Source organism: Pseudocitrobacter vendiensis, from assembly GCF_943590815.1.
In the GTDB taxonomy this organism is placed as follows: domain Bacteria; phylum Pseudomonadota; class Gammaproteobacteria; order Enterobacterales; family Enterobacteriaceae; genus Pseudocitrobacter; species Pseudocitrobacter vendiensis.
This window is the reverse complement of sequence record NZ_CALSBS010000006.1, coordinates 171,777-228,989: the sequence shown is the minus strand read 5'-3', so window position 1 is coordinate 228,989 and position 57,213 is coordinate 171,777. Positions and strand designations below refer to the sequence as shown.

General features: G+C 51.5%; 60 protein-coding genes and 1 riboswitch. Of the genes, 31 read left to right on the top strand and 29 right to left on the bottom strand.

The window, feature by feature from the left end:
- Window positions 1–327 precede the first annotated feature (327 nt).
- Both NMC31_RS09490 and NMC31_RS09485 read right to left on the bottom strand, forming a co-directional pair.
- Window positions 328–1,119 (bottom strand): MBL fold metallo-hydrolase, encoded by a 792-nt coding sequence (locus NMC31_RS09490; RefSeq protein WP_253897761.1) that lies wholly within the window; start codon window positions 1,117–1,119, stop codon window positions 328–330.
- Window positions 1,120–1,208: 89 nt separating this feature from the next.
- Window positions 1,209–2,201, bottom strand: coding sequence for a hypothetical protein (locus tag NMC31_RS09485; RefSeq protein WP_253897749.1), 993 nt, complete (start codon window positions 2,199–2,201; stop codon window positions 1,209–1,211).
- 279 nt (window positions 2,202–2,480) lie between these two features.
- Here NMC31_RS09485 and NMC31_RS09480 point away from each other — a divergent pair, with 279 nt between their 5' ends.
- Window positions 2,481–3,365: an SDR family oxidoreductase gene (locus tag NMC31_RS09480; RefSeq protein ID WP_253897748.1), complete on the top strand. Its 885-nt coding sequence runs from the start codon at window positions 2,481–2,483 to the stop codon at window positions 3,363–3,365.
- A 45-nt stretch (window positions 3,366–3,410) separates the two neighbouring features.
- Here the strand turns inward: NMC31_RS09480 and NMC31_RS09475 are convergent, their stop codons facing one another.
- Together NMC31_RS09475 and NMC31_RS09470 are read right to left on the bottom strand one after the other, a co-directional pair.
- Window positions 3,411–4,874: a pyridoxal phosphate-dependent decarboxylase family protein gene (locus NMC31_RS09475; protein ID WP_253897760.1), complete on the bottom strand. Its 1,464-nt coding sequence runs from the start codon at window positions 4,872–4,874 to the stop codon at window positions 3,411–3,413.
- Window positions 4,875–4,889: 15 nt separating this feature from the next.
- On the bottom strand, window positions 4,890–6,275 hold the full coding sequence (locus NMC31_RS09470; RefSeq protein ID WP_041686241.1) for a diaminobutyrate--2-oxoglutarate transaminase: 1,386 nt from the start codon (window positions 6,273–6,275) through the stop codon (window positions 4,890–4,892).
- 615 nt (window positions 6,276–6,890) lie between these two features.
- Between NMC31_RS09470 and lysC the strand changes: the two genes are divergently transcribed.
- From lysC to NMC31_RS09430, 8 genes are all read left to right on the top strand, one after another.
- Window positions 6,891–8,252: a lysine-sensitive aspartokinase 3 gene (gene lysC / locus NMC31_RS09465; RefSeq protein WP_253897747.1), complete on the top strand. Its 1,362-nt coding sequence runs from the start codon at window positions 6,891–6,893 to the stop codon at window positions 8,250–8,252.
- Window positions 8,253–8,352: 100 nt separating this feature from the next.
- The gene (locus NMC31_RS09460) at window positions 8,353–8,631 is read left to right on the top strand and encodes a VF530 family protein (protein WP_253897746.1); all 279 of its coding nucleotides are present in this window, start codon (window positions 8,353–8,355) and stop codon (window positions 8,629–8,631) included.
- Between the two features lie 65 nt (window positions 8,632–8,696).
- Window positions 8,697–10,025: a glycoside hydrolase family 10-like protein gene (locus NMC31_RS09455; RefSeq protein ID WP_149463465.1), complete on the top strand. Its 1,329-nt coding sequence runs from the start codon at window positions 8,697–8,699 to the stop codon at window positions 10,023–10,025.
- A gap of 85 nt (window positions 10,026–10,110) precedes the next feature.
- Entirely contained in the window at window positions 10,111–10,554 is a 444-nt protein-coding gene (gene lysM / locus NMC31_RS09450) for a peptidoglycan-binding protein LysM (RefSeq protein ID WP_015964406.1), read from the top strand.
- Between the two features lie 78 nt (window positions 10,555–10,632).
- Window positions 10,633–10,735, top strand: a riboswitch (TPP riboswitch).
- Window positions 10,736–10,799: 64 nt separating this feature from the next.
- Window positions 10,800–11,483, top strand: coding sequence for a thiaminase II (gene tenA / locus NMC31_RS09445; RefSeq protein ID WP_149463466.1), 684 nt, complete (start codon window positions 10,800–10,802; stop codon window positions 11,481–11,483).
- Window positions 11,480–12,220: an ABC transporter ATP-binding protein gene (locus NMC31_RS09440; protein WP_253897745.1), complete on the top strand. Its 741-nt coding sequence runs from the start codon at window positions 11,480–11,482 to the stop codon at window positions 12,218–12,220. Before tenA ends, NMC31_RS09440 begins: the two co-directional genes overlap by 4 nt.
- Window positions 12,217–12,969, top strand: coding sequence for an ABC transporter permease (locus NMC31_RS09435; RefSeq protein WP_149463467.1), 753 nt, complete (start codon window positions 12,217–12,219; stop codon window positions 12,967–12,969). The genes NMC31_RS09440 and NMC31_RS09435 overlap by 4 nt, the downstream gene beginning before the upstream one ends.
- 22 nt (window positions 12,970–12,991) lie before the next feature.
- Window positions 12,992–13,927: an ABC transporter substrate-binding protein gene (locus NMC31_RS09430; protein ID WP_253897759.1), complete on the top strand. Its 936-nt coding sequence runs from the start codon at window positions 12,992–12,994 to the stop codon at window positions 13,925–13,927.
- 141 nt (window positions 13,928–14,068) lie between these two features.
- Here NMC31_RS09430 and mqo read toward each other — a convergent pair whose 3' ends face one another.
- From mqo to sad, 8 genes are all read right to left on the bottom strand, one after another.
- Window positions 14,069–15,745, bottom strand: a complete 1,677-nt coding sequence (mqo, locus tag NMC31_RS09425) for a malate dehydrogenase (quinone) (RefSeq protein WP_436649965.1) — start codon at window positions 15,743–15,745, stop codon at window positions 14,069–14,071.
- A gap of 454 nt (window positions 15,746–16,199) precedes the next feature.
- On the bottom strand, window positions 16,200–17,114 hold the full coding sequence (locus NMC31_RS09420; RefSeq protein WP_253897743.1) for a bestrophin family protein: 915 nt from the start codon (window positions 17,112–17,114) through the stop codon (window positions 16,200–16,202).
- A gap of 222 nt (window positions 17,115–17,336) precedes the next feature.
- Window positions 17,337–18,788, bottom strand: coding sequence for a tagaturonate reductase (locus tag NMC31_RS09415; RefSeq protein ID WP_253897742.1), 1,452 nt, complete (start codon window positions 18,786–18,788; stop codon window positions 17,337–17,339).
- A 113-nt stretch (window positions 18,789–18,901) separates the two neighbouring features.
- Window positions 18,902–19,429: a GNAT family N-acetyltransferase gene (locus NMC31_RS09410; protein ID WP_253897741.1), complete on the bottom strand. Its 528-nt coding sequence runs from the start codon at window positions 19,427–19,429 to the stop codon at window positions 18,902–18,904.
- A 78-nt stretch (window positions 19,430–19,507) separates the two neighbouring features.
- Entirely contained in the window at window positions 19,508–19,873 is a 366-nt protein-coding gene (locus NMC31_RS09405) for a DUF4186 domain-containing protein (RefSeq protein WP_253897740.1), read from the bottom strand.
- Entirely contained in the window at window positions 19,873–20,799 is a 927-nt protein-coding gene (gene glsB, locus NMC31_RS09400) for a glutaminase B (RefSeq protein WP_253897739.1), read from the bottom strand. The genes NMC31_RS09405 and glsB overlap by 1 nt, the downstream gene beginning before the upstream one ends.
- A gap of 163 nt (window positions 20,800–20,962) precedes the next feature.
- Window positions 20,963–21,115, bottom strand: a complete 153-nt coding sequence (locus NMC31_RS09395; RefSeq protein WP_253897738.1) for a Hok/Gef family protein — start codon at window positions 21,113–21,115, stop codon at window positions 20,963–20,965.
- 207 nt (window positions 21,116–21,322) lie between these two features.
- On the bottom strand, window positions 21,323–22,708 hold the full coding sequence (gene sad, locus NMC31_RS09390) for a succinate-semialdehyde dehydrogenase (protein ID WP_253897737.1): 1,386 nt from the start codon (window positions 22,706–22,708) through the stop codon (window positions 21,323–21,325).
- Window positions 22,709–22,812: 104 nt separating this feature from the next.
- On the opposite strand from sad, the gene ptrR reads away from it, so the two are divergent.
- From ptrR to NMC31_RS09375, 3 genes are all read left to right on the top strand, one after another.
- On the top strand, window positions 22,813–23,685 hold the full coding sequence (gene ptrR, locus NMC31_RS09385) for a putrescine utilization regulator PtrR (protein ID WP_253897736.1): 873 nt from the start codon (window positions 22,813–22,815) through the stop codon (window positions 23,683–23,685).
- Window positions 23,686–23,761: 76 nt separating this feature from the next.
- Window positions 23,762–24,052 (top strand): toxin-antitoxin system TumE family protein, encoded by a 291-nt coding sequence (locus NMC31_RS09380; RefSeq protein WP_149463477.1) that lies wholly within the window; start codon window positions 23,762–23,764, stop codon window positions 24,050–24,052.
- A gap of 1 nt (window position 24,053) precedes the next feature.
- Entirely contained in the window at window positions 24,054–24,413 is a 360-nt protein-coding gene (locus NMC31_RS09375) for an HVO_A0114 family putative DNA-binding protein (RefSeq protein WP_253897735.1), read from the top strand.
- A 13-nt stretch (window positions 24,414–24,426) separates the two neighbouring features.
- Here the strand turns inward: NMC31_RS09375 and NMC31_RS09370 are convergent, their stop codons facing one another.
- From NMC31_RS09370 to dtnK, 3 genes are read right to left on the bottom strand one after another with little or no spacing between them, the layout of a single operon-like run.
- A complete protein-coding gene (locus tag NMC31_RS09370; RefSeq protein WP_253897734.1) occupies window positions 24,427–25,188 on the bottom strand; it encodes a DeoR/GlpR family DNA-binding transcription regulator in 762 nt (253 codons plus the stop codon).
- A gap of 1 nt (window position 25,189) precedes the next feature.
- Window positions 25,190–26,176, bottom strand: a complete 987-nt coding sequence (locus NMC31_RS09365; protein WP_253897733.1) for a D-threonate 4-phosphate dehydrogenase — start codon at window positions 26,174–26,176, stop codon at window positions 25,190–25,192.
- Complete coding sequence (gene dtnK / locus NMC31_RS09360; protein WP_253897758.1) at window positions 26,169–27,404, bottom strand: D-threonate kinase; 1,236 nt, start codon at window positions 27,402–27,404, stop codon at window positions 26,169–26,171. The genes NMC31_RS09365 and dtnK overlap by 8 nt, the downstream gene beginning before the upstream one ends.
- A 167-nt stretch (window positions 27,405–27,571) precedes the next feature.
- On the opposite strand from dtnK, the gene NMC31_RS09355 reads away from it, so the two are divergent.
- The 6 genes from NMC31_RS09355 (at window position 27,572) to NMC31_RS09330 (ending at window position 33,416) form a co-directional block, all read left to right on the top strand.
- Complete coding sequence (locus tag NMC31_RS09355; protein WP_253897732.1) at window positions 27,572–28,729, top strand: iron-containing alcohol dehydrogenase; 1,158 nt, start codon at window positions 27,572–27,574, stop codon at window positions 28,727–28,729.
- Window positions 28,730–28,732: 3 nt separating this feature from the next.
- Window positions 28,733–29,620: a dihydrodipicolinate synthase family protein gene (locus NMC31_RS09350; protein ID WP_253897731.1), complete on the top strand. Its 888-nt coding sequence runs from the start codon at window positions 28,733–28,735 to the stop codon at window positions 29,618–29,620.
- Window positions 29,621–29,691: 71 nt separating this feature from the next.
- Window positions 29,692–30,435, top strand: coding sequence for a TerC family protein (locus NMC31_RS09345; RefSeq protein WP_253897730.1), 744 nt, complete (start codon window positions 29,692–29,694; stop codon window positions 30,433–30,435).
- A gap of 50 nt (window positions 30,436–30,485) precedes the next feature.
- The gene (locus tag NMC31_RS09340) at window positions 30,486–31,655 is read left to right on the top strand and encodes a sialidase family protein (protein WP_253897729.1); all 1,170 of its coding nucleotides are present in this window, start codon (window positions 30,486–30,488) and stop codon (window positions 31,653–31,655) included.
- Window positions 31,652–32,122 carry a NanQ anomerase/TabA/YiaL family protein gene (locus NMC31_RS09335; RefSeq protein ID WP_253897728.1) on the top strand — a complete coding sequence of 157 codons (471 nt, stop codon included), beginning with the start codon at window positions 31,652–31,654 and terminating at the stop codon, window positions 32,120–32,122. Before NMC31_RS09340 ends, NMC31_RS09335 begins: the two co-directional genes overlap by 4 nt.
- A gap of 13 nt (window positions 32,123–32,135) precedes the next feature.
- Entirely contained in the window at window positions 32,136–33,416 is a 1,281-nt protein-coding gene (locus tag NMC31_RS09330; RefSeq protein ID WP_253897727.1) for an SLC13 family permease, read from the top strand.
- Here the strand turns inward: NMC31_RS09330 and NMC31_RS09325 are convergent.
- Window positions 33,400–34,206, bottom strand: a complete 807-nt coding sequence (locus NMC31_RS09325) for a PhzF family phenazine biosynthesis protein (protein WP_253897726.1) — start codon at window positions 34,204–34,206, stop codon at window positions 33,400–33,402. The genes NMC31_RS09330 and NMC31_RS09325 overlap by 17 nt on opposite strands.
- A gap of 198 nt (window positions 34,207–34,404) precedes the next feature.
- Here NMC31_RS09325 and NMC31_RS09320 point away from each other — a divergent pair, with 198 nt between their 5' ends.
- Window positions 34,405–35,604: a sugar transporter gene (locus tag NMC31_RS09320; RefSeq protein WP_253897725.1), complete on the top strand. Its 1,200-nt coding sequence runs from the start codon at window positions 34,405–34,407 to the stop codon at window positions 35,602–35,604.
- Window positions 35,605–35,642: 38 nt separating this feature from the next.
- On the opposite strand, the gene NMC31_RS09315 is transcribed toward NMC31_RS09320, so the two are convergent.
- Window positions 35,643–36,314, bottom strand: a complete 672-nt coding sequence (locus NMC31_RS09315; RefSeq protein ID WP_149463490.1) for a MarC family NAAT transporter — start codon at window positions 36,312–36,314, stop codon at window positions 35,643–35,645.
- A gap of 240 nt (window positions 36,315–36,554) precedes the next feature.
- Between NMC31_RS09315 and marR the strand changes: the two genes are divergently transcribed.
- From marR to marB, 3 genes are read left to right on the top strand one after another with little or no spacing between them, the layout of a single operon-like run.
- On the top strand, window positions 36,555–36,989 hold the full coding sequence (gene marR / locus NMC31_RS09310) for a multiple antibiotic resistance transcriptional regulator MarR (protein ID WP_149463491.1): 435 nt from the start codon (window positions 36,555–36,557) through the stop codon (window positions 36,987–36,989).
- An 18-nt stretch (window positions 36,990–37,007) separates the two neighbouring features.
- The gene (gene marA, locus NMC31_RS09305) at window positions 37,008–37,391 is read left to right on the top strand and encodes an MDR efflux pump AcrAB transcriptional activator MarA (RefSeq protein ID WP_015964435.1); all 384 of its coding nucleotides are present in this window, start codon (window positions 37,008–37,010) and stop codon (window positions 37,389–37,391) included.
- 30 nt (window positions 37,392–37,421) lie between these two features.
- Window positions 37,422–37,640, top strand: a complete 219-nt coding sequence (gene marB / locus NMC31_RS09300) for a multiple antibiotic resistance protein MarB (RefSeq protein WP_253897724.1) — start codon at window positions 37,422–37,424, stop codon at window positions 37,638–37,640.
- A 33-nt stretch (window positions 37,641–37,673) separates the two neighbouring features.
- Here the strand turns inward: marB and eamA are convergent, their stop codons facing one another.
- Window positions 37,674–38,573 carry an O-acetylserine/cysteine exporter gene (gene eamA, locus NMC31_RS09295; protein ID WP_253897723.1) on the bottom strand — a complete coding sequence of 300 codons (900 nt, stop codon included), beginning with the start codon at window positions 38,571–38,573 and terminating at the stop codon, window positions 37,674–37,676.
- Window positions 38,574–38,770: 197 nt separating this feature from the next.
- Here eamA and ydeE point away from each other — a divergent pair, with 197 nt between their 5' ends.
- On the top strand, window positions 38,771–39,961 hold the full coding sequence (ydeE, locus tag NMC31_RS09290; protein ID WP_253897722.1) for an efflux MFS transporter YdeE: 1,191 nt from the start codon (window positions 38,771–38,773) through the stop codon (window positions 39,959–39,961).
- Between the two features lie 9 nt (window positions 39,962–39,970).
- On the opposite strand, the gene NMC31_RS09285 is transcribed toward ydeE, so the two are convergent.
- The gene (locus NMC31_RS09285; RefSeq protein WP_253897721.1) at window positions 39,971–40,390 is read right to left on the bottom strand and encodes a rhodanese-like domain-containing protein; all 420 of its coding nucleotides are present in this window, start codon (window positions 40,388–40,390) and stop codon (window positions 39,971–39,973) included.
- Window positions 40,391–40,493: 103 nt separating this feature from the next.
- Between NMC31_RS09285 and ftrA the strand changes: the two genes are divergently transcribed.
- Entirely contained in the window at window positions 40,494–41,522 is a 1,029-nt protein-coding gene (gene ftrA / locus NMC31_RS09280) for a transcriptional regulator FtrA (protein ID WP_188016865.1), read from the top strand.
- Between the two features lie 116 nt (window positions 41,523–41,638).
- On the opposite strand, the gene NMC31_RS09275 is transcribed toward ftrA, so the two are convergent.
- On the bottom strand, window positions 41,639–41,809 hold the full coding sequence (locus NMC31_RS09275; RefSeq protein ID WP_188016862.1) for a hypothetical protein: 171 nt from the start codon (window positions 41,807–41,809) through the stop codon (window positions 41,639–41,641).
- 396 nt (window positions 41,810–42,205) lie between these two features.
- Between NMC31_RS09275 and nqrE the strand changes: the two genes are divergently transcribed.
- Window positions 42,206–42,805, top strand: coding sequence for an NADH:ubiquinone reductase (Na(+)-transporting) subunit E (gene nqrE, locus NMC31_RS09270; RefSeq protein ID WP_149463497.1), 600 nt, complete (start codon window positions 42,206–42,208; stop codon window positions 42,803–42,805).
- Between the two features lie 61 nt (window positions 42,806–42,866).
- On the opposite strand, the gene dcp is transcribed toward nqrE, so the two are convergent.
- Complete coding sequence (gene dcp, locus NMC31_RS09265) at window positions 42,867–44,912, bottom strand: peptidyl-dipeptidase Dcp (RefSeq protein ID WP_253897720.1); 2,046 nt, start codon at window positions 44,910–44,912, stop codon at window positions 42,867–42,869.
- 124 nt (window positions 44,913–45,036) lie between these two features.
- Between dcp and ydfG the strand changes: the two genes are divergently transcribed.
- Complete coding sequence (gene ydfG, locus NMC31_RS09260; protein WP_253897719.1) at window positions 45,037–45,786, top strand: bifunctional NADP-dependent 3-hydroxy acid dehydrogenase/3-hydroxypropionate dehydrogenase YdfG; 750 nt, start codon at window positions 45,037–45,039, stop codon at window positions 45,784–45,786.
- Between the two features lie 93 nt (window positions 45,787–45,879).
- Entirely contained in the window at window positions 45,880–46,566 is a 687-nt protein-coding gene (locus NMC31_RS09255) for a GntR family transcriptional regulator (RefSeq protein ID WP_015964445.1), read from the top strand.
- A 40-nt stretch (window positions 46,567–46,606) separates the two neighbouring features.
- Here the strand turns inward: NMC31_RS09255 and NMC31_RS09250 are convergent, their stop codons facing one another.
- Window positions 46,607–47,041, bottom strand: a complete 435-nt coding sequence (locus NMC31_RS09250) for a universal stress protein (protein WP_253897718.1) — start codon at window positions 47,039–47,041, stop codon at window positions 46,607–46,609.
- A 295-nt stretch (window positions 47,042–47,336) separates the two neighbouring features.
- On the opposite strand from NMC31_RS09250, the gene ydfZ reads away from it, so the two are divergent.
- Entirely contained in the window at window positions 47,337–47,540 is a 204-nt protein-coding gene (gene ydfZ, locus NMC31_RS09245; RefSeq protein WP_149463521.1) for a putative selenium delivery protein YdfZ, read from the top strand.
- A 325-nt stretch (window positions 47,541–47,865) separates the two neighbouring features.
- Window positions 47,866–49,023, top strand: a complete 1,158-nt coding sequence (locus NMC31_RS09240) for an integrase core domain-containing protein (RefSeq protein ID WP_253897717.1) — start codon at window positions 47,866–47,868, stop codon at window positions 49,021–49,023.
- 78 nt (window positions 49,024–49,101) lie between these two features.
- On the opposite strand, the gene NMC31_RS09235 is transcribed toward NMC31_RS09240, so the two are convergent.
- The 6 genes from NMC31_RS09235 to NMC31_RS09210 form a co-directional block, all read right to left on the bottom strand.
- Window positions 49,102–50,562 (bottom strand): mannitol dehydrogenase family protein, encoded by a 1,461-nt coding sequence (locus NMC31_RS09235; RefSeq protein WP_253897716.1) that lies wholly within the window; start codon window positions 50,560–50,562, stop codon window positions 49,102–49,104.
- 172 nt (window positions 50,563–50,734) lie between these two features.
- Window positions 50,735–52,111, bottom strand: coding sequence for an MFS transporter (locus tag NMC31_RS09230; protein ID WP_149463523.1), 1,377 nt, complete (start codon window positions 52,109–52,111; stop codon window positions 50,735–50,737).
- Between the two features lie 58 nt (window positions 52,112–52,169).
- The gene (locus NMC31_RS09225) at window positions 52,170–53,186 is read right to left on the bottom strand and encodes a Zn-dependent oxidoreductase (RefSeq protein WP_253897715.1); all 1,017 of its coding nucleotides are present in this window, start codon (window positions 53,184–53,186) and stop codon (window positions 52,170–52,172) included.
- 14 nt (window positions 53,187–53,200) lie between these two features.
- Window positions 53,201–54,415: a starvation-sensing protein RspA gene (gene rspA, locus NMC31_RS09220; RefSeq protein WP_253897714.1), complete on the bottom strand. Its 1,215-nt coding sequence runs from the start codon at window positions 54,413–54,415 to the stop codon at window positions 53,201–53,203.
- A gap of 148 nt (window positions 54,416–54,563) precedes the next feature.
- Entirely contained in the window at window positions 54,564–54,923 is a 360-nt protein-coding gene (locus tag NMC31_RS09215; RefSeq protein WP_253897757.1) for a helix-turn-helix domain-containing protein, read from the bottom strand.
- 83 nt (window positions 54,924–55,006) lie between these two features.
- Entirely contained in the window at window positions 55,007–55,333 is a 327-nt protein-coding gene (locus tag NMC31_RS09210) for a YnfA family protein (RefSeq protein ID WP_015964453.1), read from the bottom strand.
- A gap of 139 nt (window positions 55,334–55,472) precedes the next feature.
- Here NMC31_RS09210 and NMC31_RS09205 point away from each other — a divergent pair, with 139 nt between their 5' ends.
- Both NMC31_RS09205 and speG read left to right on the top strand, forming a co-directional pair.
- Window positions 55,473–55,814, top strand: coding sequence for a DUF1283 family protein (locus tag NMC31_RS09205; RefSeq protein ID WP_149463527.1), 342 nt, complete (start codon window positions 55,473–55,475; stop codon window positions 55,812–55,814).
- A gap of 77 nt (window positions 55,815–55,891) precedes the next feature.
- Entirely contained in the window at window positions 55,892–56,452 is a 561-nt protein-coding gene (gene speG, locus NMC31_RS09200) for a spermidine N1-acetyltransferase (RefSeq protein ID WP_149463528.1), read from the top strand.
- Here speG and NMC31_RS09195 read toward each other — a convergent pair.
- Window positions 56,446–57,156, bottom strand: coding sequence for a YnfC family lipoprotein (locus NMC31_RS09195; RefSeq protein WP_253897713.1), 711 nt, complete (start codon window positions 57,154–57,156; stop codon window positions 56,446–56,448). The genes speG and NMC31_RS09195 overlap by 7 nt on opposite strands.
- Window positions 57,157–57,213: the final 57 nt, after the last annotated feature.

Here is a 57,213-nt window from a genome sequence, read left to right as displayed (position 1 = left end):
CATGAACCAATGGTAGAAAATTCGTATGATTTGTGTTCAGCTACTTGCACAGTTATGAACCAAAACTTAGTTCATAAGTGCATGCTTTGATTGCTCGATGAGAAAAAATTATTTAATTACAGTTGGTTGCAAAGTTTTTTATTATAAATTAAATTATGTATTTCCCTCAAACCCAGAATAGTTAAATTAGATCTGACATCACAAATGTTCAGTTAGTAACTGGACGGATAATCGGTTTTTTATGCCCTGCCTTGCCGTGCGCTACGTGAATTCTGAGAATCAACACGGGCAAGTCTTGCGTCAGATTTTACGTAGCGCATCCAAAACTTACCTCAGACACTCCACATACTTTGTGGCTGAACGCTGGACTATCATTGCACCATCACCATACACATCTCTACCGCTAAACGCGCCGTGGATAATATCGAATTCAATATGCTGCAAGCGCTGCGCAATGTCACTTACCGTTGCAGCAGATAGCGGCAACATGTTTGGGTAACTCCACATAAAGGATACAGAATCTCCACCTGGTGCAACCTGAATGATATCGCCAGACAGCAGCACACCCTTCCCTTTAGCACAATGAAGCACGGTTCCCCCGCTGAAATGTCCCCCCAGACGGATGAGTTGGATTTCTTCATCAAGTCTGTATGTGTCACCCTGCCAAAGTTGTATATGCGGGCTGTCTCTGACAATCCATTGCCGATCGTCAGCATGCAGATAAATTGGTGCGTCAAACGCCTCCGCCCAATCTTGCATCGTGCTGTAATAATGTGGGTGTGAAATCGCGACCGATTTGAGCCCACCCAGCGCTGAAATAAGTGTTCGGGTCGCATCATCAAGATTCGCAATGCAATCCCATAGAATATTGCCCGCTGGAGTCATTACCAGGAACGCTCGTTGGCCAATGGCAAATGCAGGTACGCTTTCCAGTGTCAACAATGTGGGCGAAAGCTGCTGCCATTGATTGCTATGGTTTGCGTGTAAGGTTTCCGGAGAAATCCATTCCTGACCAGAAACGGGAACAAATTGTCTTTCATCTTCACAAATTGTGCATCGTTCAGGGGGGCCACATTTAACTGAATAAGAGGTACCGCAGGCTTTGCAGAGAATGTTCACCATCATATTCCTTTGTTATCCAGAAGTGATGCATTAAATCTAATAGCAAAAACCGACCCTTGGGCCGGTTTCTGAAAATAAAATGAGAATTACAGCGGTGATGTTGTCACGGCCACGTGGGTCTGACGGCGATAACCCACAGCCCCCATGGCGCCAGCAACTACGCCCATGACAATAAGCATAAAGAAGCTGTACCAACTGGCTTTGGCGGCGGCAGCTGCTGCTTTATCAGCCGCCTCGCGCGCTTTTTGCGCAGTCTCTTTTTTCAACTCCTCATATTTTTGACGAGCCGCCTGATAATTCTGCTCTGCCTGATTAACCATTTGCTCAGCCTCGGCATCACTTTTACCGGTTCGTGCAATGATTATATTTTTCAGTGCCTGACGATCTGCCGCTTCAAACGTTGCACTGTTTCTATCGGTAAGGCCCTTTATAAACTGAGTGATATCTCCGCCCTGATTCACCTGATTTTGTGCTATTTTCCCCTCATTACGTGCATTTTGCTCGAGGGCTTCAGGTTGCAATTCGGGTTTACCGGTCTGTCTTAATGTCAGCTCCAGTTGATTTTGAAAGTCATCGAGATTGATATTATTTTCATCCATTTTCTCTTTTGCTGTTTGCACAACTGACGGTGCGACAGATTTAATCCCGCTACCCACAGCCTGCATTCCTGATCCAACAATATTTAACGCACCGGTTGTCGCACTATTGGCTAACATCAACAGAAACGTTGTACAAATAAGAGTGTTTACACCAAAAACGAGTACACCATGCACTGCGCCGTGACGGTAAGCGAGCCAACCACCAATAAAACCGCCCACTGCAGCGGAAATTATCATGCTAATTCCCGTCCAGATAGCCGCGCCAGTCGCCAGCCCATTGAGTGGATTTTCCTCCTGGAGCGGATCAACCGTGGTTGCGCCAATCGCCGAACCCAGAATAATGAGAAGTAAATAGACAACAATGGAGATAACGACACCCGCGAAGACAGCGCTCCATGATATTTTTTTAAAAGCAGAAGTGCTCGCCGTCGGATAAAGAGGATCGTATTCTCTCTCTTCAATATGTTGATAATTAGCCATTTCAATCTCCACTATTGCGTTAATTCAGATACATTCAGGTCATGACTTATAAAACCAACGATCAATTTAAGCGTAGCCTTGATTGAAATAATTGAATGCATAATTAATCTAATAGGAATTTTCAACCATGGAAATGGATTTTCGTATCTGAGATAAAATCAGCACTCCAAAATTCTGGCGCCCCAGAATGGAACCACTGATAAATCTGAATTAATGAAATTTGCAACGCAACTCTCTTACACAGACTATTATTTATATTCACTACATAAGGAGCCCGGTATGACTTCAGGAAATGACACAAAGCTACATTACCCTCGTCCACCATTTGTTGAACAACCTCAGCAAATGCCTGGGTTGGCCTCGGAAATGAAGCCATTACCGGATCATGGAGAAACCAGTTATATCGGTTCGGGTAAACTTGCCGGTAAAAAAGCGCTGATCACCGGCGGAGATTCAGGAATTGGTCGGGCAGTGGCTATTGCTTACGCCAGAGAAGGCGCCGATGTTGCCATTGGTTATTTACCTCAAGAAGAATCGGATGCTGCAGCTGTTATCGCCCTGATTCAGGCTGAGGGACGTAAGGCTGTCGCCATCCCAGGGGATATTCGCGTGGAGTCTTTTTGTGACACGCTGATTGAGCATGCAGTCAATGCCTTAGGTGGGTTGGATATTCTGGTGAATAATGCCGGCAGACAGCAATACTGCGATGCCATTGAGGATCTCACTACCGCTGATTTTGATGCCACGTTTAAAACCAACGTTTATGCCCCCTTCTGGATAACTCGCGCTGCTGTGCCCCATTTGGCAGAAGGTGCGGTGATTATTAATACCTCTTCCGTACAGGCTTTTAAACCCAGCGAAATTCTACTGGACTATGCACAGACTAAAGCCTGCAACGTAGCATTCACAAAATCATTAGCAAAACAACTCGGCCCCCGCGGGATCCGCGTCAATGCGGTAGCGCCTGGCCCTTACTGGACACCGTTGCAGTCCAGTGGCGGTCAGCCCCAGGAGAAGGTTCAGCACTTTGGTGAAGACACGCCATTAGGCAGACCCGGTCAGCCTGTTGAGATTGCGCCGTTATATGTTCTACTGGCATCCGACAGTTGTTCATATGCTTCCGGGCAGGTGTGGTGTTCTGATGGCGGAACAGGCGTAGCATAAAAAAAAGCCTCTGTGAAAACAGAGGCTTAATTTATTTCGCTAATATCAACGCGTTAAAAGCGTCTCAGCCGTCTCTTTCACGCTCGCCAGCAGAACTTTGACATCTTCCAGGCAAACGGTCGGGTTCAGCAGTGTCAGTTTCAGGCACGTCACACCGTCAGCTTCTGTGACACCGACGTTAGCCGCGCCAGATGCCAGCAGCACGTCACCGATACGCTGGTTGAGCAATGCGACAAACGCGGTATCACCCGCTTCAGGGCGGAAACGGAATAATACGCTGGCCAGCTGTGGCTGCATAACCAGTTCCAGGTGCGGCTGTGCGGAAACAAATTCTGCGACCTGCTGCGCCAGGGTTACACCGTTATCAATGATTTCGGCGTACTGCTTTTTACCCAGCGCTTCAAGGCCCATCCACAGTTTCAGTGCATCGAAACGACGGGTGGTTTGCAGTGATTTGGACACCAGGTTCGGCACGCCATGCTCTTCATCAAAGTCAGAGTTCAGATACGCAGCCTGATAACGCATCAGTTCATAATGACGCGCATCTTTCAGCAGGAACGCGCCGCAGCTGATGGTCTGGAAGAACTGCTTATGGAAATCAAGCGTGACAGAGTCAGCGGATTCGAGGCCGTTCAGGTAGTGACGGTATTTCTCAGAGAGCAGCAGCGCCCCGCCCCACGCGGCATCCACGTGGACCCAGATATTCTCAGCAGCCGCCAGCTCCGTGATCTCGACCAGCGGATCGATAGCACCGGCGTCGGTGGTTCCCGCCGTAGCGATGATCGCCATCACCTGCTCACCATTTGCCTTCGCCTGCGCCAGTTTGGCTTTCAGGTCGGCCATATCCATGCGAGAGAATGCATCGGTTTTCACCTGAGTCACTGAGCGATAGCCCAGGCCCATCAGCGCCATATTCTTCTGCACAGAGAAGTGTGCGCTTTCAGAGCAGAACACTTTGATCTTACTGAGATCGCCGGTCAAACCATTCTGCTGAATGGAATGCCCCTGACGAGCAAAGAAAGCGTCGCGCGCCAGCATCAGGCCCATCAGGTTGCTCTGAGTGCCGCCGCTGGTGAAGACGCCAGCATCGCCAGCCGGATAACCTACCTGTTCGCGCAGCCATTCGATCAGCTTCATCTCAATGATGGTGGCTGACGGGCTTTGATCCCAGGAGTCCATGCTCTGGTTGGTGGCGTTGATCAGCACTTCTGCGGCCTGGCTGATGACCAGGCTCGGGCAGTGCAGATGCGCCACACACTGCGCGTGATGCACAGAAAGGCTATCCTTCAGGAAGTACTCAACAGCACGCGCAATAGTGGCCTGGTTACCCAGGCCCTCTGCGGTGAAGTTCAGATGAATACGCTCGCGCAGCTCGTCAACGGTTTTACCCTGATACATCTCAGGTTGTTTTAACCATTCAACGACCGCTTTGCTGCTTTGCTCGATGGCATCCTGGTAGGCGGCGATGCTTTGCGCCGAACCGGACAGAATCGGGTTATTATCTGACACGTTCATTAACTCCGATTAAACCGGCTTCACGCCAGCGCCCAGCAAGGCGTTTTCAAATTTATCGAGGAAAATTTCCAGCTCAGCATTGGTGATCAGCAGAGACGGCAGCAGACGCAGTACGCAACCGTTACGACCGCCACGCTCCAGAATCAGGCCAGACTCAAAGCATTTTTTCTGCAACAGCGCAGAGAGCTCGCCATCCGCCGGGTAGCAACCCATGTGATCTTTCGCTTCGTTCGGCTTCACAATTTCCAGACCGATCATCAGACCCAGACCGCGAACGTGGCCGATTACCGGGTAACGTTTTTGCAGCTCGGCCAGTTTGCCTTTCAGCCACTCGCCCTGAGCGGCGACTTTGTCAGCAATGTTGTCGTCTTTCAGGATTTTCAGCGTGGTCAGGCCCGTGGCCATTGCCAGCTGGTTACCACGGAAAGTGCCCGTATGGTGACCCGGTGCCCAGGCGTCGAACTGCTTCTTGATACCAAGAACAGCCAGCGGCAGACCGCCACCGACAGCTTTAGACATCACGATGATGTCTGGCTCAATACCCGCATGTTCGAAGGCGAACAGTTTACCGGTACGTGCAAAGCCTGCCTGTACTTCATCGATAATCAGCAGAATGCCGTGTTCCTGGGTGACTTTACGAATGCGTTGCAGCCACTCGACCGGAGCCGGGTTAACACCGCCCTCGCCCTGTACCGCTTCGAGGATCACCGCAGCTGGTTTACGCACGCCGCTTTCTACGTCGTTGATCAGGTTTTCGAAGTAGTACGTCAACGCTTTAACACCCGCGTCGCCGCCAATACCCAGCGGGCAGCGGTACTGATGCGGATACGGCATAAACTGCACTTCCGGCATCATGTTGGATACGGCTTCTTTCGGTGACAGGTTACCGGTGACGGAAAGCGCGCCATGCGTCATCCCGTGGTAACCGCCAGAGAAGCTGATGATGCTGGAACGACCGGTCACTTTTTTCGCCAGCTTAAGTGCAGCTTCTACGGCGTCAGCGCCGGAAGGGCCGGTAAATTGCAGGCAGTACTCTTTGCCCTGACCCGGCAATAAAGAGAGTAAATAAGATGAAAATTCATCTTTTAAAGGTGTGGTAAGGTCAAGCGTATGTAACGGTAAGCCGCTGCTGATGACACTTTGAATGCTTTGAAGCACGTCAGGATGATTATGACCCAGCGCCAGGGTGCCAGCGCCTGCCAGACAATCAAGATATTGATTATTTTCAACGTCGGTGATCCAAACGCCCTGCGCTTTAGCAATCGCCAGCGGCAGTTTACGTGGATAACTTCGAACGTTAGATTCAAACTCAGCTTGTCTTGCTAAAAAGGTATCATTGCTTTGTGGTAATGAATTAGCACTTAAAGTATCAATACGGACTTTATCCGTCATCATATCACTCCCACAACCTCGGGTATTAATAACGCCGGGTTGAATTAAGGTTAAAGGGACTGCCTGTAAAAAAACGCGGCTAATATAAGTGGTTTTAGCGTAGGACTCAATCATTTATTTTAGCGATGTTTTCATTAGGATTTTTCCCTTGTGAATCAATGTGTAACGTGGGGTTCTGCTGTTCACATACTTTAAAAATCGTTACCATTTCAGGCAAAATGTAACTGATGAACAAAACACGCACAACGTCATGTAAACCATCACATTGTCGTGGGTTTATGCTTTCTTTACACACTTTTACTATTAATAACGTTCAGGAATTGCTGGTAAGGCATTCTTTTTAACTAGTTTATCGATAAATATAATAAAAACATCGACCCTAAAAGATAAATCACTTACTATGGCGCGCTTATTTGCACTACACGCTAATAAATGAACTAATGCGCATCACACCGGTAACGCGTAAGAGGCATACACGTTATCGACAACGGGATGTATATCCTGGGTTGTCACCAGAAATGTTCGCGGGCGGACATTTCGTAAGGCGAAGTCACTTCCCTTATGCCGAGAATGAAAATTTTCTAGCCATCTATTATGGCGCCCTGATATGAGATTGTTATGACACGCATTTATCCACAATTCGTCGTTGCCAAATTTGGCGGTACCAGCGTTGCTGACTTTGACGCGATGAATCGCAGTGCCAGTATTGTTCTTGCAGATGAACAGGTTCGCCTGGTCGTATTGTCTGCCTCCGCCGGTGTCACTAATCTGTTAGTCGAGCTTTCTGAAGGTCTGGAAAGCGGCGACCGTATGGATAAAATCGATACTCTTCGTACCATCCAGTACAACATTATTTCCCGCCTGAAACAGCCAACGGTTATCAGCAAAGAAATAGATCAACTGCTTGAAAATATTGCTCATCTTGCTGAATCCGCGCAGACAACGCCATCGGCTGCATTAAGCGATGAACTGGTGAGCCACGGCGAGCTGATGTCGAGCCTGTTATTTGCTGAAGTGCTTCGTGAACGTGAGGCCCAGGCTGAATGGTTTGACGCGCGCAAAGTGATTCGCACCAACGACGTTTACGGTTGTGCGGAACCGGAACTTAGCCAGGTCGCCGAACAGGTGGAAATGCACCTGCGTCCGCGTATCGAACAGGCCATCGTGATTACCCAGGGCTTTATCGGTAGCGATCATACCGGGCATACCACGACGCTGGGGCGCGGCGGCAGCGACTACACCGCATCCCTGCTGGGCGAAGCGTTACAGGCATCACGCGTCGATATCTGGACGGATGTTGCAGGGATCTATACTACCGATCCTCGTGTTGTGCCACAGGCGCAGCGTATCGACCACATCTCGTTCACTGAAGCCAGCGATATGGCCGCCTTTGGGGCGAAAGTGCTGCACCCGGCAACGCTGTTGCCCGCGATGCGCAAGAATATACCGGTATTTGTCGGTTGCAGTAAAAATACCGCTGCCGGCGGCACGCTGGTGCGTCGTGAAACCGAGAATCCGCCGCTGTATCGTGCGATTGCCGTTCGCCGTAAGCAAACCTTGTTAAGGCTGCACAGTCTTCACGCGCAGCCAGCCTATGCCTTTTTTGCTGAGATGTTCGCTATTCTGGCACAGCATCAGGTGGATATTGATCTGGTTACGACCTCGGAAAGCAGCATCGCGCTGGCACTCGATCCCACCTGCGCGACATCCGGAGAAGATCACACCTTGACCACGTCACTGCTGACGGCGCTCTCCTCCCACTGTCGGGTTGAGATTGAAACCGGGCTGGCGCTGGTGACGCTGATTGGTAATCAGCTTCATCAGGGGACGGGGGTGTGTCGTGATGCCTTCGCCGAACTGGACGAACATGCGGTACGCATGATTTGTCACGGCGCATCCAATAATAATCTCAGCTTCCTGTTGCCGGGCGACACTGCCGATAGCGCCGTCGTTGCATTACACCGCAGGCTGTTCGAGTAAGCGAAATCAGGGGCGTTTCGCGCCCCTTTTCATTTCATTGCTGCAGTGCCCGCTTTCTTGTACCCTTCCCGCTTATTTTCGCACACTTTATCGGATATTCATGACCGCTCAACATTCGAAAGACCCTTTGCACGGCGTTACGCTGGAGATGCAAATTAATGCCCTGGTGGCTCGCTACGGTTGGGAAAAACTGGGCAAACTGGTAAACATTAACTGTTTTAAGAATGACCCTGGCGTGAAATCCAGCCTCAAGTTTTTACGCCGCACGCCGTGGGCGCGAGCGGAAGTTGAAGCGCTCTATCTTGATTCCCTTGAAGACGATGGACCTCAGGACGGCGGATTTAACCCGTGGTTGCAGGGGCGTGACGATAAGATCTGATTCCCTTCCCCTGCAAATCGTAAGAGAATATCGCCTCTCAAGGGACTAGTAGAAAACGGGCGTTTATGATCATCTCTTTGCGGGGCGTCTCCCCGGTCACTCAGGTTAAAAAATTAGGCACGCTGGTTGCCGCGGCATTACTTGTTGTCAGTTGTTCGTCTAAGCCACCGAGTTCACTTGTTACATCGCCAGGCAACACATCAAAGCCCGCCGGTAAAACGCAGCAGAGTAATGAACCGATGCGCGGTATCTGGCTGGCCACGGTTTCGCGGCTCGACTGGCCGCCAGTTAACTCAGTCAATATCAGCAGCCCCGCCATTCGCATCAATAAACAGAAAGAAGCGCTGACGGCGAAGCTCGATAACCTGAAACAACTCGGTATCAATACCGTATTTTTCCAGGTAAAACCCGATGGCACCGCCCTGTGGGATTCTAAAATTCTGCCGTGGTCCGATACCTTAACCGGCAAGATTGGCGAAAACCCCGGGTACGATCCGTTGCAGTTTATGCTGGATGAAGCCCATAAACGCGGCATGAAAGTACATGCCTGGTTTAACCCGTACCGGGTAACAACCAACACCAAACCGTCAACGGTGGCTGAGCTTAATCGCACGCTTTCACAGCAGCCTGCCAGTATTTTTGTCCTGCATCGCGACTGGATCCGCACATCAAGCGATCGCTTCGTTCTTGACCCCGGAATCCCGGAAGCGCGCGACTGGATAACCAGTGTTGTGGCGGAAGTGGTGGCAAAATATCCGGTCGATGGCGTGCAGTTTGATGACTACTTCTATACCGAAACGCCCGGCTCAACGCTTAACGATAACCAGACCTGGCGGCAGTATGGCCAGCAATATGCGTCAAAAGCCGACTGGCGACGCCATAACACGCAACAGCTTATCGAGCAGGTTTCACGCACCATTAAGCAGCTGAAGCCCGACGTCGAATTTGGCGTCAGCCCGGCAGGCGTCTGGCGTAACCGCTCGCACGATCCTTTAGGGTCGGATACGCGCGGTGCGGCCGCCTACGATGAGTCTTATGCCGATACGCGTCTTTGGGTGCAACAGGGCTTGCTGGACTACATTGCCCCGCAGCTTTACTGGCCATTTGCCCGCGATGCCGCGCGCTATGATGTGCTGGCGAAATGGTGGGCGGATGTGGTGAAACCGACCAAAACGCGGCTCTATATTGGCGTGGCGCTGTATAAAGTGGGTGAACCGTCGAAAAAAGAACCTGACTGGGCGGTGAATGGCGGCGTACCCGAGCTGAGTAAGCAGATCGATCTCAATGAATCAATCCCGGAAATCAACGGGACGATTCTGTTCCGCGAAGATAATCTCAATCAACCGCAAACCCGCCAGGCGGTGAATTATCTGAAAACCCGCTGGGGCCATTAATCCCGCCTTTTGTGCGCGACGCAAACCCGGCGTCGCGCGCCTCATCTGCTATGCTTACCCTGACATTCTTTACTGGAGAACGGATATGGGACTGTTTAACTTCGTGAAAGAAGCAGGTGAAAAACTGTGGGACAAACTGACGGATTCGCATCAGGACCAGGGCGAAAAAGTTACCGAGCATTTAAAGAAACTCAATATTCCGGGTGCGGATAAAGTTCAGGTGACGGTCGTCGACGGGAAAGCCAGCGTCACCGGTGATGGGCTAACCCAGGAAGAGAAAGAGAAAATTCAGGTCGCCGTCGGTAACGTTGCCGGCGTCAGTGAAGTTGAGAATAACATCACCGCTGCCGATAGCGCGGATGAAGCCACCTACTACACCGTGAAGTCCGGCGATACGCTGAGCGCGATTTCCAAAAATGTGTACGGTAATGCCAATCTGTACAACAAAATCTTTGAAGCCAACCGCCCGATGCTTTCTCATCCGGATAAAATTTATCCCGGCCAGACTTTACGTATTCCTAAAGCCTGATAACAGCACGCTTGCCGGAAGTCATTCCGGTAAGCGTTCCCCCCTCGTTGTATTCACAGAAAAAATATCGTATAAAACCACCTGTCCGAGGGGTGTCCAGTAATGGGCTGAGATGGCGCAAGCCGAACCCTTAGAACCTGATCTGGGTCATGCCAGCGAAGGGACGGGTTAGCCATCTATTTACACAGCCAATTCCTGTTCTTCCCTCATTGCGCCCGGATCTCCATTTATTGACTGGAGGTCCTATGTCTTTACCCCTGTTTGAAACCGGTCTTTATGGACGTCTTCGTATGCTGGCGGATCACCACTGGCACGATTACGTCGCGCACGAATTTGTCCAGCAGTTGGGTGATGGCACCCTGCCTGAACCTGCGTTCCGCCGATACCTCACCCAGGATTACCTGTTTTTAGTTCATTTCGCCCGCGCCTACGCACTGCTGGTGAGCAAACTGCAAAACCTACCGGAGATGCGCACGGCGACGACATCACTGAATGCCATTCTCAATGAACTGCCGCTACATATCAGCTACTGCCAGCAATGGGGATTAACGGAGTCCGACGTTACGCAGGTCGAAGAAGCCGCCGAAACGGTGAACTACACCCGTTACGTGCTGGATGTGGGGCATTCTGGCGATGTGCTTGATCTGCTCACCGCACTGATGCCGTGCGTGGCAGGCTATGCGGAAATAGGCCTGCGCCTGCTCAACGATCCGGCGACCGTCTTTGAGGGTAATCCTTACGCGCCGTGGATCCGGAACTATGGTGATGAGGACTATCTGGCAGGCGTACAAGCCTCTCTGACGCTATTTGAAAATCTGGCGGCCCAGCGCGGGGGAGAAAGCCGTATCGCTGAACTTTCATCTATCTTCACCACCGCCACCCGGCTGGAAAGTGCGTTCTGGCAAATGGGGTTGAACGCGAAATCATGAAGTCAGTGAATGAATCCCCCGCGATCAGGCTGACAGATCTTACGCTGCGTTATGGCAAAAAGACGATATTCGAGAACCTGAACGTGACTATCCCGGCAGGGCATTTTGTCTCCTTGCTGGGTGCCAGCGGTGCAGGTAAAACCAGCCTGCTGCGCATTGTTGCCGGGCTGGCCGCACCCACATCGGGTAGCGTGACGGATGAAAATGGTCGCCCGCTTGCAGGCCGAATCGCCTGGATGGGGCAACGCGATCTGCTCTATCCGTGGTTAACCATTGAAGAGAATGTTTGCCTGGGTGCACGTCTACGCGGAGAAAAAGCCGATCGCGAATGGGCGCAAGAGCTGCTTGAGCGTGTTGGGCTAAGCAGTTATGGCCACGCCCTTCCGCAGACGTTATCCGGCGGGATGCGCCAGCGCGCCGCCATCGCCCGAACTCTCTACGAACAGCAGCCGATAGTCCTGATGGATGAGCCATTTTCCGCGCTGGACGCGATTACCCGCGCCACGATTCAAGCGCTGGCGGCGGAACTGCTGGCTGACCGTACCGTGTTACTGATCACACACGACCCCGTAGAGGCCTGCCGCTTGAGTCATCACATTCTGGTTCTGGCGAAACATCCTGGCGGCATCGATGCCTCCCACGTAATGGCTGGCCTACCGCCACGCGAGCTTGACGATCCTCTGGTTATCCAGAGCCAACGTGAGCTTATGCAACAGCTCATTCGGGGGGCACAATGATTTTCTTATCACGTATCTGGCGTGGGATGACGCTGTTTGCAGGCTTAGTGGGGTTATGGTGGCTGGCGACGCTCGGCTCTATCCCGTCATTCCTGCTGCCCTCACCCACGGCGGTCGTTCAGGCCCTGCACGACAATGGTCGTTACCTCGGCTGGCACACGTTGATCACCCTATCGGAAATCGCCAGTGGCCTGGTGATTGGTGTACTGCTTGGAGCGATTCTGGCGCTGTGCATGGTCTTTTCTCCCCGTCTTCAGCGCTGGGTAATGCCGGTGGTATTAACCAGCCAGGCGATCCCTGTCTTCGCCCTCGCTCCGCTACTGGTGCTGTGGTTTGGGTTTGGTATGAGCGCTAAGGTCACCATGGCGGTGTTGATTATCTTCTTCCCGGTCACCTCGGCGCTGTTTGACGGTTTGCGCCGGGTGAGTGGCGATTATCTCGACCTGGCCCGCACCATGGGAGCGTCACGCTGGGCGCTGCTTCGTCATGTGCAGTTAATGGCTGCCCTACCTGCCTTTGGTTCCGGCCTGCGCATGGCGGCAGCCGTTGCGCCCATCGGCGCCATCATTGGCGAATGGGTTGGTTCGGCGGAAGGTTTGGGTTACGTGATGCTCAACGCCAACGCGCGCATGCAGAGTGATATCTGTTTCGCCGCCCTTCTGATACTCGTTTTGATGACCATCTCGCTGTGGATGATCATCGATGCCCTGTTACATCGCCTGATTTATTGGGTTCCGGATAACCATTGAGAAAACTACGATGACAACAAAAATGCTAAAACCTGCTCTCTCTGCGCTGATTATTGCCAGCACCCTTTCGCCAAACGCCTGGGCACTGGAGAAAGTCACACTGGTACTGGACTGGTATATTAACCCGGACCACGCCCCCGTGATGGTGGCACAGCAAATCGGGGCATTTAAAGAAGAAGGCCTCGACGTCACGATTATCCCGCCTTCCGATCCGGCGCTTCCTCCGCGCCTGGTGGCGGCAAAACAGGCGGATCTGGCGATCACCTATCAACCGCAGCTGCACTTCTTTGCCGACCAGGGCTTACCGCTAATGCGGGTGGGCACACTCATTAATACGCCGCTGAATACAGTGATTGCGCTGGATAAAAATATTAAATCACCTGCTGATTTAAAAGGGAAAAGCGTGGGCTATTCCGTCAGTGGCATCGAGCAGGCTACTCTGGCTACCATGCTGAAACATAGCAATACGCCAGCGGATGCAGTGAAACTTATCAACGTTAACTTCCAGCTAACCAGTGCCCTGCTGACCGGAAAAGTGGACGCGGTGATTGGCGGCTATCGCAACATAGAAGCGCTGGAGATTCAACTTCAGGGGAAAGAACCAGTGGTGTTTAACGTCGAGGATTACGGCGTACCCACCTACGATGAACTGATTCTGGTGGCGAATAAAGACGCGGCTGAAGAACCGAAGATTAAAAAATTCCTCGCAGCATTGAAAAAAGGCAGCGACTACCTGCACGCGCATCCGCAGGAAAGCTGGAAAACGTTCTCCAGCCTGCATCCTGAGCTGAATACCGAACTGAATCAGCAGGCATGGATGAAAACGCTGCCGTTCTTTGCGCAAGATCCGGCAAAGCTGGATAAAGCCCGCTATGAGCATTACGAGCAGTTTTTATTTGATAACAAGCTCATCAAAAAAATAACCCCGGTGGAGCAATACGCCACCGGGGTTATGTGAGCCGTACATCAGATTGCTAACGAAGTGCGCTTTGTTATTGCCGGATGCGGCGTAACCGCCTTATCCGGCCTACAAAATAGCGCTAATTCAAAATAGTGCAGAATTCTTGTAGGCCGGATAAGCGCAGCGCATCAGGTAATTTTACAGCGCCATATCGTGCTGCGGAGACGCTTCGGGCTGTGCCGCCTTGGGCGTGACGTTGTCACCTACATTAGCATTCATTTGAATGACCGGAGGCTTAACCAGCTGCAGTGTAGCAGCGGTATCGTCCCATACCTGTTGCGTCAACGCGCTGTTACCGTTCAGTTCCTGGCCATAGCTTGGCACGATCGCGCGGATTTTGCTCTGCCATTGTTCCGAACTGAACTGTTCCGGGAACATTTTCTTGATCACGTTCAGGGTGATAGGTGCAGCGGTCGATGCGCCCGGAGACGCGCCCAGCAACGCAGAAATGGTACGCTGTTGGTCAACAACCACTTCCGTACCCAGCTTCAGTACGCCGCCTTTGTCTTCATCTTTCTTAATGATCTGCACGCGCTGCCCCGCCTGAATCAGTTTCCAGTCTTCTTTACGCGCCTGCGGATAGTACTCTTTCAGCGCGGCAAAACGGTCGTCATCGCTCAGCATAACCTGGCTAATCAGGTATTTGACGAGGTCAAAGTTATCCAGTCCCACGTGCGTCATCGGCATCACGTTGCTGGTTGTCGTGGTGCTCAGCAAATCGAAGAACGAGCCATTTTTGAGGAACTTGGTGGAGAACGTCGCAAAGGGCCCAAACAGCACCACACGTTTACCGTCGATGAAACGCGCATCAATGTGCGGTACGGACATCGGCGGCGCGCCAACGGACGCCTGGCCATAGACCTTCTGCAAATGCGCTTTGGTGATAGCCGGGTTTTCCGTCATCAGGAAAGATCCGCCAACCGGGAACCCTGCATAATTATCAGCCTCAGGGATACCGGTTTTTTGCAGTAATTTCAGCGCCCCACCGCCCGCACCGATAAACACATATTTGGCGTCAATCGCGTGCTCTTTACCGTTATTCACATCTTTAATTGTCACGTGCCAGGAGTTATCGCCATTGCGTTTAAACTCCGTCACTTCAGACGAGGTTTGCAAAGAGAAATTCGGGCTTTTTTTCAGGCTGCCGATCAGCTGTCGGGTAATTTCACCGTAGTTCACATCGGTACCGGCGGGTGTCCAGGTCGCGGCCACTTTTTGCTGGGGATCGCGCCCTTGCATAACCAGCGGAGCCCATTGCTGAATTTGCTGGTGATCGGTGGAGAATTTCATCCCCTGGAACAACGTGGTTTTTTGCAGCGCATCATAGCGCTTTTGCAAATAATTAACGTTGGTGTCGCCCCAGACAAAACTCATATGCGGCGTGGAATTAATAAAGGAGTGCGGCTCACGTAAAATGCCGCGTTTCACCTGCGCCGTCCAGAATTGACGCGAGATCATAAACTGCTCGTTAATATCCAGCGCTTTGCTGACATCAATCGAACCATCCGCACGTTCAGGCGTATAGTTCAGCTCCATATTCGCGGAGTGACCCGTACCGGCGTTATTCCAGCCATTGGAAGATTCCAGCGCCACGCCGTCGAGTTTCTCGACCATGACCTGCTTCCAGTCTGGCTGCAACTCCTGGAGCCACGTGCCCAGAGAGGCACTCATAATACCGCCGCCAATCAGCAGAAAATCGGTTTTTTGTGAGGTTTCAGAATTAGCCCAGGTTGCCGAACTGACAAACAGCGCCACAGAGGTGAGTGAGATAATTGTCTTTTTAATTGCAGGCATAATAGTAATTTCACATAGCATTGATGAAACATGAATAAATATAGTAAAGCATTTTTACGTTATTTTAAAATATCTACAACATTTTTAGCACTATTATATAATTACAGGTTTATTTAGTTATTTAATTAAATAAATTGGCATTAATATTGGTTGGGTAATTTAGAGATGAGGACGTCGCGAGATTCCCTCGTTCCTGTCGAACGAGGGAGTGAACCAGGAGGCTTTACCAGGAGAAGTCCTGGACTAACGATAAGTCCCAGGCGGTGGCAAACAGTGAAATGAAGATGATCAGGTTCACTGCGGTTTCGATTCTTTTTTCCATTTTGATTCTCCTTATGCCGGTTATGACTATCTAACACGGAAAACCTTAATGATTTCTTAATGCTACGTGACCATCATAAGCCGATCGCAACAGGTTATGAATACGAGTATGCCAATAAAAAACGGCTGCGTCCCCCTCTTTTACTTTTGCACACTATGTGAGCTGATAATGCTTATCCGCCGTCAGTTTTGCCGGGATCACGGTTTCATCGTTCATTTGCAGAAGCTCTATCTCAATCGCGTTGCAGATAGCGTCCAGCGGCAGATCGTTATCTTCCATACCAAACGGCTCTTCCAGCTCTTCCGCCAGCGTATCCAGCGCGATAAACGTATACGAGATCAACACCGACACAAACGGCGTCATATAGTGCAAATCGACAACCAGCGCGAACGGCAGCATGATGCAAAACAGATAAACGGTGCGGTGCAGAATCAGCGAATAGGCAAAAGGCACTGGCGTATTGGCGATACGCTCACATCCGGCCAATACGCCCGACATATCATTAAGCCGGTTATTCAGGCTGTGAAACAGAATGTCCGACAGTTTACCTTCACGGCGACGAACGGCCAGCCACTCTCCCATCATGAGAAGAATACGGTTTGCAGGTGTTTGAACGGCCAGAACCTGTGCCAGCTGTTTGTCATCAAGATAGTTCGCCAGCACCGCTTCCGCTGGCTGGCGGCGTAATGACAACCGCAGGCTGTGGACAAACGCGATTTGCAGCCGGGTAAACTCTGCAATATTGGGCTCGTCGTGAAGTGTATTTTTCACTTCCCGCAGCAAGGAGCGTGACGCAATCATCAATTGCCCCCACAGCAACCGCGCTTCGACATAACGGGCGTAGCAGGCGTTATTTCTGAAGCCCAGGAAGATAGCAATAGCGACGCCAAGAATACTGAATGGCGCGACAGTGAGCTTGATACCCAGCGAGGTGTACCACGGCAAAATCGCAATCACCACAATGGAGAGCAAGAAATTAAGTAGCAAGCGAGAGTATATCTTGGGGAGCACCGAACCGTGCCAGACAAGAATGCGAGGCAGCCAGTGTTGATGAGGACGCGCGATCATAGAGTTATCGATTAAGTTAAAAACTTGTTTATTAAACGTGATTGCAGTCACATATTCAAGCGGTTTGCACGGCTGTCGCGTATAATCAATCTCCTTCCACTCCTGCTAAAAATGTTAATGCACGATGCTTCGGTATGGATTAAAGAAAGAGAAAATATGTATGTTGTAACTAATTAGAGTATATAAATAACCCGGCCATCGCCGGGTCTGGTTATCATGCCATTAGCACAAAGGCTGAACGGCTTTACGCATTCCCTGAAGCAGAATCGCGTCGAGATCCAGTGATACCTGCTCAACGAGACCGACAACCTGAGTCAGGTCTTGTTCCCAATGCTCACTCACAGAAAGCACGGCTTTGACCAGCTCACTGGTGCTGATCAACTGATCACGATGCTGCGCCCAAAGGTGCTGATAACGTTCAATCCAGTGCGCATCATCCTGCACCGGATACGTTTCACCGTTACGCTCTGCGCGATAGAACGCAATCAGGGCCGCCAGGGCGAAAGTTAGACGTGCAGGCAGTTTGCCAGTCGCCTTCTGCCCTGCCAGCAGCTGCGGCAGAATACGGGTACGGAATTTTGTCATTCCGTTCAAAGCAATGGAAAGCAGCTGATGCTTGATATACGGGTTACGGAAACGCCCCGTTACCGCGCTGGCGAAGGACTCCAGCTCATCGCGCGGTAAATCAAGCACCGGGATAATCTCGTCATAAATCGCCTTCTCAACGAATGCGCAAATTTCCGCATCATTCATCGCCTCACCGACCGTATCGAGCCCGGCCTGGAAGGCAACCGGTACCAGCGCCGTGTGCGCCCCGTTCAGAATCGCAACTTTACGCTCTTTGTACGGTTTGATGTCATCAACAATCAGCACATTGAGCGACAGTTTGTCGAGACGCAGTTCGCTGGCGAGCGATTTCGGGCCCTGAATAACGAACAGGTAGAAGTGCTCTGCGGTATCGAGGAAGCCGTCTTTGTAACCCAGTTCCGCTTCAATAGTCGCCGCTTCATCGCGCGGATAACCAGTAACAATACGGTCAACCAGGGTGGAACAGAAGGTGTTGGACTCATTCAGCCAGGTTACGAATTCCACCGGCAGCGCCCACTCCTGCGCGTAACGCAGCACCAGTTCATGCAGCGCGTCACCGTTATAGTCAATCAGTTCGCAAGGAATGATAACCCAGCCTTTATCTGCCGCACCGTTGAAATGCGTGTAGCGTTCAAACAGCAGACGGGTCAGTTTAGCCGGATAGCTTACGGCTGGCGCGTCATCGAATTTATCGCCAGCATGGTAGCTGATACCCGCTTCGGTAGTATTCGAGAAGACAAAACGCATGTCCGGGTTGTGTGCCAGTTTCAGGAAAGCGTCGTAATCGGCATAAGCGCTGATTTCACGATTAACCGAACGAATCAGACGCGCATCACTCACGGCTTCGCCTTGCTCATTCAGACCACGAATGATGGTCGTGTACAGGCCATCCTGCGTGCTGAGTGGCGGCGGGAAATCGCTGGCAATCGGGCGAACAATCACAACACCGGCATTCAAATCAGTGTGCTCGTTCAGCAGGTCGATCTGCCAGTCAACGAATGCGCGCAGAAAGTTACCTTCGCCAAACTGAATAATACGTTCAGGGTACTGCGCACCGGGGAAGTCCTGGCGGTTCAGAGTCTTCACAATCGTTTCCTTTTTAATTAGTCATACAACCTGGTGGAATTGGTGTAATAACTTACCAGATCTTTAGACAATGAAACCCTGTTTTGATCAAAATCTGAGGACTAATTCATAATTCAGAGGAATTTATAAAACACACTGGTAGCGGTTAACTCCCCTGCAGGCATCAGTGCATAACGCGGGATTTCACCCACCTTTTGCCAGCCAGCACGCTGGTAGAACGTCTCCGCCCCGCTTCCCGTGGCGGTATCAAGCACGAGCACATTCTTACCTGCATCACGCGCCAACGTTTCCAGATGCGACATCAGCTGACTTGCTATACCAAAACGCCGGGCATCTGCATGCACCAGTAGTTTGGCAACATCCGCGCGATGCGGCTGATTTTCGGGCTGATCAGTAATAAGCTGGACGGTGCCGACAATCCGCTGCTGCGCGTCCATCGCCGCAAGTAAGATGCGTTCATTCGCCACCACGCTCTCAGCAGCACGTTGCCAGAACGCCAGCGCTTTATCCCGGCTAAAAGGCAGCATGAAGCTCACCGACGCCCCACCTTCTACGCAGTTAATCAGGATGTCGGTCAGATCGTTGAGATGCAGCAAAATATCATCACGCGATAGCGTACGTACGGTGAATGACGGGCTCATGAAACTCTCCTTTGTGAATTTCATGTCACTATCGCTGGCGGCGCGTAACGGCACAAGAGGCGCCGTCATCGCATTTACTTATGATTGCGGCTTATTCATTTGAATCACCAGCCAGTGGTGAATGACGCCGACAATATAGTGTTGTTGAGCGTCATCAAGCGGCGTTCCCGCCGGAATATTGTGCCATTTTTCCAGGCAGCCACGGCAGCAGGTCGCCGTGGCGTGCTGGGCGATAAACACTGGATGACCGCGCATTGGCGTTTGCTTGCCATCGTTTTTTGGCTGAGCCGGGGCTAGTCGGGATGCAACGAAATCTGCAGCATGACGGTCGATAACATCGGGGCCCTTGTCATAGCAATACTGCCGCTCCTTTACGCCGAGTTTAAAACGGCTGCGAAACGGTGAGCGCGCCAGACGTGTGAACAAATTATCGAGAGGAACCATTAGTACACTGAACGTCCAATCTTTTGCGTTAACTTTTCCAGAACCGCGACGCCCGCCAGTGAGTTACCGGCTTCGTCCAGTTCCGGGCTCCAGACAGCAATCGCCATCTCGTGCGGCACGATCGCCACCACACCGCCACCCACGCCGGATTTTGCCGGCAACCCAACGCGCCAGGCAAATTCACCGGCATTCTGATACATGCCGCTGGTCGCCATAAGGGCGTTAACCTGCCGCGCCTGCATCGGCGAAATAATCGGATGGTGAATATGCGGTGCCCGGCCCTGATTCGCCAGGAACAAAAATGCCCGCGCCAGTTCGTTGCAGCTCATTTTCAGCGCGCAGTAGTGAAAATAGTTTTGCAGCACCGTCGCCACATCATTATGGAAATTACCGAAGGATTTCATCAACCAGGCGATCGCCGCATTACGTGCAGAGTGCTCAAACTCAGAACGTGCCACTACCGTATCATAGGTAATATCCGCAACGCCGCACAGCGTGCGCACAATCTCCAGCATACGCATGCGCGGCGCGCTTAAACGCCCTTGCAACATATCGCACACAACCAGGGCACCCGCATTAATGAACGGATTACGCGGAATACCCTGCTCGATTTCCAGCTGTAACAGTGAGTTAAAGGGCTGACCGGAGGGATCTTTCCCGACGCGCTGCCAGATTTCGTCTTCCGAATAGTGGTTCATCGCCACCACCAGACTGAGCACTTTCGAGATGGACTGGATGGAAAAACGTTCGTCGGCATCACCCGCCGAGAAGTGCTGGCCATCCACCGTGCTGATGGCAATCGCCAGCTTGTTACCGCTCACCTGGGCCAGTGCCGGAATATAGTCCGCCACCTTACCTTGCCCAATCAGCGGCCTGACGTCGGCTAAAATCGACGCCAGCATGTCATTATCGATGACCGTAGTCACTTACTACTCCTTGCCCGCAGGCTATTTCCGGCCTGCAAGTATAACAGAGCATGATGGATGAAACATAAGAAAGCCCGCACGAAGCGGGCTGAGGAAAAATTGGGTGCGTTGTGGATATGCCTGACACACAAAGCGTGGCGGGGATCGCTCCCCGCCGGTGCTCTTACATGGTTCGGCACGCTGTGAAAACAGCAACCTCCGTTTGGCCAGTTCGGATGTGGACCTCACAGAGATCTTTTCTCATGACCAGCACCGCCACATTGGCGGAAACACAGATGATGACCAGGGCCAGTAACATCCCTTTGTACTGTTTCATCGCGCTCTTTTCCTTGACCTTACGGTCTGTAAGAGGCACTCTACATGTGCTGACATATAGGGGGCCTCGGGTTGATTGAAAAATCACTCGGGGCTTTTCTCTATCTGCCATCCTGCAAATGCCTGAGACAGATAGCCTCAAGCACCCACACCCATCTTACGCCGCGCCTTCCCTGTTTACGCGTTGATCGATAATCCTTTGTCGAAATTATCGACGGTCTTTCCACACCGTTTGTACGTTGCAGAATTCATGCAAACCAAAATGCGACAGTTCTCGACCAAATCCGCTTTTCTTCACGCCGCCGAAAGCCACGCGCGCGTCACTGGCGCTGTAACCATTGATAAATACCCCGCCGCATTCAAGCTGTTCGGCAAAGCGTTGCGCCTGCGCGTCATCGGCAGTGAACACAGTCGCTGAAAGACCAAACTCACTGTCGTTTGCCAATTCAAGGGCATGGTCGGCATCCCGCGCCACGGTAATTGCCGCGACCGGGCCGAACATCTCCTGACGAAATGCCGTCATGTCAGACGTGACATTCCCCAGTACAGTCGGCGCGTAGAAGTTACCGTTTCCGGCCATCTTTTCGCCGCCTAACAGCAGGGTCGCCCCTTCAGCAAGCGTAGCCTGCACCTGTTGATGTAGTTCATCACGCAGGTCAAAGCGCGCCATTGGGCCTAAATAGTTTTGCTCATCCAGCGGATCGCCCATTTTCAGTTGCTCAGTTGCCGCGACAAACTGGCGCGTAAAAGCATCCGCGATCCCGGCTTCAACGATAAAGCGTTTCGCCGCAGCGCAAACTTGCCCGGTGTTTTGATAACGCCCGATAACAGCCGCCTGCACCGCGATATCGAGATCCGCATCGTTCAGCACAATAAAGGGATCGGAACCGCCCAGTTCGAGCACGCATTTTTTCAGCGCAGCGCCGGCCTGAGCGCCAATCGCACGACCTGCACGCACGCTTCCCGTTACTGTCACAGCGGCGATACGCACGTCGTTAATCGCCTGCGTCACGCCATCATTGGTGGCATTCACCCAGCCGAAAACGCCCGCAGGAAGACCCGCTTCGTTGAAGATCTTGCCGATCAGTTCCGCACTGCCCATAACGTTAGGCGCGTGTTTTAACAGATAGCTATTCCCGGCCAGCAGAATCGGCACCGCACCGCGCAACACCTGCCACAACGGGAAGTTCCACGGCATAATCGCCAGAATCGGCCCCATCGGACGATATTCAATAACGGCTTTGTTATCCTCCACCAGCGTGGATTCGGTATTCAGCATCGCCGGGCCATGCTCGGCGTACCAGTCGCAAAGGCTGGCCGATTTCGTAACTTCTCCGCGGGCCTGAGCAATCGGTTTGCCCATTTCGCGAGACATCATTTGTGCCATCTCTTCGCCACGCTGACGCAGTACGCGGCCAACAGCACGTAACGCCTCTGCGCGCGCCGTGACGGATGTATTACGCCACTGTCGATAGCCAGCATCGGCAAGGGCGATAGATTCATCGACCTGTGAGGTTGTCGCCCACGGCAACGCCGACAGTGTTTCGCCATTAGCCGGGTTGATGGAAATTGCGTGAGTTGCAGGTGAAGTCATTCTCTTCTCTCTTATCCGGTGATGTGATGCTGTCATTCTGGACGCTTGTTGTCTTTATGAAAACTGAATAATATTAAGCCAATCATTCACGAATTGAGAATACCATGGACCTGACGCAACTTGAGATGTTTAACGCCGTCGCGCAAACCGGCAGCATTACCCAGGCCGCGCAGGTTGTGCACCGCGTGCCCTCGAATCTCACCACCCGTATTCGCCAACTGGAGGCGGACCTGGGCGTAGAACTGTTTATTCGCGAAAGCCAGCGCTTACGCCTTTCACCCGCCGGGCACAGTTTTCTGCGCTACAGCCAGCAGATCCTCGCGCTGGTCGATGAAGCCCGTATGGTGGTCGCCGGCGATGAACCGCAGGGTTTATTTTCCCTCGGTGCGTTGGAAAGCACTGCCGCCGTTCGCATTCCGGAAACGCTGGCGCGTTATAACCAGCGTTACCCAAAGATTCAGTTTGATCTGGCGACCGGCCCTTCCGGAACCATGATCGACGGCGTGTTAGAAGGCTCGTTGAGTGCGGCGTTTGTTGACGGCCCGTTGATGCATCCGGGACTGGAAGGCATGCCGGTTTATCAGGAAGAGATGATGATCGTCGCGGCGAATGGGCATCCTAAAATTACCCGCGCCAGCGACGTCAACGGCACGAGCATTTACGCCTTTCGTGCCAACTGCTCTTATCGCCGCCATTTCGAGAGCTGGTTTCAGGCGGATCACGCAACGCCCGGTAGAATTCACGAAATGGAGTCCTATCACGGAATGCTGGCCTGCGTGATAGCCGGAGCGGGATTAGCGTTGATGCCGCGCAGTATGCTGGAAAGTATGCCCGGACATCACCAGGTCGAGGCCTGGCCGCTGGAAGAGAAATGGCGCTGGCTGACGACCTGGCTGGTCTGGCGACGTGGTGCGAAAAGCCGCCAGTTAGAAGCGTTTATTGAATTGCTGGATGAATCATCGGATGTTAATGACTAGCTACTGCCTCTTGTTGTAATAATTGACAACACAAGATGCGTTGGTGATAATTACAACACGCAGGGAGGGCAACGGAATGACGGCGACTCTATTTAAAAAATTTACGCGCTATCTGGATGAAAATGAGTTTATTCAGATCCTTATATGGGAAGTCGACCCCAATGTTTCCGGGTCGACTCACTATTACAAGTACAGTATGGCTTATATTGTTTCAGGGATTTGTGTCATGCGTTATGACAACGAGAGAGGGAAAGGAGATCACAAACATATAGGTCAGCTGGAAATCTCAACCCATTTTGAAAGTATTGAGCAACTCTTTAACGATTTCCTGAAAGACGTTGAAATTATTCGCAATGAACGGAGGTGATATGCGTACCGTAACCATCAAGATCGAGAGCATGAACGACTTCTCGAAAGACGTTATGTCTGCTATGCACGCCGCCTCAAAAGGTGAACAAAATAGCAAAAGCGATGTGATTTCTTTTCCTTCCTGGGCCGTTATGCACAAAGTTCTGTCCCCCAACCGCATGACAATTTTACAAGCCATGGCCGGACGCCAGGAACTTACCATTCGTGAAATTGCTTCACTCGTCGGGCGAGATGTTAAGGGTGTGCACACGGATGTAACGGCATTATTGAACAGCGGATTATTAGTCCGCGGTGAAAATGGTACCCAATTCCCCTATCAGGCCATTCATTTCGATTTTACGATCAATGCCGCGGCTTAGAAAAGCTCCCCGGTTAGTCAGCAATGATTAACCGGGTTGGAAGTGCTTGCAGCGTGCTACGCGCCTGCTCATCAAGTTGATTATCCGTAATAATCTCCGTCAGTTCATCAAGATGCGCGATATTAAACAGTGACCATGCACCGTATTTAGAACTGTCGGCCAACAAAATTTTGCGAGAAGCATGCGCGATAAGGTCGCGCTTTAGCGCAGCTTTCTCTTCTGTGGGTGCCGTAATTCCTTTCTCCAGGTCCCAGCCGTTACAGCTTAAAAATGCCACGTCCGGCCAGGTATTTTGCAGCAATTTTCGGCCATGTTCACCAATGCAGGACTGACTGGAGTCATCGATACGCCCTCCAATAATGGTCACTTCAATCTGTTTGAATTCCGCCAGAAAGAGCGCGATATGCAGGTCGCTTGTGATCACGCGAAGCGGTAAATGGGTAATCTGCCGAGCCAGTTCAATCATTGTCGTACCGGCATCAAGGACGACAGAATCCCCCGCTTTAACCATCGACGCAGCAGCAGTGGCAATGGCGTGTTTTTCTGCCAGGCTGCGCTGCATTTTCTCATGAGTTGTGGGTTGGGCAGGAATAAACCGGTTCAGGGTCACACCGCCGTGGGTGCGGCTGATAACACCTTGCTCATCGAGTTTAATCAGGTCTCGACGAATCGTGGCCGGTGATGCATCCGTTACCCCCACCAGCTCATCAACGGTGACCAGATTGTGGCTCTTCAGGTAATCCATTATCTGCTCTAACCGGTTATATCCCTTCATTTTATTCCCGCGAAATCTGCATTGCTAACTGGATGGAGACAGCCATGCTCTCAGACTTGGCTTTTCCTGTCCAGGCAATATCAAACGCGGTGCCGTGGTCAGCGGAAGTTCGGATAAAGGGCAGCCCGGCGGTGATATTGACACCATCATAAAAACCCAGCAGTTTCAGCGGGATATGCCCTTGATCGTGGTACATCGCGACCACCATATCGTACAATCCGTCGTGGCACTGCATAAATACGGTATCCGGCGGACACGGGCCGGTAACATCGATACCTTCGGCCTTCATTGCTGCAATCGCGGGCGCGATAATCTCAATTTCCTCAGAGCCAAATAAACCGTGTTCCCCGGCGTGAGGATTCACACCTGCCACGGCAATACGCGGACGCTCAATGCCAACGCGTTTCAGGAAGTGGTTTGCAACGCGAATAACCGTCTTCACCCTTTCACCGTTCAGTGTATCCAGGAATCTACGCAGTGAGATATGGGTCGAAATATGGATAACCTTGAGTTTATCGGTATAGAGCACCATCGCGAACTCTTTGCTACCCGTCAGATGCGCCAGTAATTCCGTATGGCCCGGATAGTTATGGCCACCAAGATGCAGGGCTTCTTTATTCAATGGCGCAGTCGCGATCGCTTTCACTTCCCCCGCTAACGCCAGCATCGTGGCACGCTTAATGCAGCGGTAGGCTAAATCTCCCGCAGCAGCCTGCACAACGCCAGGCATCAATGCGTCCGGGTTTTCCAGGGGCTCGTCAATCACATTGATAACACCAGGCTTAAACGTTGCGTCACTGATTTTATCGATAACACGCAACGCTGCCTGCGGGGTAATATTCATGGCGAGTATACGCCGCAGCGTCTGAACGCACCCTACCACAACCACCGGCGCACCAGAAAGCCCGGCATCGGTCAGGGATTTAATAATGATCTCCGGGCCAATACCCGCCGGGTCGCCCATCGTTACCGCAATAATATTATTCACTCATTCTCTCCTCGATAAAATTCAGAACCTGACGCAATGTGGTCTCATCGCCAAATCCACCTGCTTTCGTCATCACCGGACGGGACCAGACGCCGCCCAGAAAGTGCCCGTATGGAACGCATTGCGCCACGTTTCCCGTAATACGAAACCCGCTCGCGCCTAACGCGCTGGCGGTTGCCATTGCAACATCGCCACCCGAGAGATAAAGCGCATCCGGCGTTGTGCGAAGCAGTACTTGCCGGGTGAGTTCGCCGAGACACTGGCAAATCTTTTCACCAAGCGCAGCACGATCCAGTTGCCAGCGCTGGCAAAGCGTGTCGATGTTGTGTCTCGCCACTGAATCGGCACAGGTGTGAACAAGGCAGTGTTCTCCCTGGCTTAACGCCTGCACAATGCGTGTTTCATAGCGATGAATATCCCCCGCCAGAATAGTGTCCACATCGACGTGAATGCGCGTGGTGCGGGGATGCGTGTTAAGTGTGGCGATCTGCCGTTGAGCGATTTCACTCATTGACCCCATAATGGCCAGCACGCGACGTGGCGGGGTGACAGACAAGCGCCGGGCAATGGCATCACAAATACCAGCGGAACCCACCAGCAATAGCGGTTGTTCGGCCTGCATCACTGCCTCAACAATATGATCCAGGTCGCTATCGGTCTGCGCATCCACCACGCCAATGCAGGGATGTTCGCGGGCAAAATGACCAAGGTCAGACACCGTGACAGGACAGCACGGTATAGCCGTCTGCATCTGAATAATGTCGGTCACACGATCATGCTTGACCGGCGTTTTCGGATCGCTGGCAAACTCAGTTTCTGTTAACAGAACGCCATTCACCCGACACTCTCCGCCAACGGTCGTACGCCCTGCCAATGGGTATGCCGGAGCGACAATTGCGCCTTTTACACCACAGGCATTCATCAACGCATCAATTTCAGCGCCGATATTGCCACGCAGCGTGGAGTCTATCTTCTTGATAATGAGCGGTGTTTTTTGCGCTAAGCGGATATTGCCCATCAGCGTGGTGATTTTTTTCGCTGCCTGTTCAGGATTCATCGCCCGACTGTCGCTATTAATCACCCATGCGCTGGCATCACCGCGATAAGGCGTTTCAAAGGCCACATCGACCTTATGCCCCGCCAGTGCCAGGCTCACCCCTGCATCGTTAGCCCCTGTGAAATCATCGGCCACAACGAGAATGCGCGGTTCACTGATTCCCTTTTCCATCATCACTCCGGGTTGTTTATGATGAGATTGATTATATTCAATCACATTTGATTAAATGTGAGCAAGCTCAAGTTATTAACTACCCGGATAAATTATAAAATTAGGCCATGGTACGTAGATGTCGGATTTCTGTTTGATTGAATTCAATCACAAAAGCGAGGTAATAAGTGGTAACCATCAATAGCACGATACTGAGCGGCGCAGGCGCAATCCCTTCTCTGACGTCGCTCTTACCCGGCATCAGGAAACTGCTGCTGGTCACAGACCGGAATATTGCGCAGCTCGACGGCGTGCAGCAGATCCGCGCCTTACTGGAAAAGCACTGCCCGCAGGTTAGCGTTATCGATAATGTTCCCGCAGAGCCCACACACCATGATGTTCACCAGCAAATGGCCGCTCTCGGCAATACGTCTTTTGATGCGGTGGTCGGTATCGGTGGCGGCAGCGTGCTGGATGTGGCGAAACTGCTATCGGTGCTTTGTCATCCCAATTCACCAGAACTGGATGCGCTGCTTGCCGGTGAAAAACCCACGCAGCGGGTGCAATCATGGTTGATTCCTACAACCGCTGGAACCGGCTCGGAAGCGACACCTAACGCAATTCTGGCCATTCCGGAGCAGAGCACCAAGGTGGGCATCATTTCCCCCGTACTGCTACCGGACTATGTCGCCCTTTTCCCGGAGCTGACCACCAGCATGCCTGCACATATCGCGGCATCCACGGGCATTGATGCACTTTGTCACTTACTGGAGTGTTTTACCGCCACCGTGGCAAATCCAATAAGCGATAACGCCGCCCTGACCGGGTTGAATAAGCTTTTCCGGCATATTCAATCCGCCGTGAACAATCCTCACGATCTGCGCGCCAAGCTCGAAATGCTGTGGGCGTCCTACTATGGCGGCGTTGCCATTACCCATGCAGGCACGCACCTGGTTCATGCGCTCTCCTATCCGTTAGGCGGGAAGTATCACCTGCCGCACGGCGTGGCAAATGCCATCTTGCTGGCACCGTGCATGGCAGTGGTGCGCCCCTGGGCGGTCGAGAAATTTGCCCGGGTCTGGGACTGCATTCCCGATGCGGATATCTCCCTGAGTGCGGAAGAGAAATCTCACGCTCTGGTGGCCTGGCTACAGGCATTATTCAATCAACTCAAGCTGCCCAACAATCTCGCCGACCTTGGCGTTCCGCCCGAAAATATCGCATCTCTTAGCGAGGCGGCGCTGAGCGTGAAGCGCCTGATGAACAATGCGCCGTGTCAACTTGATCAGCATGCCGTGCAGGCCATTTACCAAACGCTGTTTCCGCAACATCCAATTAAGGAGTAAATCATGCCGAAAACTATTGAAGGGGTATTAACCGCCATCGTTACGCCATTTACCACTACGGGCGACCTGAATCTCCCTGCGTTAAAAGTGCAAATTAATCGCCAGTTAGCAGCAGGTAATGCGATTTTTTGCGGTGGTACCAACGGCGAATTTTTTGTGCTGAACGAGCATGAAAAGCGCTGTGTTACACAAACCTGCGTTGATGAAGTGGCTGGCCGTGCCCCCGTTGTGGCGCACATTGGTGAGATCTCGACGCGCGAAACGATTCGTTTAGGCCAGCAGATTGAAAAAATGGGCGTTGATGCGGTATCAGTTATTATCCCCTACTTCGTGCCACTGAAGCAAGAAGAACTGATTGCGCATTACACCGCGGTTGCCGACGCGCTGAGCATTCCGATGTTCCTCTATAACATCCCGGCCCGCACCGGCAATACGATTCAGCCGGAAACCGCGCGCGTTCTGGCATCACATCCCAATATCATTGGAATTAAAGACAGTGCCGGAAGCAATGAAAGCCTGAAGGGCTTTCTCGATGCGGTGCGCGACATTGACGGCTTTAATGTGCTCAACGGCCCGGATTCGCTGATCCATAAAGGGTTTGTCTCGGGTTGCACAGCCTGTATTTCCGGGCTCGCCAACGTCGCGCCTCAGGAAATTAATGCCATCTGGTCTCGCTTCCAGGCCGGAGATATTGAAGGATCTTATCAGGCACAGGAAAGTGTGACCGGCCTGCGTACCGATCTCTATAACGTCGCGTTTTCTCCGGCAGCGGTAAAAAAAGCATTGCAGCTAATGGGGCATGAGGTTGGTGATAGCCGCTATGCGGTTAATTTCACGCCGGAACAACTCAGCGAGATTAAACAAATTATTCGCAATTATAATATCAAATAAAATAATTATATTATCCAGCTCACCAACCTGTTGCCATAAAGATTAGATTAAAGAGACTAAAGGATTAACACATGCTCCTGTGGTTATTGCAGCCAGATATTTGGCTCACATTACTTACCCTCACCTTTCTGGAAATTATTCTCGGGGTGGATAATATTATTTTTCTTTCACTGGTGGTGGCAAAACTTCCATTATTGCAGCAAAACATGGCGCGTAAACCGGGGTTAAGCTGCGCAATGATCATGAGGATATTATTACTGATATCCATTGCCTGGCTTTCACATATTACCCAACCACTTTTTACCGTACTGGCACTGAGGATTTCGTTTCGCACGTTGATTCTTCTCGGCGGCGGAATATTCCTGATTTATAAAGCGATACAGGAGATACACGAAGAGCTGTCACCTGCTCCGGAAGACGCGCATGGTAGCGGGTCGCGGCAGCTGTCACTCTGCGGCGCCATTGTGCAGATCATGCTGCTCGATATTGTGTTTAGCCTGGATTCAGTAATCACCGCCGTCGGTCTTTCTCAGCATATATTTATTATGATTACCGCTGTCATGATTGCCGTCGGCATCATGATGTTTGCGGCGAAACCCATCGGTGATTTCGTTAACGCCACGCCGTCAATAAAAATACTGGCGTTAACCTTTTTATTGTTTGTCGGCGTATTACTGATTGCCGACAGTCTCAATATTCACATTGCCAAAGAGTATCTCTACTTCGCGATATTTTTCTCATTAAGCGTAGAAATACTCAATATTTTCCGTGAAAGAAAAAATAAAAAAGTTCCGACATCGATCGAAACTCATTAATCGCACTCGCATTAATCAATCTATTACCGACTTTAAGATGGAGTCTAACTATGTCTGTAGCCCTTATCCGTGACGGCATCATCCGTCCATCCGAAAACGATTCGCATGTGCTTACCGCCATGCTGCCCTCATGCTGCCCGCAAAACCACGCGGCAAATATTCTGCCATTGCCAGATGGCGCGTTAATGTGCGTCTGGTTTGGAGGGACGCAGGAAGGTATTGCCGATATTTCCGTCTGGGGATCGCGGCTGCCCGCTGGCGGAACACAGTGGAGCGATGCGGTCAAACTTTCCCATGATGATACGCGTTCAGAGCAGAACCCCGTTCTGTTTTTTGCGCCGGATAACGTGCTGTGGCTGCTGTGGACGGCACAGCTCTCTGGAAATCAGGATACCGCCATCGTCCGCTATCGTCAGTCTCACGACCTCGGGCAAACCTGGGGCGAGATCGCCACTCTGCTCGACAAGCCCGGCACGTTTATTCGCCAGCCAGTCACGGTCCTTGATAATGGAAACTGGCTGCTGCCCGTCTTTTATTGCCGAACTCAACCCGGCGAAAAATGGGTCGGCAATGATGATATCAGCGCGGTAAAAATTTCCGCTGACGGCGGTCACTCCTGGCGCGATGTCGAGGTACCACAAAGCCTCGGCTGCGTTCATATGAATATTACGCCGCTGCATGACGGTACGCTGGTTGCGCTCTTCCGCAGCCGTTGGGCGGATAACATCTATATCAGCCATTCTGTAGACCATGGCGAGAGCTGGTCGGAGCCGAATGCAACTGATCTGCCTAACAACAATTCGTCTATTCAGGTGACGACGCTTGCCAGTGGTGAACTCGCGCTGGTGTACAACGCAATGAGCGCGGCGGGCGCTGTAGAACGTCGCGCGTCGCTGTATGACGAAATCGACGACGGCGACAGCAGCCGCAAAGAGCCGACAATTACCGGGCGTTCCGCATTCTGGGGAGCCCCGCGCGCGCCCATGACAGTCGCGATTTCTGCCGATGGCGGGAAAAGCTGGCCGTGGCGGCGCAATCTCGATGAAGGTGACGGCTACTGTATGACCAACAATTCGCTGGAAAAGCTAAACCGCGAGTTCTCCTATCCCAGCATCAAGCAAAGCCCGGACGGTTCTCTGCATATCGCCTACACCTGGTGGCGACAGGCCATTAAGTACGTGCATATCTCCCCTGAGTGGATCAAGGGGCAGGCATCATGATTATTGGCAATCTCAATCATCTCTCGCAGGCAGGGCTTCCCGCCGGGGTAAAAAATATTCTGCTGCGCCCGGAATGTTCACTGTTGGAACTCTCCGCCAGGGAGGATGGTCGCTGGCAACCTGAAGGATGTCGGTGGTTCTGTACGCTGGGCATTTCAGACACGCAGCCCGCCGATCTCCGGCATACGGAGTATCACCATCTGTGGGCCGATATTCAGGTGGTAATTACCGGGTGTGAGGGCATTAATGCGGGAACGCGGCCCGTAGCTCGCGAAAGCGATGAAGAACGTAAGCCTGATCTGTTTATCGCCTCAGCCCCTGAAAACAACGTCGCCATTACTCTACACGCCGGTGATTTCGCCGTCTTTATGCCTGAAGAACCTCATCAGGCACTGTGCGCGATTGGAACGACCATATCAGTACGCAAAGCGGTCTTTAAGGTGCCACGCGACATGCTGGAAGCCTAACAGGAGAGAAAAAATGACAATGGAAATGATGTTGGCGCTAGGGATACTGGTTCTGATGATCGTATTGATCATGTCAGACAAAATGCCTTTCGGCGCGCCCCCGCTGCTTGCGTGTTTATTACTGGTTGTCTCGGGTCTGTCTACCGTTCAACAAGCCTTTGCCGGATTCGTAAACCCCAGCGTGATTATGATTGCGGGATTTATGGTGGTGATGGCCGCCTTACAAAAAACCAGACTTATCAATAACGTTAAATCGGCCATGATAAGTCTGGTTAACAAAGGGAGTTATCGTAGCTATGCACTTCTGCTGATTATCGTCATGTTGGGGGCAAGCCTCGCGGGCACGGGGGCGACTGGCTATTACGTGCTGATCCTATCCCTGGTCTCGACCATTCCATATAGCAAAAAACTGCCAACATCAAAGTTGATGATGCCACTGGGTTTTGCCACTAACCATCCGCTCCTTCCGATTAACCTCGCACTTCTTTTTGGTGTAACTGCGACCGTTCTTGAAACAGCCGGTTTTCATCAGGAGATTTCGATGGGGCGCTTTGCATTGGTAAACCTGGTCATGTCGGCGGCCTTTCTTGCATGGAGTCTGATTGCTTATCGCTTTCTTCCGGATCATCCGATTGCCGATGCCTCCGATGACGCCCTTGCCGCCCGCGAAGAAACGTTCAACGCGCTTCCCGCATGGAAAGAATATTGCACCATCGCCGCATTTGGTGTCAGCGTTATCGGCATGATGCTGATGAATATGCTGGGAAACATTGCATTTGTTATACCGGGGCTTGCTGGTGCGTTCGTCCTGATGATTGACGTGTTGGATTTTAAAGAGGTACGCGATCATATGGGCGCTCCCGTCATTCTGATGATGGCGGGGGTAATTGGCGTGGCTGACGCACTGGCGGGCACCGGTTTCACGGCAATGGTTGGCGATGCCGTGGCAGGTGTACTGGGTTCGGGCGTCTCACCGTTCGTCTTTATCGTCGCCTTTGCGTTGCTGACCAGTACCTGCGCCACATTCACCGGGTCGAATATGGGGTCAGTTTATATTTTTGCCCCTATCGCTATAGCCGCCTGCACCAGTCTTGGGCTCAACCCCACAGCTGCGGCCATTGCGGTTGTCATTTCCGGCTGGAACGGCGGCTATATGCCGATTGACGGAATGCCGGCCATGATACTCGGGATGGGGAAATACAAACTTCCGGAATTTTGGGTGTTCTCCGTACCCATGTATCTCATCCGCATTCTGGCACTGTGCGCAGGCGCGGTTTTTATCTTCCCAATGTAGCCTCCGGCAAATAAAGCGTTCCTTTCAGATAAAGGGACGCTTTCCCGCCCATCAATACCCGATTCCCCTGCCATTCGCAGCGCGCATCGCCGCCGCGTGCGGAAACCTGACGCGCCAGCATCCGCGTTTTGCCCAGTTTTTCCCCCCAATAGGGAATCAGCATGGTATGTGATGAGCCCGTAACCGGATCTTCCCACACCGCTTCACCCGGCGAGAAGAATCGGCTGACAAAATCATACGCGCCGTCGCCGCGTGCAGTAATCGCCACTTTGTGTTCTCCGGGGATCATCGCGCTAATATTGGGCGTTACCGCCTCAACCTGCTGACGACTTTCCAGTTCAATAATCCAGGCGCGGCCTTTACGTGCATTGAGGTAATGCGTAATCCCTAGCGCGGCAAGCATCTCGGCAGGCGGTGTCGCGGGTTGCGTCTCGCCTACCGGAAAATCAAGCGTCAGCCATTCGCCTTCGCGCGTGACCGTCAGTTGACCTGATGCGGTTTCAAAGCGGATTGTGCGTTCCGGGTAATGCAATTGCTGAAAAATAACGTGCGCCGTGGCAAGTGTCGCGTGCCCACATAGGTTGACTTCCTGACGTGTGGTAAACCAGCGCAGCTCAAAACCGCTCGCCTGTTGAACCACAAATGCGGTTTCTGACTGATTGTGCTGCTGGGCCATTTTCAGCAATACCATATCGGGCAACCAGTTCTCCAGCACGCAGACCGCCGCGGCATTCCCCTCAAACGGACGCTCACTGAACGCATCCACCAGATAAATATCAATTTCCCGCATTCTGATCTCCTGTCGCTATTCAATCGTTAAAATGACACAAATCTGTGGGCTACGGCAGTCTGATGAAAAAAATCATGGGCAATACCATTGATTGAACAAATACAAAATGAGATCTACATCACAAAATGATTGTCATTTAACCAATAATGGCTTTAAGATCGCACGTCTCATCCTGACCAAACTACCTCAGAAAATTCTATGACAACGAACTCAGTCTCGCGCCACATCGCATGGCTTCGGGTGGTGACGCTCGCCATCGCGGCCTTCATCTTTAATACCACCGAGTTTGTGCCGGTGGGCCTGCTTTCCGATATCGCCGACAGTTTTGGGATGACGACGGCGCAGGTCGGTATCATGCTGACTATCTATGCATGGGTAGTTGCGCTGATGTCACTGCCGTTTATGCTGCTGACCAGCCAGATGGAGCGCCGTAAGTTATTGATTGGCCTGTTTGTGCTGTTTATCGCCAGCCATATCCTCTCTTTCTTTGCCTGGAACTTTACCGTGCTGGTCGTCAGTCGTATCGGTATCGCGTTTGCTCACGCCGTGTTCTGGTCGATCACTGCGTCTCTTGCTATCCGGATGGCACCTGCCGGAAAACGGGCACAGGCGCTGAGCCTGATTGCCACCGGTACCGCACTGGCGATGGTTTTTGGCATTCCGATTGGCCGCATCGTGGGGCAATATTTTGGCTGGCGAACCACCTTCCTGGCCATTGGTATGGGTGCACTGCTGACCATGGTGGCGCTGATTAAACTGCTGCCCAAACTGCCGAGTGAGCATTCGGGTTCCCTGAAAAGCCTGCCTGTACTGTTCCGTCGCCCTGCACTGGTCAGCATTTATCTGCTGACCGTGGTTGTGGTAACCGCCCATTACACCGCATACAGCTATATCGAACCTTTTGTCCAAAACGTTGCCGGGCTGAGCGGGAATTTCGCCACCATGCTGCTGCTGATTCTTGGCGGCGCGGGCATCATCGGCAGTATTCTGTTCGGGAAACTGGGTAATTTGCACGCTTCTGGCCTCATCACCAGCGCGATCGGTCTGCTGTTGATTTGCCTGCTGCTACTATTGCCGGCGTCCCATCAGGCCAGCCACCTTGCGGTACTGAGCGTCTTCTGGGGTGTTGCGATTATGATTATCGGCCTGGGCATGCAGGTGAAAGTGCTGTCGCTGGCACCAGATGCAACCGACGTAGCGATGTCGCTGTTTTCCGGGATCTTTAATATTGGTATTGGTGCGGGCGCGCTGCTGGGAAGCCAGATAAGTAGCCACATCTCAATGGCCTCAATTGGTTATGTCGGGGCGGTTCCGGCGATTGCCGCATTGATCTGGTCGGTGATTATCTTCCGCCGCTGGCCCGCGGCGTCATTAGAAGAGCAGGCGCACCGCTCGTGATGGTAAGTGAGCCGGGCTGATATCCCCGGCTCCCTGTATTACGCGCCCGGCCAGGTGTTAATAATTTCCACCACGCCGTTAATAATAAACTGCACGCCCATACACACCAGCAAGAATCCCATCAGGCGCGAAATGGCTTCGATGCCACCTTTCCCTACCCAGCGCATGATCGCCCCGGAACTGCGCAGGCTCCCCCACAGAATAATCCCCACCAGCGCGAATATAATGGGCGGCGAAACAAGCACCACCCATTCAGGGAAACTCACGCCGTGTTTAATAGTAGACGCCGAGCTGATAATCATGGCGATGGTACCCGGCCCTGCTGTGCTCGGCATCGCCAGCGGCACAAACGCAATATTGGCGGTCGGCTCGTCTTCCAGCTCTTCTGATTTGCTGGACGCTTCCGGGGATTCGTGAGCTTTCTGCTGCGGGAAAAGCATGCGGAAGCCAATGAACGCGACGATCAATCCCCCGGCGATACGCAGGCCAGGTATTGAAATACCGAATGTATTCATCACCAGCTGACCGGCATAGTAAGCCACCATCATAATGGCGAAGACATAAATAGACGCCATCCGTGCCTGATGATTACGTTCTGCCGCGTTCATATTTCCCGCTAATCCGAGAAAAAGCGCTACGGTCGTGAGCGGATTTGCCAGCGGTAAAAGCACCACCAGACCAAGCCCGATAGCCTGAAAAAGTTCAATCATATGAGATACTAGCCTTCTCTGTTTTACGAATAAGTTCGCAGTCTACGCGATGCAGTATAGCGTTTTCGCAGCATCTCTTGCTATGTCACCCCGTTGTACAGAATTTCCTCTTAATGGTAGTTGGATAGTCTCTGTTCAGCGTTTTAGCAAATCGTGGCATCCCTCAATCCATTCAGTTGACTTATGATTGCGTGAGAAATAATATCCACCGCAACTAAAGTACTTGCCAGGGCAACCATTGTGAACATCACAAGCGACCTCTTCAATGAAATCATCCCGCTTGGGCATTTGATTCACATGGTTAATCAGAAAAAAGATCGCTTACTCAACGAGCATCTATCGCCTGAAGACATTACTTCCTCACAGTTCAGGGTCCTCTGCTCTATCCGCTGCAAAGGCAGCATTACACCGGTAGAGCTGAAGAAAATCCTTTCGGTCGATCTGGGCGCGCTTACCAGAATGCTTGACCGATTGCTTTGTCGGGGCTGGATTGCCCGTTTGCCGAATCCTCATGACAAACGCGGCGTACTTATCCAGTTAACGCCAGAAGGCGCTGAAATTTGTGAGAAATGTCATCAGCTTGTTGGGCAGGACCTGCACCAGGAATTAACAAAAAACTTAACGGCAAACGAAGTTGCAACGCTTGAGCTTCTGTTAAAAAAGATTTTGCCGTAAACAGAAAGAGGTAAGACGATGTCCAGACGCAACACTGACGCTATCACCATTCATAGCATTTTGGACTGGATCGAAGATAACCTTGAATCGCCCCTGTCGCTGGAAAAAGTGTCAGAGCGCTCGGGTTACTCCAAATGGCACCTGCAACGGATGTTTAAAAAGGAAACGGGACACTCTTTAGGTCAGTACATTCGCACCCGTAAATTGACCGAGATTGCCCAGAAGTTAAAAGAGAGCAATGAGCCGATTCTCTACCTGGCAGAACGCTACGGTTTTGAATCACAGCAGACGTTGACGCGAACCTTTAAAAACTATTTCGATGTGCCACCGCACAAGTATCGCGTTACCAATATGCACGGAGAGTCTCGTTATCTCTTCCCGCTTAATCACTGTAGTTATTAATCGCCTGTACAAGACGTATCGAGGAATACCATGAAACTGTTCGCCTCCGCTGCCTTCGCTATTATGGCGTTGGTTTCCAGCCAGAGTTACGCGGAGCAAACCCTGACACCTACGCAACACAACGCCCGAGACACCATGATTATGCCGTCGGCTAACCAACAGTCGCCGTTCGATTTTAATCATATGAATGCCGGTAGCGACAAATCAGACGAACTGGGCGTGCCGTACTACAACCAGCGTGGCCTCTGATTTGTGTCCGCCCCGCACACGCGGGGCGTTGCTTTATCCCCTCGCCGCCCGCATGCCGGGCAGACGCAATCCGAAGACGTTAATAAACAAGCCCGCCATAATCAGCACCGCTCCCAAAAGCTGTAATGCCGATAAGGTTTCATCAAGCATTAACGCCGCGCTTGCCAGCCCCACGACCGGAACCAATAGCGATAACGGTGCCACACGCCAGGTTTCATAACGTCCGAGTAACGTACCCCAAATGCCATAGCCGATAATTGTCGCTACGAATGCCAGATAGACCAGCGACAAAATCGTGGTGAGATCGATAGCCAACAGACTTTGCGCCATCAGCGACGGGCCGTCAAAAATAAGAGAACTGAGCATAAACGGAATAATCGGGATCAGCGCACTCCACACCACCAGCGACATCACCGCCGGTCTTGATTCATGTTGCATGATACGTTTATTGAAGATATTGCCGCAGGCCCAGCTTAACGCCGCCGCCAGGGTGAGCATAAAACCTAACAAGCCGACATGCTGACCATTCAGGCTCCCCTCAATCAACACCAGTACGCCAAATACCGCCAGAGAAATCCCGGCCACCTGCTTGCCCTGCAAACGTTCGCCAAACACAAATGCACCGAGAATGATGGTAAAGAACGCCTGCGCCTGAAGCACCAGCGAGGCCAGCCCGGCAGGCATACCAAATTTGATCGCGCAAAACAGAAAGGCAAACTGACCAAAGCTTATCGTCAGGCCATAACCCAATAACAGGTGAAGGGGAACTTTCGGCCTTGCCACAAAAAATATGGCCGGAAACGCCACCAGTAGGAAGCGTAATCCTGCTAACAACAGTGGCGGCATATTGTGCAGGCCCACTTTGATCACCACAAAGTTGATGCCCCACGCCACCACCACCAGCAATGCCAGTAGCCCGTCTTTACGTGTCATACCCTGCCTCAATTATTTATTAAAATTATGTGAACAGATTCAACATAACTAAAAATAGCAAGATCGAACAGATCATTATTTTTGGCAGGATAAAATGTTCAGACGAGCTCTGCGCTCGGGTATACAAGTGCGCGTTGGCATGATATTTCTGAAAAGGCACATCACAACGAAAACATAACAAATCGTCAGGCAGAACAATGAATCCAACTTTACGGCGCTCCACCGGTGCGCTGCTGGCGTCGTCGCTTTTGTTGACCATCGGGCGTGGCGCGACACTTCCTTTTATGACTATCTACCTCACGCGCAAATATGCAATGACGGTCGATACCATCGGCTATGCCATGACTATTGCGCTGACCATCGGCGTCATCTTTAGCCTTGGCTTTGGCATTCTCGCGGATAAGTTTGATAAGAAACGCTATATGCTGCTGGCGATCGTTGCGTTTATTGCCGGGTTTATTGCCATTCCACTGGTGAACAGCGTTACGCTGGTAGTGCTGTTCTTCGCGTTAATTAACTGCTCTTATTCGGTGTTCGCTACCGTTCTGAAAGCCTGGTTCTCCGATGCCCTGTCATCGACAGAAAAGGCGCGGATCTTCTCCCTCAACTACACCATTCTCAATATCGGCTGGACTGTCGGGCCACCGCTCGGCACGTTGTTGGTGATGTACAGTATCAATCTGCCCTTCCTGCTGGCCGCCGTATGCGCAGCATTACCCCTGATACTGATTCAGCATTACGTACAACGACTCGTCGCCAGTGAGAGCGAACAAACGCCAGTGGCCTGGGATCCGTCGGTGTTACTGCGTGACAAAGCCTTGTTGTGGTTCACGCTCTCGGGTCTGCTCGCCTCCTTCGTAGGCGGGTCGTTTGCTTCGTGTCTTTCGCAATATGTGCTGGCCGTGGCAGACAGCACCTTCGCAGAGAAAGTGATCGCGGTGATCCTGCCGGTGAATGCCGCTATTGTTGTATCACTCCAGTATGCGGTGGGACGCCGACTCAGTGCCAGAAACCTGCGTCCACTCATGACGCTGGGCACCGTTTGCTTTGTGCTGGGGCTGGTCGGCTTTATGTATTCCGACAACAATTTGATTTACTGGGGACTTGCGGCGGCGGTGTTTACGATTGGCGAGGTTATCTATGCGCCCGGCGAATATATGTTGATTGATAACATCGCCCCGCCGGGCATGAAAGCCAGCTACTTCTCAGCGCAGGCGCTGGGCTGGATGGGTGCCGCGATAAACCCTATGCTCACAGGGCAAATTCTTACGCACATGCCACCCGCGTCGCTGTTCCTGATTTTAATTGCCGCGATCGTCATCGCCTGGGCGTTAATACTCAAGGGGATGAAAGCCAGCGGCAGGCGTAAAGCACTCTTCGCACAATAAGCGTTATCCTCAGCGCGCATTTATCGCGTGCTGAGGCGTGTCGGAAAACGCATATCCTTCATCCTGCCAGCCGGTCATCCCACCTATCATCACTTTCACCGGACGCCCCAGTAACGCCAGCTTCAGCGCCGCTTGATCGGCGCCGTTGCAGTGTGGGCCTGCGCAATAGACCACAAATAACGTCTCCTGTGACCACTCTGCCATTCGCTCTGCCGTCATCTGACGATGAGGCAAATGATGCGCACCGGGAATATGCCTCGTGGCAAACATTTCCGGGCTGCCAACGGCATGCAGAAGCACAAAATCCACATCCCCATTACGCATGGCAGCGTGCACATCGGCACAATCTGTTTCCATACTTAAACGCTTGCGGAAATGACGTACCGAGTCTTCGGCTGAGGCCACGGCAAATTCACTCACATAACTCATAGTCACATCTCCTGGTCTGTGTTAACACTATGTTGTCACCGCATCTGCGGGATCCACTATCGCGAGTATAACCATGGTATTACCCCTTAAGCCGCCCGCATCTCTGACAGAAAACGGCCAGAATATGACAATCTCTGATTCTCCCCAGGTGGTCGTACTGGCTTATGATGGGCTTTGTACGTTTGAATTCGGCGTGGCGGTCGAAATTTTTGGCCTCCCGCGCCCAGAAATGGGCGACCGCTGGTATCGCTTTGCTGTCGCCGCCGTGGATGACGGAGAAATGCGCGCCCTCGGCGGCATTCGTCTTATAACGGATGGCGGTTTAGAACGCTTACAGGAGGCTGATACGATTGTGGTACCTGGCTGGCGTGGCGTGGAAACACCTGTGCCTGAAGAATTGTCTGAAGCATTGCGTCAGGCTCATGCCCGGGGTTGCCGAATTATGTCTATTTGTTCCGGCGTTTTTGTACTGGCGGCGGCTGGCCTGCTGGACGGTAAAAAGGCCACAACCCACTGGCGTTATACCGAGAGGCTCCAGCAGCGTTATCCCGCGATCGATGTGGTCGATGATGTACTTTATATGATGCAGGATAACGTCATGACATCAGCAGGCAGCGCTGCGGGGATTGATCTCTGTTTGCACGTGGTGCGCCTTGATTTTGGTCTCGATGCCGCAAATATCGTAGCGCGCCGTTTGGTCGTCCAGCCTCATCGTGATGGCGCACAAAAGCAGCAGGTTGAGCGACCTGTCGCGCGCGATCGCGAAAGCCTGCGGTTAGGCGCGCTGTTTGATTATCTGCACCAGAATATTGCTGAAAACCATACGGTGGCTTCACTGGCACAGCGTATGGGGATGAGTGAACGTACGTTTTTACGCAGATTTCAGGAATCAACAGGAAAAACGCCGGCACGCTGGCTGTTAGACGAACGCCTTCGCCGTGCGCAGCATTATCTGGTAACGACGCGAATGAGTATGGAAAGCGTGGCTGAGCAAGCAGGATTTGTAAACGGTAAGACTTTGCGTCGCCATTTCCAGCGGCATCTGGCAAGCAGCCCACTCGCCTGGCGGAAAAAATTCACGGTTAACGGTGAATATGAGTCTTTTGGACAAAAAAAACCGCCAGATATCTGACGGTAAAATGCTTGCATGGATAGATCTGTGTTTTTGCTTATACAGTCATTCGTAGACATCCGTGGTCACGACGACTGTTGCTAAAATCATCCTAGCACTGGTTTCCTCAATGAAAGCTAAACGACAAATACGTCATTCAGCGTATTTGTTTTCCAGCCTTTTTTGCTTTTACAGCAGGCTGTGCGATCCGCCCACCCTCTGCCGGACCGTGATTCCTGTAAATTTTGATTTTCAGGCGTGTTTGACCAGGTGATGCCACGGCGAATTTTACGCATACTTTTTTTCATACTACCCTCCGGCAGATTGTCGAAATTTAATCCATTAACTCAACAAGTTACAAAACAATAGTAGCAGTCTGAATGGCGAGTTACTTCAATAAATGCGCTTATTTGTAAAGACGGTGTGAGGAAATGCACGAATGCTAAAGACATAGATATCAACATCAGACACCTACCGAATATGTCGGGTTGCCGTGAAATGCATCTTGCGTAAGATAATCCGTGTTATCTTCCTTCAGGATTGATGACGAGAATGCATAATTCATTGTCAGATTTAGCCCGCCTTCCCCTGTGCGGGCTTTTTTTCGTGTTTTCATCACATAAACAGACATCAAAAATAAAAAACATTTGATACCAAATCAGATAAATTATAATGCGGATGAATAACACTACAGGGAGGTTGTCGTGTTTGAAGCCCATTTAAATATTTTTATCAGAGCGGTATTTGTTGAAAACATGGCACTCAATTTCTTTTTAGGGATGTGCACGTTTCTGGCGATTTCTAAAAAGATCGATATCGCCTTTCGTCTTGGCCTTACGGTTACCGCCCTGCTTACCGTGGCGACCCCCATCAATAATCTGATTTATACCCATCTGCTGAGAGAGAACGCGTTAATTGAAGGTGTGGATCTGAGTTTTCTCGATTTCATCACCTTTATTGGCGTACTTGCAGCACTGGTACAGATCCTGGAAATGGTGCTGGATCGTTTTCTGCCCGCCTTGCATCACACACTTGGGGCATTCCTGCCATTGTTGACTATACATTGTGCGATCTTTGGCGCGACCATTTTTATGGTTCAGCGCGAGTATACGTTTGGGGAATCCATCACTTACGGCGCCGGATGTGGCCTCGGCTGGATGCTGGCGCTGGTGGCTCTGGCGGGCATTCGCGAGAAGCTGAAATACGCCAATATGCCAAAAGGTCTGCGAGGGCTCGGCAGCGTGTTTATTACCGCCGGGTTGATGTCGCTTGGGTTTATGTCGTTTTCGGGGATATCGCTTTAGGCAAACTGCCCCCTCACCCTAACCCTCTCCCTGGGGGAGAGGGCCGGGGTGAGGGGCCGTACTACTCACTCAACCCACGATTCCTCAGCATCGACTCAATCAGCGGATCGTGCCCGCGCCAGTCTCGGTACAGCGCTTCTAAATCGCTACTATTCCCGCGCGACAATATCGCCTGACGGAAACGTTCACCGTTCTCGCGGCTTAAACCGCCCTGCTCTTCAAACCAAAGATAGCCGTCATCGGCCAGCATTTGTGTCCATAAATAGGCGTAATAGCCAGCGGCGTAGCCTCCGCCAAAGATATGGGCAAAATAGCTGCTACGGTAACGTGGTGGTACCGCAGCGAGATGCAGATTTTCTTGCTGTAAGGCCTGCGCTTCAAATTGCGCCACGTTCTGCGGAATAGACTGCGCTGTCACCGTATGCCAGTTCATATCCAGCAACGCCGCGCTGAGCAGTTCCGTCATGTCATAGCCTTTATTGAACTTCGCGGCACGTAACATGCTCTCGCGCAGGGCTTCCGGCATCGGCTCACCGGTTTGGTGATGGCGGGCATAGTGGGCAAACACCTCCGGATGACTGGCCCAGTGTTCGTTGATTTGCGACGGAAACTCGACAAAATCACGCGGCGTATTGGTGCCGGAAAGCGTGGCATAGCGCTGGCTGGCAAACAGACCGTGGAGCGCGTGACCGAATTCGTGGAACAGAGTAATAACGTCATCCCACGCGATCAACGCACTGTTGCCGGCGGCTGGTTTTGGGTAGTTACAAACGTTGTAAATCACCGGACGCGTATTGAGCAGCGTTGATTGCTGAACAAAGTTATCCATCCACGCCCCGCCGCTTTTGCTGTCCCGGGCAAAGAAATCACCATAAAACAGGGCAATACCTTCGCCATCTTCGGCAAAAATCTCCCAAACGCGAACATCGGGATGATAAACCGGAATATCGAAGCGCTCGACAAAGCGAATACCAAACAGTTGGCTGGCCGCCCAGAAAACCCCCTCAACCAGCACACTTTCGAGTGCAAAATAGGGTTTGATCTGCGCTTCATCAATGGTGTATTTCTCGCGACGAACCTGTTCAGCGTAATAGAGCCAGTCCCAGGCTTGCGCCGCAAACGGCGCCGGCTGAGAATCAATAACCTGCTGAATATCTGCCAGTTCTCGCTCAGCGCGCGCCCGGGCTGCAGGGGCGATTTCGCGCATAAAATGCAGCGCCGCGTCCGGCGTTTTCGCCATCTGATCGGCCATACTCCAGCTGGCGTAATCCTTAAAACCTAACAGGGCGGCCTGTTTCGCGCGAATATCGACCAACTTCAACACCAGTTCGCGCGTGTCATTATCATCGCCCGTTTCCGTACGAGACCATGCGGCATTAAACAGCTTTTCGCGCGTTTGCCTGTCGTGCAAAGACGCCAGGAACGGTTGTTGGGTCGTATTCAACAGGGGAAGCAGCCAGCAGTTATGCAGCCCTCGCTCCTGTGCCGCGACCGATGCAGCAGCTAACTCTTCTGGGTTCAGGCCATCAAGCTGAATAGGTTCCTCAATGACCAGCCCACCCGCTTTTGTGGCCGCCAGCAGGCGCTGATGAAACTGGCTACTGAGCGTGGCGGACTGCGTATTCAGCGCTTTTAACTGCGCTTTTTCATCCGCGCCCAGCGTGGCGCCCGCCAGAATAAAGCGCTGATAGATGACCTCAACAAGGCGGCGTGATTCCGCATCCAGAGTTAATTCATCACGTGACTGCCAGACCGCATCTACGCGGCTGAACAGCGCATCATTAAGATAAATATCGTTTGAAAGTTCAGCCAGCTCTGCCGAAAATTGTTCGTCCAGACGCTGAATCTCATCGTTAGTATGTGCCGCAGCCATCGCAAAGAAAACACGGGTCACGCGGGTCAGCAATTCGCCGCTTTTCTCCAGCGCAATGAATGTATTCTCAAAGTTCGCCGGTTCCGGGTTTTGTGCGATGTGGCCAATCTCTTCGCGCTTGCGCTTCACACCTTCGTTAAACGCCGGGCGATAGTCGCTGTCACTGATCAAATTAAACGGGGGGGCCTGATACGGCAGCGTACTGGCAGCAAAGAATGGGTTGGTGGCCAACATGTTCGACTCCTTGAAATGACTTTCCCTTAGAGTAGGCACCCCCCGGAAAGACCGCAATCACTTCCCGCGATGGAAAGGAGCGTGCTATCGTAATAACACACAAAAAGCGTTGAGGAACAGAGAGATGATCATACTGGTTACCGGGGCAACGGCAGGTTTTGGTGAAAGCATTACGCGTCGTTTTGTCGCCAATGGGCACAAAGTGATTGCCACAGGACGCCGCCAGGAGCGCCTGCAGGTGTTGAAAGAGGAACTCGGCGATAGCGTGCTGACAGTGCAACTGGACGTTCGCAACCGCGCCGCAATCGAAGAAGCGTTGAGCCAGTTGCCCGCTGAATGGCAGGCGATTGATATTCTGGTGAACAACGCCGGACTGGCGCTGGGTATGGAACCAGCGCACAAAGCCAGCGTAGAAGACTGGGAAAACATGATCGACACCAACAACAAAGGTCTGGTGTACATGACCCGCGCCGTGTTGCCGGGAATGGTTGAGCGCAATCGCGGCCATATTATCAATATTGGTTCCACCGCCGGAAGCTGGCCCTATGCAGGCGGTAACGTCTATGGCGCAACCAAGGCGTTCGTGCGTCAGTTCAGCCTGAATTTACGTACCGATCTGCACGGCACTGCCGTTCGCGTAACCGATATCGAACCGGGTCTGGTCGGCGGTACCGAGTTTTCGAATGTGCGTTTCAAAGGTGACGATGCCAAAGCAGGTAAAACCTATGAAAACACTAATGCACTGACGCCGGAAGATGTGACCGAAGCGGTTTGGTGGGTGGCAACGCTGCCAAAACATGTCAACATCAACACCGTTGAAATGATGCCGGTTAGCCAGACTTACGCAGGCCTGAGCGTTCACCGTCAAAATTGATGTTTTTAGCCCTGCCCGACGCCCGTCGGGTATGGGCTCAGCAGCAAAAAAAGCGTAAAATAGAGGCCAAAATCAGCGAATAAGAATGAGTCAATGGCCGCCGAAACACAACTGAACCCAACACAGCCCGTCAATCAGCAAATTTATCGCATTTTACGCCGCGATATCGTGCATTGCCTGATTCCCCCAGGAACGCCGCTTTCTGAAAAAGAGGTATCGATGCGCTTTGACGTTTCACGTCAGCCTGTTCGCGAAGCGTTTATTAAGCTGGCGGAAAATGGCCTGATTCAAATTCGCCCTCAGCGCGGTAGCTATGTCAATAAAATATCACTGTCTCAGGTGCGTAACGGCTGTTTTGTACGTCAGGCGATTGAGTGTGCGGTGGCGCGTCGGGCGGCGACCATGATCACCGATAAACAGCTCTATCAGCTGGAACAAAATCTTCACCAGCAGCGTATTGCCATCGACCGACTTCAGCATAATGATTTTTTCCAGCTTGATGATGAATTTCATCAGCTGTTATCACTGATTGCCGATTGTCAGCTGGCATGGGATACCATCGAGAATATTAAAGCGGCTATCGACCGCGTTCGCTATATGAGCCTTGACCATGTTTCCTCCCCCGATATGTTGCTGGCACAGCACCACGATATATTTCATGCACTGGAAAAGCGCGATCCGGATTTAGTGGAAAAAGCGATGACGCAGCATTTGCAGGAGATTAGCGAATCCGTGCAGTTAATTCGGCAGGAAAAACTCGACTGGTTTAGCGAAGAGTAATAGAAAGCCTTCACACTGGAGGTAAAGGCTTTCAGGTTGTTCAGGCCCCTCTGACGACCATGGTCGGTATCTCAGCGTGACGCAGAATCGACTCAGCATTGGAACCCAGCAAATGGGTTGTACCGCCAGGGTTGCGAGAGCCGATAACGATGGCATCGTAACCTTCCGTTTTGCTCATCGCGATAATCTCATCACGAATATTGCCAAACCGTACTTCGGTACGCAGTCGCGAAGCGGGAATATCCAGCATCTTCATCAGACGCTTCATTTTTATTTCCGACTCGTTAGACATAAACGCATTAAACTTTTTGATATCAGAGGCAAATCCGCGTAATAACGATCGACTGCTATTCGGCAGTACATTCACCAACGTGATCTCCCCCTCTTCACCCGCTAACCAGGCCGCGTGGCGCAATGCGTTGTCACTCAAATCCATTTCAAATACATCTACAGGCATCAATATTTTCTTGTACATAGCCCGATCTCCTTATTCCAGAGGAACTTTAGTGCAGCAAGGTAACAATGCCATAATTAAACTAAATAAATCCATAATACTTTCATGGATAAACTATCTCTTTTGAAAAGATTCGTCCGTTACTTCAGCTACTCTTAACTAACCTGTAGATATGTATAGGCCCGCTCTTTCCTTAAAAAAAACGTGTAATTGATCAAAAACAATTTAATTTTTTAGGTATAGGCGTATTTATAGAACCCGTCGTTGCCACATCCTGTTTTGTAACCGGCTTCGATATGAAATAGAGGAGAACACCATGATGACTTACGATCGTAACCGCAATGCAATTACTACTGGCAGCCGTGTAATGATTAATGGTACCGGGAAAACCGGCACTATCAAGGCGATTAAAGCAGACGGTATGACGCCTGGCCAGGTGCGCCGTAGCAAAACAGTTGAGATTGATGGTTGTGATGGACAGTTCGAGCCGATTGAGCTTATTCGTCTCGGCATGCACTAATTAGTGGTGTTATTCGGGTGGTCTTGTTCTGAGGCCGCCCGAAAATGGGTTTCCTGCCTGCGTTAAATTCCCGATTGAAATTATGTGCCTGCATTTTGCCGGATGGCGCTGCGCTTATCCAGCCTACGAAGAAAGTGCCTATCCGTCGGCCCGGCAAGTAACGCGCCACCGGGCAAATTACCGCAACAGGTGTCGGCATTCCGCAAACCGCACAACACCAAAACGTAGGCCCGGTAAGCAACGGGTATGAACCGGAAACATGGGTAACACTTTAGACCGGATACATGGGTAACAGTTATAACTGGCATAGAAGAGGAGACTCGCTATGCCCTGGACTGAGACCCGACCTATGCAACGCCTTGATTTCATTCGTGCCTGCCATGCAGGCACGGATTCCTTTTCCGCTCTTTGTCGTCTTTTTGGCATCAGCCGTAAAACCGGCTACAAATGGCTTGAGCGTTTTGACCCTTCTGACTTGTCATCTCTCTCTGACCGGTCGTGCGCTCCGCATTCCAACTCCCGGACGGTTCCGGATTATATCGTCGGACATCTCACTGCACTGCGGCAAAAACATCCTGACTGGGGGCCTAAAAAACTGCGAATGTGGTGCATCAACCACTCGGTGGATTTTGCCGTACCGGCTGCCAGCACCATCGGCGACATTCTTAAACGAGAGGGACTGGTGCCGGATAAAAAACGAAAACGCAAAACGCCGGGTAATCGCCAGCCGCTGACTATCATCAGTGAGAACAATCAGGTCTGGAGCGCTGATTTTAAAGGTTGCTTCAGACTGCTGAGCAGAGAGTACTGCCACCCTTTCACCCTGACGGACAATCACAGCCGATATATTCTGAGCTGCCGCGGAACATACCGTGAGAGCGAGCCCTTCGTCAGGCAATGCCTGACGGATGCGTTCCTGGAATACAGGCTCCCGGATGTGCTCAGAACGGACAACGGGCAGCCGTTCGCAGGAACGGGTATCGCCGGGTTAAGCCGCCTCGCGGTCTGGCTAATAAAGCTGGGCGTCAGACCGGAACGTATCCGGCTGGGTCATCCGGAGGAAAATGGTCGTCATGAGCGAATGCACCGTTCTCTGAAGAGTGCGCTGAAACTCGGAAACACCTTCATGACGATGGAAGAACAACAGCGATGGTTCAGTGACTACCGTGAAGAGTTTAATTATGAAAGGCCGCATGAAGCACTGGCCGGCGCAACGCCCGGAACGGTGTGGCGACCATCGAGCCGACAGTGGGATGGCAGAATTCCTGAATATGTTTATCCGGCAGAAGGTATGGTCTACAGGGTGAAATCGAGGGGAACACTTTATATGGGTAAAAAGGGGACTGTGTTTCTGAGTGAAGCGTTGACGGGTGAGTACATTATGCTAGAGGAACAAGATGATGGCCTGGAGGCCATCATCTTTAATGGAATAACACTTGCGTACTATGACCGCAGAACCCAGAGTGTACTTCGGATAGACTAAAGTGTTACCTATGTTCCCGGTCTGATCTGTCACCTATGTATCCGGTCATACATTAGCGCCACCGGGCAAATTAACGCATCAGGCGTTGGCAAATTCCGCAACCGTCGCCTTCGCACCTTTCGCCAGCAGTGACAGATACGCCTTCGTCACCTGCTCAACAAATTTCGCTTCATGCGGCAGTTCTTTACCGAAAATAGCCTCAATACCCAGCAGCGCTTTCACGCGGGCTTCGCCCTCTTCGCTTTGGGCAACGGTCGCCTGAATCACTGACAGAAGTGGATCGCACACTTCAATATCCTCGCCCTGCTCGTCTACGCCGCCAACATAGCGCATCCAGCCGGCAACACCCAGCGCCAGCAGGTTAAAACTGCTGTTATGCACCAGGTGCCAGCGGACAGAATCCAGCATACGCTGTGGCAGCTTCTGGCTCCCGTCCATCGCGATTTGCCAGGTACGGTGACGCAACGCCGGGTTGGTATAACGCTCAATCAGCAGATCGGCATAGCGAGAGAGATCCACACCCTGAACTTTCAGCGTCGGAGCCTGCTCCTTTAGCATCAGATCGTGTGCCGCGCGGCGATAGTTCTCATCACCCATGCAATCATTGATATGCTGATAGCCAGCCAGGTACCCCAGATACGCCAGGAAAGAGTGGCTGCCGTTAAGCATGCGCAGTTTCATCTCTTCGAACGGAATAACGTCTGAGACCAGTTCCGCGCCTGCTTTTTCCCACTCCGGGCGGCCAGCGACGAAGTTATCTTCAATCACCCACTGGCGGAACGGTTCACAAGCCACGCCAGCCGGATCGCGCACGCCAGTCAGTTGTTCAATTTTATCCAGCGTATCAGCAGTAACCGCCGGAACGATACGGTCAACCATGGTAGACGGGAACGTCACGTTCTGTTCAATCCATGCCGCCAGGTCTGCATCCACCGCGCGGGCATAGGCGGTAACGACATTACGCATCACGTGGCCGTTTTCCGGCATGTTGTCGCAAGACATCACGCTAAATGCTGGCAGGCCCGCGGCTTTACGACGCGCCAGTGCTTCAACAATGACGCCCGGCGCAGATTTAGGCTGATGCGGGTTTTCGATATCTGCGGCGATAAATGGATGATCGAGCATCAGTTGCCCGGTCGCCGGAGAGTGGCAATAGCCTTTTTCGGTGATCGTCAGAGAGACAATCGCCACCTGCGGTTCACACATTTTCGCGAGTACAGTTTCCAGACCGTCGACCTGCGCGTGCAGGGCTTCTTTGACCACGCCAACTACGCGCGCAGTCCATGCGTCGGCAGACATCTCTGCCACGGTGTATAAATTGTCCTGGTTCTTCAGATCAGCAATCTGCTGCTCGCCGCCAATCAGGTTAACTTCGGTGTAACCCCAATCACTGCCGTGCTCCGTGGCAAGGATATCTGCATAGATAGCCTGATGGGCGCGGTGAAAAGCACCAAAGCCAAGATGGACAATGCGCGGCACGAGTTTGCTGCGATCAAAGTTCGGGAGTGTTGCCTTAGCGGTTAATAGCTTATTTTGCATCTTTTTGACTCACTGTAGAGAACGTGGATTGCCATACTAGATTAACGAGTTCATTTGGCGTGTTTTTGATTTGAGTTAACTTATTGGCGATTGGTATGACATGATTTTTAAGTTGTGTGACAGGATTATGATTTTGATAAAAGCACACCGCGTAAGCAGTGTGCTTTTAATGTCAGATCATCTGCCCGGCTGCTCGCTGCTTCTCCGCCAGAGTGATATCCGCAGCATCATGCAGAATGCTTAAATCACGGTCGCGAACTTCTGGCATGAGTAGCGCAGAAATAAAGCCGATGAGCGAATAGCAAATAATCATAACCACAATCGGCATCCATGATCCTGTCATATTGCAGAAGATCCCCGCCAGAAGCGGACCGAACCCAACAGCAACCAGCCCCCCTAACTCTTTTGAAATCGCCATTCGTGTAAACCGGTTCTTCGAACCGAACATCTCTGCCATCGTGATGTTTTCAAGAGCAAATAATCCCAGCACCGCAAAATTATGAATAATGATAATGGAGGCCATAATCATACTCACGCTATAGCTTTTATCGACAATGATAGCCAGCATAGGATAAGCCAGTATCATCGCGGAGAAACTCAAGAGCATGTACGGGATCCGTCGACCATATTTGTCCGACAACCAGCCCAACAGTGGTATTGTCAAAAATCCCAGAACCGAACTTATCATCAGCGCATCGGTGGGAATGGCTTTATCAAATAACAGCGTTTGTACGAGATACCCTGCAAGGAAGGTCTGAATCAACCCTGAATTTCCCGCCTGACCAAAACGTAGTCCCGTCGCCAGCCAAAATGATTTACTGCGGAACATTGCCCCCACGGTATTCTCATCTGACACGGCTTTGGTAGGGGTGAGCTCTGCATCATTAACCTTTTCGAATACCGGGCTTTCTTTAAGGTTAAGTCTCAGCCAGATAGCAAAAATCATGACGACGACGCTTGCGAGGAACGGAATACGCCATCCCCATGCCACCAGTTCTTCACGATCCAGGACAAAGAACATAAATGCCCAAATTGCCGTCGCGCTTAAGGTGCCACAGTTGGTCCCCATCGCCACCAGCGACGATATAATCCCGCGTTTTCCTTTAGGCGCATACTCGGCCAGCATCGTTCCTGCGCCAGAAATCTCCGCTCCCGCTCCCAGCCCCTGAATAATACGCAGCGTGACCAACAATACTGGTGCAAAAATACCAATTTGCGCATAAGTTGGCAGCACGCCAATCAGCGTCGTACAAATACCCATCATTGTGATAGTAATAAACAGGACTTTCTTTCTACCTACCCTGTCGCCCATTTTTCCAAAGATAAAAGCACCTGCTATACGTGCGATATATCCTGCACCATAAGTGCCCATCGCCAGAATCAAGGCCATTGCTGCCGATTGTTCCGGGAAAAATATCTCGTGAAACACAAGTGCCGCACCCAATGAATAAAGCTGGAAATCCATAAACTCCAGGGCAGTACCAAGCCATCCGGACAGAGCAGCTCTTACGAGATCAGAAGTTGTTCTTTCATGTTTTACTTGAGTCATAGCGTTCATCTCTAAACGTTAGGATGCGTACAACTTAATCGCATGTTAATTATTGTTATTAGTTGAAGGTTAATAACACCTTGCAGCACGATTTTTGATCTTTCTCGAATAACTCTATGGCCTCACTGACCTGGGTGTAATTAAAGCGGTGAGTAATTAATTTGTCTGGGTCAATAAGTCCATTTTCCAGCCACTCCAGTACAACAGGAAATTTATTGGCATTAAGTCTTGAGGTATAAATAGAGATCTCTTTCCCGGTAATCGCCTGCTGAACAACGGTGGATGGCTCGCTCGAGAACCCCATGAGCACAATCCGTGCCGCGGGTGAAGCCAGCGTAATGGCCTCCTGTAAAATTGAAGGATGGCAGGCGGCATCAACGATCAGCGTCGGCTTGATTCCCTTCTCTTCAAGTAACGACGGCAATGACAGCGTACTGTTATTGATTACCCAGTCTGCACCATTCTTTTCAGCCATTGCTAATCGTTCATCAATTCGGTCAACCACAATGACTTGCTTGACCTGGTAAACATTTTTTAATGCCTGCAGCGTTGTCAGGCCCATCGGGCCAGCACCATAAATCAGTGCGATATCCTCTTTACGTGGTTCCACCTGGCCGGTGACATTCGCCGCAATTGTGAATGGCTCGACCATTACCGCATGATGATCGGCAATCGTCGGGGCAACAACCCAGGCATTCTTCGCCGGGACAACAGCATATTCACTGAATCCACCATCACGATGGACACCGAGAACAACCAGTGATGTACAGACATTAGGCTTGCCTACTGAGCAGGGATAACAATGACCACAACTGATAACGGGATCGACGCATACACGTTGACCCTGTAATTTATCCGTAACCCCTTCACCTACCGCATCAACGATGCCAAAAAACTCATGACCAATGACGCGTGAGTATTTCGCGAAAGGATTATGCCCACGATAAATATGACTATCTGAGCCGCAAATACCTGCCAGACTGATTTTTACACGTACTTCTCCCACACCAGGTGCTGGCAATGGACGTTCTTCAATGACAAGCTCATTGGGTTGTTGAACAACAATACTTTTCATTTTTTATTCCTTCCTTACCAGTTCCACAGAGTGCCATCTTCCAGACGCGCTACCGGCAAGTACGCCGGATCATACGGATATTTCGCCGCCAGCTTTTCGTCAAACTCAATACCCAGTCCCGGCTTATCGCCCGGATGCATATAGCCGTTGTCGAAGGTCCAGTTATGCGGGAAGACTTCCAGCATTTGCTCGGAATAGCCCATATATTCCTGAACGCCAAAGTTTGGCACCCACAGGTCAAAATGCAGTGCAGCGGCCATGCATACCGGTGACAGGTCGGATGGACCATGCGAGCCCGTACGTACCTGATAAAGTGAGGCGAAGTCCGCAATGCGGCGCATACCCGTAATCCCACCCGCGTGAGTGATAGTTGTGCGGATATAATCGATTAATTGCTCTTCAATAAGCTGTTTACAGTCCCAGATACTGTTGAAGACTTCACCGACTGCAATAGGCGTTACCGTATGCTGACGAATCAGGCGAAAACATTCCTGATTCTCTGCCGGAGTGGGATCTTCCATCCAGAACAGGCGATAGTCTTCCACGCTTTTACCGAAGCGCGCGGCTTCAATCGGTGTCAGGCGATGATGCATGTCATGTAGCAGGTGTTCGTCAAAACCAAACTTGCTACGCACGGCATCAAACAGCTTCGGTGTGAAGTCGAGGTACTTCTCTGTTGACCACAACTGCTCTTCTGGCCATTGCCCCTTGGTTGCCGGTTCATAAGCCAGCCCTTTTCCTTTTGACATCCCGTAGGTCGTCTTCATTCCCGGCACACCACACTGTACGCGAATGGCTTTGAACCCCATCTCTTTATGGCGCGCGTAATCATCCAGCACATCATCGATCGTGTGACCCGTGGTATGGCAATAAACCATCACACCGTCGCGCGATGCCCCACCCAACAACTGATAAAGGGGCATATTTGCGGCTTTTGCTTTGATATCCCACAAGGCCATATCCACAGCAGAAATCGCCGACATGGTGACCGGGCCACGACGCCAGTACGCGCCTTTATAAAAGAACTGCCAGATGTCTTCGATACGGTGTGCATCGCGCCCAATCAACTGTGGGCACAGGTGATCCTTCAGATATGAGGCAACGGAAAGCTCACGCCCGTTCAGGGTGGCATCGCCGTAGCCTACAAGCCCGTCAGATGTGGTAATTTTCAACGTGACAAAATTTCGCCCCGGGCAGGTAACAAAAACTTCAGCTCCTGTGATCTTCATCTTCAATCCTTACATCTCATCGGTTAATGGCGCTAAATTACACAACTGAGCTACTACCATACAAGTATTATGATCAAAAAATGACTATCGAGATCACAAAAAAGGGCGCTGTAAGTAAGCGCCCCTTTGGTACACACTCTTGTGCGTATCAAACACCAATTAGACTCTGAAGTGGAATGCCAAGCTGAGTATGTAACCGCCGTATCATCGGTAGGGTCAAATTTCGTGTACCTGCGAGAACTTCATAAACGCGATTAGATTTACCAATCGCAGGCTCCAGATCTTTAATACTGAGCCCTTGCTGTTCCATCCGAAACGTGATCGCCTCAATGGGATCGGGAGGCGCTATTGGATAATGTTTCTTCTCATACTCTTCAATGAGAAGGCACATCACCTCGAAATAATCCCCCTCAGGAGCCCCTTGCGCGGGTTCATTGTCAAACATGGGTGAAACAGTACGGAGCGCAGCCTCGTACTCTTCTTCATTCCTGATGGGTTTTAGTTGCATATTCATCATTCAAGCTCCACGGTCTCTGCATCAATCTTGTCGTATTCCCTATGAGTGCCAGGAAATTTGACGAATATCGTACATCACCCCCGCCCCCATCCCGCCACAATAATCAGCATGCCGCAGAACGCCACGCCCGCGCCTGCCCAGTCATACATGGAGAGTTTGACGCCATCCACCACCCGCAGCCAGATAAGCGCAGTGAGAATATACACGCCGCCATACGCGGCATAGACTCGCCCGCTGGCGGTAGGATGCAGGGTCAACAGCCAGACAAACATCGCCAACGCCAGTGCGGCAGGAATAAGCAGCAAGGGGGTCGCACCACGTTTAAGCCATAACCAGGGAAGGTAGCAGCCAAGGATTTCACACAGTGCCGTCGCAAAGAAAAGTAAGGATGTTTTTAACATTATTGTCGCAGCGTTAAGATTGGTTTAACGATGATACGGGATAATCCGCTGAAGGCGACCCTGTTTTTCCCGTGGGTATGCCGCTGAATCGAGTTGTAGTAAACTCTTAGCAGTTTTAGTTACGCCAAAGGAATCTGCAATGAATATGACATCTGGCAAACGCTTGTGCCTGACGGCGATGCTGGCACTGGGCGCGATTATGTATACAGCGTCGGCCTCTGCTAACACCAGCAAATTGATTATTGAATCGGGTGATAACGCCCAGACGCGTCAGGATGCCGCGATGGATAAAGAGCAGTGGAATGATACCCGTTCGCTGCGTAATAAGGTTAATACTCGCGTTGAGAAAGAGTGGGATAAAGAAGATGCCGCTTTCGATTCCCGCGATAAATGCCAGCAGAGCGCTAACGTGAACGCGTACTGGGAACCCAATACTCTGCGCTGCCTTGACCGCCGCACGGGTCGCGTCGTTAACCCCTAGTTGTTAACCTATAGTTGTTGGGCGTGTTTGCGCCCTTTTCCCCTTTTTATCCCATAGTCAGCCTGAAAGGATTTCACATGAGTGACGCCAGTAACGTCAGACTTCGTCCGCTCGAACGCGAAGACCTCCGCTTTGTCCACCAGCTCGATAATAACGCCAGCGTCATGCGTTACTGGTTTGAAGAGCCCTACGAAGCGTTTGTTGAACTCTCCGATCTCTATGACAAGCACATTCACGATCAAAGCGAACGTCGTTTTGTGGTGGAGTGCAACGGTGAGAAAGCGGGCCTGGTCGAATTAGTCGAAATTAACCACGTTCACCGCCGCGCGGAATTTCAGATTATTATTTCGCCGGAACACCAGGGTAAAGGGTTAGCCTCGAAAGCGGCAAAACTGGCGATGGATTACGGCTTTACGGTGCTTAACCTGTATAAGCTTTACCTGATTGTCGATAAAGAAAACGAAAAAGCGATTCATATCTATCGCAAACTCGGTTTTATGGTGGAAGGCGAGCTGATTCACGAATTCTTTATCAACGGCGAGTACCGAAACACCATCCGCATGTGTCTGTTCCAGCATCAATATATGGCGATGCACAAAACACCGTCGCCCGGATTACTGAAGCCGACGGCTCAGTAATAATCAATCACGTTTTTAATCGTATAGCGGAGCGTGACCGCCGGGTTCACGCTCATATCGACGACCTCGAGGTCGCAGCTAACCGGATTATCATGCCGGTCATAATCACAGCTCTGTTTAACGTTACCAACCGGCTGCTTATTCAGCAGGCTGACGGAGGTGTAATCGAGCTTTTTACGCGGATCGTCTGATGGCGTAGATAATACCGCCAGCGTATTTCCCTTCGTGAGCGACGTTTTACCCAGCGGATATCCTTCACTGTCATACTGATAATTCACTTCACGTTCCTTGCTGAGTGATTTCACCACAAAGCCATCGTCGTTTGTTTCCCAGGCAACGCCCGCAGACGGTAATTCCGCCAGCTGACATTTACCCTGCAACCGCACGCGTTTTTCCTGGGTCATGCCATCGACGTAATAATTGGCGTCCAGCACCAGCGTCGCCCCGGTGTTATTTTCCAGGTCATGAAACTCCAGCACGTCGAAGCAGCCCTCTTCGGACATCTGCCCGCTAACCCGCTTTGCCACCTCGCCCTTTTCATTCATTAGCGTCTGGCTAAAATCTTTAACCGGCCCGCGCAGCGGATCGAAATCAAACTCATTAGAAAAGCTCGCCATTTCTGGTGAAAATGCGGCTGGCGAGTCATTTTTATCGCAGGCTGCAAGTAGCGCTATAAATGGGGTCAGCAACAGAAGTCTCTTCACGCCAGGATCCTTTTTGGGGAATTTTCTCAATCATATTAGCAAATACAGTTATTTACA

Coding starts and splice junctions, on each gene's coding strand:
- speG (WP_149463528.1), top strand. CDS start 55,892: ATGAGTGACGCCAGTAACGTCAGACTTCGTCCGCTCGAACGCGAAGAC.
- NMC31_RS09485 (WP_253897749.1), bottom strand. CDS start 2,201: ATGGCTAATTATCAACATATTGAAGAGAGAGAATACGATCCTCTTTAT.
- ydfZ (WP_149463521.1), top strand. CDS start 47,337: ATGATGACTTACGATCGTAACCGCAATGCAATTACTACTGGCAGCCGT.
- NMC31_RS09470 (WP_041686241.1), bottom strand. CDS start 6,275: ATGATGACGGATAAAGTCCGTATTGATACTTTAAGTGCTAATTCATTA.
- NMC31_RS09460 (WP_253897746.1), top strand. CDS start 8,353: ATGACCGCTCAACATTCGAAAGACCCTTTGCACGGCGTTACGCTGGAG.
- mqo (WP_436649965.1), bottom strand. CDS start 15,745: ATGCTATGTGAAATTACTATTATGCCTGCAATTAAAAAGACAATTATC.
- NMC31_RS09330 (WP_253897727.1), top strand. CDS start 32,136: ATGACAATGGAAATGATGTTGGCGCTAGGGATACTGGTTCTGATGATC.
- NMC31_RS09350 (WP_253897731.1), top strand. CDS start 28,733: ATGCCGAAAACTATTGAAGGGGTATTAACCGCCATCGTTACGCCATTT.
- ydfG (WP_253897719.1), top strand. CDS start 45,037: ATGATCATACTGGTTACCGGGGCAACGGCAGGTTTTGGTGAAAGCATT.
- NMC31_RS09420 (WP_253897743.1), bottom strand. CDS start 17,114: ATGATCGCGCGTCCTCATCAACACTGGCTGCCTCGCATTCTTGTCTGG.
- NMC31_RS09395 (WP_253897738.1), bottom strand. CDS start 21,115: ATGAAACAGTACAAAGGGATGTTACTGGCCCTGGTCATCATCTGTGTT.
- NMC31_RS09210 (WP_015964453.1), bottom strand. CDS start 55,333: ATGTTAAAAACATCCTTACTTTTCTTTGCGACGGCACTGTGTGAAATC.
- lysC (WP_253897747.1), top strand. CDS start 6,891: ATGACACGCATTTATCCACAATTCGTCGTTGCCAAATTTGGCGGTACC.
- NMC31_RS09225 (WP_253897715.1), bottom strand. CDS start 53,186: ATGAAAAGTATTGTTGTTCAACAACCCAATGAGCTTGTCATTGAAGAA.
- lysM (WP_015964406.1), top strand. CDS start 10,111: ATGGGACTGTTTAACTTCGTGAAAGAAGCAGGTGAAAAACTGTGGGAC.
- dtnK (WP_253897758.1), bottom strand. CDS start 27,404: ATGGAAAAGGGAATCAGTGAACCGCGCATTCTCGTTGTGGCCGATGAT.
- sad (WP_253897737.1), bottom strand. CDS start 22,708: ATGACTTCACCTGCAACTCACGCAATTTCCATCAACCCGGCTAATGGC.
- NMC31_RS09275 (WP_188016862.1), bottom strand. CDS start 41,809: ATGAAAAAAAGTATGCGTAAAATTCGCCGTGGCATCACCTGGTCAAAC.
- marA (WP_015964435.1), top strand. CDS start 37,008: ATGTCCAGACGCAACACTGACGCTATCACCATTCATAGCATTTTGGAC.
- ydeE (WP_253897722.1), top strand. CDS start 38,771: ATGAATCCAACTTTACGGCGCTCCACCGGTGCGCTGCTGGCGTCGTCG.
- NMC31_RS09205 (WP_149463527.1), top strand. CDS start 55,473: ATGAATATGACATCTGGCAAACGCTTGTGCCTGACGGCGATGCTGGCA.
- marB (WP_253897724.1), top strand. CDS start 37,422: ATGAAACTGTTCGCCTCCGCTGCCTTCGCTATTATGGCGTTGGTTTCC.
- NMC31_RS09455 (WP_149463465.1), top strand. CDS start 8,697: ATGATCATCTCTTTGCGGGGCGTCTCCCCGGTCACTCAGGTTAAAAAA.
- NMC31_RS09405 (WP_253897740.1), bottom strand. CDS start 19,873: ATGGTTCCTCTCGATAATTTGTTCACACGTCTGGCGCGCTCACCGTTT.
- NMC31_RS09325 (WP_253897726.1), bottom strand. CDS start 34,206: ATGCGGGAAATTGATATTTATCTGGTGGATGCGTTCAGTGAGCGTCCG.
- NMC31_RS09480 (WP_253897748.1), top strand. CDS start 2,481: ATGACTTCAGGAAATGACACAAAGCTACATTACCCTCGTCCACCATTT.
- NMC31_RS09380 (WP_149463477.1), top strand. CDS start 23,762: ATGACGGCGACTCTATTTAAAAAATTTACGCGCTATCTGGATGAAAAT.
- NMC31_RS09370 (WP_253897734.1), bottom strand. CDS start 25,188: ATGAAGGGATATAACCGGTTAGAGCAGATAATGGATTACCTGAAGAGC.
- NMC31_RS09230 (WP_149463523.1), bottom strand. CDS start 52,111: ATGACTCAAGTAAAACATGAAAGAACAACTTCTGATCTCGTAAGAGCT.
- NMC31_RS09250 (WP_253897718.1), bottom strand. CDS start 47,041: ATGTACAAGAAAATATTGATGCCTGTAGATGTATTTGAAATGGATTTG.
- NMC31_RS09410 (WP_253897741.1), bottom strand. CDS start 19,429: ATGAGCCCGTCATTCACCGTACGTACGCTATCGCGTGATGATATTTTG.
- NMC31_RS09285 (WP_253897721.1), bottom strand. CDS start 40,390: ATGAGTTATGTGAGTGAATTTGCCGTGGCCTCAGCCGAAGACTCGGTA.
- eamA (WP_253897723.1), bottom strand. CDS start 38,573: ATGACACGTAAAGACGGGCTACTGGCATTGCTGGTGGTGGTGGCGTGG.
- NMC31_RS09430 (WP_253897759.1), top strand. CDS start 12,992: ATGCTAAAACCTGCTCTCTCTGCGCTGATTATTGCCAGCACCCTTTCG.
- dcp (WP_253897720.1), bottom strand. CDS start 44,912: ATGTTGGCCACCAACCCATTCTTTGCTGCCAGTACGCTGCCGTATCAG.
- NMC31_RS09320 (WP_253897725.1), top strand. CDS start 34,405: ATGACAACGAACTCAGTCTCGCGCCACATCGCATGGCTTCGGGTGGTG.
- NMC31_RS09335 (WP_253897728.1), top strand. CDS start 31,652: ATGATTATTGGCAATCTCAATCATCTCTCGCAGGCAGGGCTTCCCGCC.
- NMC31_RS09240 (WP_253897717.1), top strand. CDS start 47,866: ATGCCCTGGACTGAGACCCGACCTATGCAACGCCTTGATTTCATTCGT.
- tenA (WP_149463466.1), top strand. CDS start 10,800: ATGTCTTTACCCCTGTTTGAAACCGGTCTTTATGGACGTCTTCGTATG.
- NMC31_RS09440 (WP_253897745.1), top strand. CDS start 11,480: ATGAAGTCAGTGAATGAATCCCCCGCGATCAGGCTGACAGATCTTACG.
- NMC31_RS09235 (WP_253897716.1), bottom strand. CDS start 50,562: ATGCAAAATAAGCTATTAACCGCTAAGGCAACACTCCCGAACTTTGAT.
- NMC31_RS09340 (WP_253897729.1), top strand. CDS start 30,486: ATGTCTGTAGCCCTTATCCGTGACGGCATCATCCGTCCATCCGAAAAC.
- NMC31_RS09435 (WP_149463467.1), top strand. CDS start 12,217: ATGATTTTCTTATCACGTATCTGGCGTGGGATGACGCTGTTTGCAGGC.
- NMC31_RS09255 (WP_015964445.1), top strand. CDS start 45,880: ATGGCCGCCGAAACACAACTGAACCCAACACAGCCCGTCAATCAGCAA.
- NMC31_RS09215 (WP_253897757.1), bottom strand. CDS start 54,923: ATGCAACTAAAACCCATCAGGAATGAAGAAGAGTACGAGGCTGCGCTC.
- rspA (WP_253897714.1), bottom strand. CDS start 54,415: ATGAAGATCACAGGAGCTGAAGTTTTTGTTACCTGCCCGGGGCGAAAT.
- ptrR (WP_253897736.1), top strand. CDS start 22,813: ATGGACCTGACGCAACTTGAGATGTTTAACGCCGTCGCGCAAACCGGC.
- NMC31_RS09345 (WP_253897730.1), top strand. CDS start 29,692: ATGCTCCTGTGGTTATTGCAGCCAGATATTTGGCTCACATTACTTACC.
- NMC31_RS09315 (WP_149463490.1), bottom strand. CDS start 36,314: ATGATTGAACTTTTTCAGGCTATCGGGCTTGGTCTGGTGGTGCTTTTA.
- NMC31_RS09375 (WP_253897735.1), top strand. CDS start 24,054: ATGCGTACCGTAACCATCAAGATCGAGAGCATGAACGACTTCTCGAAA.